The following is a 55,450-nucleotide window of genomic DNA, read 5'->3' as shown; positions in this document are numbered from 1 at the left end:
GTCGACATCGAGATTGATCTCGCCGCTTGCCGAGTTCGACTTGGTTTGCGCGTTCAGCGCGCCGTCGATGTTGACGTTGCGGTCCTTGGCATTGCTGGTCAGCAGCGTGTAGCCCGCTGCCGCCATGCGCGCCTGAAGCGCCGCCGGGTTGTAGACCGAGAGGATCACCGGGGACATCGTGTTGAAGTCCTGCTCGCCATGCATGCCGATCAGGCGGATGGAGAGGTTGTCGGTCGGCGTCGCGAGGAGCTGGGCGCGGATGCCCGAGCCCTGGCGGGCGTTCTGGTCGCCGCCGTTGTAGAGGTTCCTGTAAGTGCCGTCGCGGCTGGAATCGAAGGCCGAGACGCGGAACGCCAGCTTGTCGGCGATCAGCGGGCCGGTGACGCTGGCCTTCACTTCGCGCAGGCCGAAGTTGCCGAAGCTCACCTCGCCGCCGCCGTGCAGTTCGAACTCGGGCTTGAGCGTGTTGATGATGACCGCGCCCGCGGTAGTGTTCTTGCCGAACAGGGTGCCCTGGGGGCCGCGCAGCAGTTCGACGTCGGCGACGTCGTTGAAGTCGGTCGAGACCATGCCCTGGCGGCCGGTGTAGACGCCATCGACGAAGATGCCGACCGAACCGTCGATGCCGTCGGTGTTGAAGCCGTTGTTGCCGATGCCGCGGATGCCCAGGTTGAGCTGCTTGGGGTTCGTCAGGTAGACCGAGAAGGCGGGGAACTTGCTCTGGAAATTGGTGAAATTCACCAGGTTCTGGCGGGTCAGTTCCTCGGCCGAGATGACGGTGATGGGGATCGGGACGTTCTGGGCGTTCTCGGAGCGCTTGCGGGCGACCACGGTGATCTCGGGCGAGCCTGCCGCGTCGTCGGAAGCAGCGGCGTCGTCGGCCGAGGTCTCGGCGTGGGCGGCGAGGGGGAGCAGGCTGGCGGAGAGCAGCATGAACGCGACGCTCTTGCCAAGCGAGGCGCGGACCATGGAAACGGACATCGATTGACCCTCATTTTATAAGACGCACGCAGCCGCGCCTCCCCCGTCGACCGTCGCCGGAGGAGATGGATTGAAGGCAGTGGAGCTATGCCGTTGGATCTGTTCGCGATTGCGTTGTGGCGCCGATAGGGCTGTCCCATGTCGCTATTGTTACAGCATGTTTCTTTTTCCCGATTGCGTGCCCATGGCCGATATGCCCTGTTCGACCGCGGGCGACGCCGCGCTCTGACGTGACGTGGGCGGGGCCGTGCCCATCGTCCCGGGTCGAGCCCGGGACGATGATTCGGGGGGAGGTTCGATCCTAAACCTGAATGCCGGGCCTTCCCGCCTCCAGGGCGAAGTGGGCGATGTCGGCAATGCCCGAATCCTCGCGTTTCGCGTCGGCCAGGCCGCGATAGGTCACGTTGCCGCCGCGCGCGTCGATGTCGAGCCGGCCGTAGCCGCGCACTTCGTTCTCGGCGAAAACCAGGCCGTTGGCGGGGGCGAGCCGCTTGAAATCGGGATCGTCGCGCAGCGAGGTGATCGACCCGCCGACGAATTCGGCGGCGATGGGGGCGCCGTCCGGCCGGTCGGGATCGCGGATGTCGGCGGCGGCGAAGGCGTGGATGTCGCCGCCCAGGGCCAGCGGGTTGCTGGTCCCGGCCGCGATCCAGCGGCGGAAGATGCGATCGCGGGCCTCGGGATAGCCGGACCAGTTGTCGGCCGAGTAGTGCGGGGCGTCCGTCTTGTCCTGCGGATCGGGGACGATCGCCTGGTGCATGAGGGTCTGCTGGGCGAGGATGTTCCACTTCGCCGGGCTCGTCGCGAGGCGCTTGTCGAGCCACCGCTCCTGCGCCTCGCCCAGCATCGAGCGAGCGGGATCGTGCAGGTCCGCGCATTCGCCGATGACGTTGCGGTAGGGCTTGTGCGCCTCGACGAGGCCGGCCGGCTGGCAGGCGTGGGGGCCGCGATACTGCCGGTCGTCGACGATCTGGAGCTGGGCGAGGCTGCCCCAGTCCAGCGTGCGGTAGAGGCGCATGTCGGCACCCCGCGGAGGGCGCACGCGCAGCGGCTGGTGCTCGTAGTAGGCCCGGTAAGCGGCCGCGCGGCGGCGCAGGAAGGCGACCGGATCGCCGTTGCCCTGGTCGAGTGCGCCGGCGTAGTCGTTGGCGACTTCGTGGTCGTCCCAGGTCAGCGCCCAGGGCGCGGCGTGGTGCGCGGCCTGCAGCAGCGGGTCGAGCTTGTAGGTGGCATAGCGCACGCGGTAGCCGGCCAGGTCGACGGGTTCGGGATTGCGATGCTGGCGGACCGCGTTCTTGTGGCTGGGCGCGCCTTCGTAGATGTAGTCGCCCAGGAACAGGATCAGGTCCGGGTCCTCGGCTACGACGTGGCGCCAGGCGGCGTAGAAGCCGGCCTCGTATTTCTGGCAGGAGGCGAAGCACAGGCGCAGGCGGTCGGCAGCGGTGCCGGCAGCGGGAGCCGTCCGCGTCCGGCCGATGGGGCTGGATTCGCCGGCGGCGATGAAGCGGTAGAAGTAGGCATGGCCCGGCCGCAGTCCGGCGGCCTCGACATGGAGGGCATGGCCCCAGTGCGGTTCGGCGCGGACGGTGCCGCTGCGCACGACGCGGCCGAAGCGTTCGTCCTCCGCCACTTCCCAGCGGACGGGCACGGCGATCGCCGGCATGCCGCCGTCGCCGGCCATCGGCTCGGGCGCCAGCCGGGTCCACAGGATCACGCTGTCGGCCTCGGGATCGCCCGAGGCGACGCCCAGCGAGAACAGGCCCGGTGGCAGCGGCGTCGCCCCGCGTGCGCCGATCGACAGCAGCGCGGCGGCGGCGCCCACGCCGCCGACGACCAGCCGACGCGAGAACAGGGGAAGGCGGGGCGATTGCAAGGGGGCTACGGGCATGATGCGCGCAGGCTATCGCGGGTGCGTGTTACCGAACCATGACAGGGCGCGCCTATCGCGGATGGCGGGCGTTCAGGGCGATCCCGGCGAGGTTCTGCTCGCGCTTGATCCAGCGTACGCGGGCCGGGCGCGCTGACAGGGCCAGGGCGAGGAACCTGGCGGCATGTCCTTCGGCGGCGATACCGGTGCGCAAGGCCGCGTCGGCGGCCTGGACCACCACGGTCGAATCGCCGATCAGCTCGACGTCGTCCAGGCTCGAGGCCTGCACCAGTTCCATTGCCCGGATCAGCGCCAGCCATTCGGCGTCGGTATTGGTGCCGGTGCCGATGTCGTCGAACAGGTGGGCGATCCCCCGCACCACCACGGCGGCCTCCATGCGCCCGGGATTGGGGCGACAGCCGCCGTCGAAGAACACCTTGAGCCTGCGGCGCCTCATCGGGCGATGACCTTCATGTCATGCCTCGCCCGAAGGCTCGCCGATGTGGATCGCCAGCCAGATCGTCGGCTCGGCGGTATAGGTCACGCGGTGGGACAGGCCCGCCGGGATCAAGATGTGGTCGCCCGCCTCCAGCCTGCGCAGGCCCGCACCGTCGAGATCGAGTTCGGCCGAGCCCTCCAGCACCAGCACCCACTCGTCCCAGTCCTGCACGTAGGGTCGGTCCGGCGGGGTAGTGTGCCCGTGCGACACGATCCGCTCGATGCGGACGCCGGGGCGCAACAGCAGGTCCTCGAACAGTTCGGCGTCCCCGCGCGCGCGCTCCACCTGGAGGAGGTTGCCGGGCAGGGGGGTATTTGCGTCGGATCGTGAGGCCATGGCGCCTAGTATGGCGCCGTGTTCCCGCCAAGGGAAGCGCCCGTCGCTGCGAGCGCCGCGCGTCCCAGCCGCCGCGCCCAGAGCGCCTGGCCTTGCGCGCCGCCGATCAGGTCCTGCCGGACTTCGATCTCCACGTAGCGCAAGTTGCGCGCGATGGCGTGGAGCGGGACGGTGTAGTCGGTGTCGTCCATCGCATAAGGCACGTTGTCGCCGACATCGGGGCCCGCCTCGCCGCGCAGGGCTTCCCGAAAGGCGTGGGCGAAGTCGGTCCGGCCGGTCCAGTGCAGGATGCCGGCGTGCCAGGGGCGGGCGATGCCGTCCATCACCGGCGTGAAGCTGTGCAGCGAGACGAGCACGGTATCGCGCCCCGCCGCGTGCCGCGCTTCGAGTTCGGCGGCGATCGCGGCGTGGTAGGGGCGATGGATTGCCTCGATCCTCGATTTTCGGTCCGTATTTTCCAGGCCTTCGTTGCCCGCGATGCGAGTGCCGTCGGACACTTCGGGGATCGCATCGGGTCGGGCCGGATCGCGGTTGCAATCGATGACCAGGCGCGAATAGGCCTGGTGCACGAAAGGCGCGTCGAGCCGCCGTGCGAGCGCCTTGCCGAGGCCCAGCACGCCGATGTCGATGGCGATGTGACGCTCCATATCGACGGGGGCGAGGCCGAGGCCTCCCAGCCGACGGGGAATCGCGTGCCCGGCGTGGTCCCCGATCAGCAGGAACGGCGAGGACCCTGCTGCGTTGAACATCCCGAACGGCGCCGGATCGTCCGGACCTAGCAAGCCACCCGCCGTGCGCCCGGCCATCAGGATATGCCTCCATGCCGTTGCTGACGATCCGCCATACGACCGCCTATCGCTATCAGCAGCCGGTTTCGCTCGGTGAACATCGCATCATGATGCGGCCGCGCGAGGCGTTTGACCAGCGCTTGCTTTCGGCGCGGCTGGTCATCGAGCCGGAACCGGGCGAACTGCGCTGGCTGCACGACGTTTTCGGCAATTCGGTGGCCGTGGCCTCGTTCGACAAGCGCGCATCCCGCCTGCTCGTCACCAGCGAGGCGACGCTGGAGCATGCGCCACTCGCCCAGACCCAGGTGGACGTGGAGCCTTACGCCCGCCTGTTTCCGTTCATCTATTCGGCCGAGGACATGCCCGACCTGTTGCGCTCGATCGAGCGGCAGCACCTCGATCCCGGCCGCATCGTCGACAACTGGGCGCGCGCCTTCGTCAGCAACGACGGCAACACCGGCACCATCGCCCTGCTCACCGAGATGGCCACCAGCATCAAGCGCGACTTCACCTATGTGCCCCGTCACGAGAAGGGCACCCAGACCCCGATCGAGACGCTGAAGAAGCGCCAGGGCACTTGCCGCGACTTCGCCGTGCTGATGATCGAGGCGGTGCGCGCGCTGGGTTTCGCGGCGCGCTTCGTCTCGGGCTACGTCTACAATCCGTCTAAGTCCGAAGGCGTCGTCGGCGGCGGCAACACCCATGCCTGGGTGCGCATCTTCCTGCCGGGCTCGGGCTGGGTCGAGTTCGATCCAACCAACGGCATCATCGGCAACCGCGGCCTGATCCGCGTCGCCGTCGCCCGCGATCCGTACCAGGCACTGCCGCTTTCCGGGACCTGGTTCGGGTTGCCTGCCAGTTTCCTGGGCATGGACGTGACCGTCGACGTCCACCGCGCCGACCCCGCCCAGTTTCCCCCTTCCGGCCATGGCGCCATCAACAGCCGAAGTGCCGGCGATTCAGGAAAGTGACATAGATGCTGATCCGCTGCGGATACGATATCCAGTTCGAAACCGAGACGAAAACCGCCATGATGGCGATGCTCAGCCTGCATCCCTCGCGGCACCAGGACTTGCGCACCCCGCAGCGGCTGCTGGCGGACCCTGACATTCCGCTCTACCACTTCGAGGACGCCTTCGGGAACGTCGCCACGCGCCTCGCCATTCCGCCCGGCGGTGTCACGCTCTCGTGCGAGTTCGTGATCGAGGACGGCGGCGAGCCCGACGTCCGCCCGCCCGACAGCCTGCAGACGCCGGTCGAGGACCTGCCCGACGCGGTCATGCCCTTCCTGCTCGGCAGCCGCTACTGCGAGACCGATCGCCTGATGGACGTTGCCTGGAGCAATTTCGGCCACTATGCCTCGGCGCGCGACCGGGTGGATGCGATCGTCGACTTCGTCCACGGCCACATCGAGTTCGGCTACCACCATGCCCGGTCGGACAAGACCGCGTGGAACGGCTACCAGGAACGGCAGGGGGTGTGCCGCGACTTCGCCCATCTCGCCATCACCCTGTGCCGCTGCATGAACATCCCGGCGCGCTACTGCACCGGCTATCTCGGCGATATCGGGGTGCCCCCCGTCGACGCGCCGATGGACTTCAGCGCCTGGTTCGACGTCTACATCGACGGCGACTGGTACACCCACGACGCACGCCACAACCGTCCCCGCATCGGCCGCATCCTGATGGCCCGGGGCCGCGACGCCACCGACGTCGCCTTGACCACCGCCTTCGGGCCGGCGATCCTGCAGCGCTTCGAAGTCCATACCGAGGAGATCGACTCCATTGAATGATCCGCTCGCCAATGTGCTGCTGCGCCCCTGGGACGGCCCGCTCGGCGCGCCGCCTTTCGCGGCGGTGCAAGCCGGAGACTTCCTGCCCGCCTTCGCGACGGCGACTGCCTGGCACCGCGACGAGATCGCCGCCATCGCCGGGCAGGCGGAGCGGGCGACGTTCGACAACACGATCCTCGCGCTCGAGCGTTCGGGCGAGGCGCTGTCCCGCGTCCGGCGCCTGTTCTGGACGCTGTCATCGGCCCACGGGACGCCTGAGATCCGCGCGATCGAGGGCGAGGTTTCCGCGCTGCTGAGCGCTCATTCCATCGCGATCGGCCACGATGCCGCACTGGCAGAGCGGGTCGCCGCGGTCCACGCAGGCCGCCATGAAGATGGCCTGGACGCAGCCCAGGTCCGGCTGGTCGAAGGCAGCCATGCCGGGTTCCGGCGCGGCGGTGCCGGGCTCTCGCCCGAGCAGAAGGAGCGTTTCGCCGCGATCGACACGCGGCTCTCGGCGCTGTCGGTCCAGTTCGGCCACAACGTGCTGGCCGCGACGGCGGCATGGGTGCTCGATCTCGGGCCCGACGACCTCGCCGGACTGCCGCCCTCCCTGCGTGACGCCGCCGCTGCCCGTGCCGCAGCAGCAGGAGCGCCGGGCCGCTACCACGTCACGCTCGACCGTTCGGACTACGAAAGCTTCCTCAGCTTCTCGCAGCGCCGCGACTTGCGCGAGGAGCTGTGGCGCGCCTTCACCGGCCGCTGCGACGGTGGACCGCACGACAACTGGCCCGTCATCGCCGAGACTCTGGCCCTGCGCCACGAACGCGCAACGCTGCTGGGCTATCCCGACCATGCCCATTACGCTCTGGAAGACAGCATGGCGCACACGCCCGAGGCGGCGATGGACCTGCTCGCGCAGCTCTGGGAACCGGGCAAGCGCCGCGCCGCCGAGGAAGCCGCCGAACTCCAGGCGCTGATCGACGCCGAAGGCGCGGGCTTCGCGCTGGCCCCGTGGGACTGGCGCTTCTACGCCGAGCAGGTGCGTCGCTCGCGTTATGCGCTGGACGGCACGGCGGTGGCGCGGCACTTGCGGCTCGACGCCGTCCGGCAGGCGGCGTTCGACGTGGCGGCCCGGCTCTACGGCCTGTCCTTCACCCGCCGCGCCGACATTCCCGGCTATCACGAGGACGTGTGGGCATGGGAAGTGCGCGAGCTGGGCGGCAAGCCCGTTGGCCTGCTCTTCACCGACTACCTCGCGCGGCCGGAAAAGCACGGCGGGGCGTGGATGGGCAGTCTTCGGGTGCAGGAATTGCTCGACGGCGCAGTCCTTCCGGTCGTCTATCTCGTCGCCAATTTCGCCGCCGCGCCTCCACCCGACAGGGCCGCCACCCGCTTGTCGATCGACGAGGCGCGCACGCTGTTCCACGAATTCGGCCATGCCCTCCACGGCCTGCTCTCGCGCGTGACGTATCCCAGCCAGTCGGGCACGGCGGTCGCGCGCGACTTCGTGGAATTTCCCAGCAAGCTCATGGAAAACTGGATCGTCAGCCGCGAAGTGCTGTCCGGCTTCGGCGTTCCAGACGACCTCGTCGCGGCGATCCGCAATGCCGGCGCCTACGGCCAGGGCTTCGCGACGGTGGAACTCATCAGTTGCTCGCTGGCCGACCTCGCCATGCACCGCGGCCCGGACGCCGCGTCCGATCCCCGCGCTTTCCTCGAGGCCGAACTGGAGCGGCTGGGGATGCCGCCGGAAATCGGCCTGCGCCATCGCTTTCCCTATTTCACGCACGTCTTCGACGGCGGCTATGCCAGCGCCTACTACAGCTACGCCTGGTCCGAGGCACTGGATGCCGATGCCTTCGAGGCGTTCGTGGCGACTGGCGACATCTTCGATGCCACGCTCGCCGACCGTTTCCGGGCGGAAATCCTCAGCGTCGGCGATACCCGCGACCCGATGGAGTCGTTCGAGGCCTTCCTTGGCCGAGCGCCCGATGCCGGCGCCCTGATGCGCGCCAGGAACCTCGTTGGGGCCTAGGCGCGCCGCGCCGGGCTTGCGGGTCCGGCCATGCGGAACCATATGGGCGATAGCCGATTCCCGGCATTTCTCCCGAATGGACCGGTACGATGGCGGACGAAGGCACCGAGCGCAAAGAGAAGGGCAAATGGATATTCCATTGCGGCCTCAGGGGCCTGTGCCCGCGCTGCGGAAAGGGCCGGATGTTCCGCAAGTGGCTCAAGCTCAACGACACCTGCCCGAACTGCGGCCTCGACTATGGCTTCGCGGCGCCGGACGACGGCCCGGCCTTCTTCTCGCTGTGCATCGTCGCCTTTCCGCTGACGTTCTTCGCGGTCTGGCTGCAGGTGAAGTTCGAACCGCCGTTCTGGGTCCACCTGCTCACCTCGTTTCCCCTGCTGGGGATCGGCTGCGTGTTGCCGCTGCAGTTCATCAAGGGCTGGCTGGTGGCTTCGCAATACGTCAACAAGGCGCAGGAGGCGGGTACCGAAAAGCTCTGGGCCGACCTCAACGCACGCGCGGGCAAGGACGAGGACTGAGCTGCACTGCCGGCCAGGCCGCGCGCCGGGCAATCGCTACGGAACGGCCGTGGGGTCCACCGCCGGCGAAGGCGGGCGTATCCAACCGGGCGATTGATCTGTATGGGCCGGTTCGTCGGCGGCGGGGAATGTCCCGCATCCGCGATCGCCCGCCACCACCACGATGGCGGGCCGAGCCATGAAAGTCCCTGCCGAAAGCTTATGACAGCACCCGATCCCACCCTCGCCGACCTCGGCTGGAAACCGTTTTTCAGCACGCAGGTGTCGGCCGAGGAAGAACGGCAGTTGCTGCCCGTGCGCGTAATGGCCGTCTACCGCGGCATGGTCGCCATCGCGGGGGACGGACTGGAGCGTCTGGTTTCCTCGCGCATATCCGATCCGCGCAGCGAGGAGGACCGGCCCACCGTGGGCGACTGGCTGCTGGTCGAGCGAGAGCGCTGCGATCCGGTGCGCATCCTCGATCGCGCCAGCCTGTTCAAGCGCCCCGCGCCGGGCGACGACCGCCGGCTCCAGTTGATCGCCGCCAACGTCGACACGCTGTTCATCGTCACGTCCTGCAACCAGGACTTCAACGTACCGCGCCTGGAACGCTATCTCGTGCTGGCGCGCGAGGTGGACGTCACGCCTGTGATCGTGCTCACCAAGATCGACCTGACCGACACGCTGGACACCTTCCTGGAAACCGCGCGCGCCTTGCAGCCGGGCCTTCAGGTCGAGGCCGTCAACGCGCGCGATCCCGAAAGCGTCGCCAAGCTGGCGGCCCGGTGCGGCCCGGGCGAGACGGTGGCCCTGCTGGGATCGTCGGGCGTGGGCAAGTCCACCCTGGTCAATACTCTGCGCGGTTCGGACAGCATTGCCACCCAGGCCGTGCGCGAGAACGATGGCAAGGGGCGGCACACCACCACGGTGCGCGAGATGCATCGCCTCGACCGGGGCGGCTGGCTGATGGACACGCCGGGCATGCGCGAGTTCAAGATCGCCGACGCCGCCACCGGCCTTGCCGAAGTATTCGACGACATCGCCGCGCTGACGCTCGAATGCCGCTTCACCAACTGCACTCACGATGCCGAACCGGGCTGTGCGATCCAGGCGGCGATGGCGCAGGGTTCGCTCGAGCTGGCCCGGCTCGAACGATGGCGTAAGCTTTCCGCGGAAGACGTGGTCAATACCGATGCGATGGCCGAACGCCGTGCGCGTCCCCGCAAGACCGGAAAAAGGAAATGACCGATGGCTGATCTATACCTCAAGGCGCTGGAATCCGAGCGCAGGAGCCTGTGGGCAGCCTGCCGCCTCAAGGGTCTCGCCAAGGACACGCCCGAACGGCTGAGGATCGCGGAACTGGACAAGCTGCTGGCCGAGCACAAGGCGAAGAAGGCGGGCTGAGGCCGGCCGCGGCATCGGGGTCATCCGGCGCCGAAACACCCGGCGACCCCCGCGCAGCCCTATTGCCGCGAAGGCGCTTTCGCCAGCAGCGCGCTGACGATCGCATCTGTCTCGCCGGCCTCGATCGGGGCGCGGTAGGCTTCGCGCATCTTGTCGACGGTGGCGGTCCACTGCTTGCGGTTCAGCGGGGGCTGGTAGAGAACCATGGTCGCCGAATGGCACGCCAGGCACTTGCCGTTGAGCGTCTCGGCCTGCGGATCGTCGCCGAACGTCTGCTCGTCCGGCGGCAGGGTGATGCTGGCCGAGCGGATCGCGCCCAGCGGGGCGGGGACCGCTGCCGCTTCGCGCCTGGTCGCATCCGGCTGGCTCGAGCAGGCAGCCAGCAGGCCCAGGGCCAGCAGGGCGATATGGGAGCCGGTCCGCATCAGACGGTCTCGATCCGGCAGGCTTCCACGCAGTTGCGCATGTAGCCCCCCGGGTTCCAGTTCGCCTTCATCGGCTGGACGACGCCGTCGGCGTTGGTGCAGCGGCTCATTAGCGTGTGGGCACCGCGCGTGGCGATCGGCAGGACCGCGTCGAAGCGGCGGAAGCTGTAGCGCCCCTCGTCGGGACCCAGCGCGGCATCACGCCAGGTGGCGCCCCCGTCGGCGGAAACCTCGACTCGCCTGACGCCGCGGTCGCCGCCCATGGCGATGCCGCCTACCGGCAGCTCCGGGCGATGGGGCAGGCGGATGCCGGGCTCGATGCCGGTGATCCAGGAGCGCGGGTTCATCGCGGTGATCGCCGTCTTGGGGAAGGTGGAGGTGCCCGGCGGCACGTCGGCGCCAGGCGTGTCGGGGATCTGGTAGGCCTTGGCCATCCAGTAGTTCTTGTCGGGCACGGTCAGCAGGTCGATGTGGTTCAGCGCCTTGACCCAGTAGGTGGAGTACCAGCCGGGCACGACCAGCCGCAGCGGAAAGCCGTTGAGCAGGGGCAGTTGCTCGCCGTTCATGGCGAAGGCGACCATGACCTCGCCGTCCATCGCATGGGGCACCGCCAGCGACTTTTCGAACGGGTCCACTTCGGTCAGCGGCCGGTCGAGCCCGCCGAAGCCCACCGCGGTCGCCTCCGGGCCGACCCCGGCGGCATCCAGCAGGGTCTTGAGCGCAACGCCTTCCCAGCGCGCGTTGCCCATCGCCCCGTGCGCCCACTGCGCGCCGGGCACGCGCGGTTCGAACAGGCCGCGGCTGTTGCCCGAGCACTGGTTGACCGCCGCATAGGAGATGCGCGGCAGCTTGAGCAGGTCGGGCAGCGACAGCGAGACGGGCCGCTTGCCGCCGGTGATCGTCAGGCGGAACGCGGCGGCATCCACGTCGAGCGGGATGTCCGACCAGTGCCAGCGCACGAAGAAGCGCTCGTTGGGTGTGAAGACGCTCTCGTCGAACACGCGCATCGGCGTTTCCAGCAGCGGCGGCCGGTTGCGCAGGACGATCATCTCGCCCTTGCCGGGAAAGTCGCTGGCGAGCGGCCGCTGTTCCATGCCGCCCGCCATCGCCAGTTGCGCGAACCTGCCGCCTTGCGCCAGCGCCGCACCCCCGGCAGCGATCCCGAGGACTCCGCCGGCGAGCAGGCGCCGCCGTGCCAGGGTTTTTGCAAGCAGGGGGTCCAGACGGTCCATGGCGTGTCCCTTCGAGACGTCAGAGGGTGAGCGGCGCGTGGGCGATGCGCGGCAACACGTGCCGCGCGAACAGGTCAGCCTCTGCCGCATGAGGATAGCCCGAGAGGATGAAGGCGTCGATGCCCTCGGCCTGGTAGGCGCGCAGCTTGGCCAGGACCTGGTCGGGATCGCCGACGATCGCAGCGCCGCAGCCCGAGCGGGCACGGCCGATGCCGGTCCACAGGTTGTCCTCGACGAAGCCGTCGCCACCCGCTGCGGAGCGCAGTTCCGCCTGTCGGGTCACGCCCACGCTGGCGCTGTCGAGCGACTTCTTGCGGATCGCCTCGCCGGCCTCGTCGTCCAGCTTGGACAGCAGGCGGTCGGCGTAGACGCGGGCCTCGTCCTCGGTCTCGCGCACGATGACGTGGGCGCGGTAGCCGAACTTGAGAGTGCGGCCGTACTTCGCCGCGCGCGCGGTCATGTCGGCGATGATCTCGCGCACCTTGTCCATGGTGTCGGGCCACATCAGGTAGACGTCGCAGGCCTTGGCCGCCGCCTCGCGCGCGTCTTCGGACAGGCCGCCGAAGTAGAGCGGCGGGCACTTGCCCGAAACGGTGGATATGCGCGCCGGCGGCAGGTCGAGGTTGTAGAACTCCCCCTCGTACTTCAGGTGCTCACCGTTCAGCATGATCTTGAGGATCTGCATTACTTCGAGCGTGCGCTGGTAGCGCGCGCGGCTGTCGAGCTTCTCGCCGGGAAGGTCGGACGAGATGATGTTCACCGTCAGCCGCCCGCCCAGGATACGGTCGAGCGTGGCGATGCGGCGTGCCAGTTGCGGCGGCCAGTCCTCGCCCATGCGCAGGGCCCACAGGAGGCGGATCGTCTCGGTCACCGGGGCGATGGCGCCCGCGAACATGGTGGTGTCGATCCCCAGCGCATAGCCGGAGGGGAGCAGGATGTTGTCGAACCCGCCCTTTTCCGCCTGCAGCACGATGTTGCGGCAATGCTCCCAGCTCGACGCCAGCATCGGGTCGGGCTGGCCGAGGAACTCGTAATCGTCATCGCACAGCGCCGAGAACCAGCTGACCTCGCAGGTTTTCGCTTCACTCATGGCGTTTTCGGTCATGGCAGGGGCTCTCCTTTTGCGGCGACCAGTACCGCGTACCAGCGGGCGCGGGTCCAGCGGACCTTGAGTGCGTCGGCTGCTTCGGCGATCCGGTCGGCCTTTTGTGATCCGACGATGGGGATGATGCGGGCGGGGTGCGCCATGATCCAGCTATAGGCGGCCGCCGTGCGCGACACGCCGTACTCTTCTGCCACCGCGTCCAGTTCGGCGGCGACGGCCAGCGCGCGCTCGTCGGACGGGTTGGCGATGCGGCCACCGCCCAGCGGCGACCAGGCGAGCACCGCCATGTCCATCGCGATCGCCTGGTCCAGCTCGCCGTTTTCGATCGGCGCGAGCTTGAGGGGCGAGATTTCGGGTTGGGTCGAGACGATCGGCAGCGACAGGAACTGCTGCAACGTCGCGATCTGGCTGACGGTGAAGTTGGAGACGCCGAAGCTGCGGATCTTGCCCGCCTTGTGTGCCGCGTCGATGGCCTTTGCGATTTCCGAAGGGTGGGTGAGGATGTCGGGACGGTGGATCTGCCACAGCTCGACCGTATCGGTGCCGAGACGCGCGAGCGAGGCGTCGATGGCCGAAGTTAGGTAGGCGGCGCTGGAATCGTAGGGCACGCCCATCGAGATGCCGCCCTTGGTGGCGATCACCAGCTTTTCGCGCAGGCCCGGTTCCGCAGCCAGAGCGCGGCCCAGCAGCGCTTCCGAGGCGCCGAAGGCCTCCTGGTTGTCGGGGCCGTAGATGTCTGCGGTGTCGATCAGGTCGATCCCGGCGTCGAGCGCTGCGTGCAGCAGCTTGACTACCGCGCCGACGTCGTCGCCGCACAGGCGCCAGTTGCCCCAGGCGAGGGCGGAGACTTCGATGCCGCTCTTGCCCAGCGGACGACGGGCGGCGGGGAGGGGGAGGAGGTCCATGAAAAAGTGTCCTGTCAGGGAAGGAAGTCGGGATTGATCGTGGCTACCGACGCCCGCTCGACGAGCGCGTGCGGCAGGCGCCGGTGGGTGAGCTGAACGCCTTCGAGCAGCAGCCGGGTCGCCGCCAGCGCCAGCTCGCGCGTCGGCTGGTGAATGGTGGTGAGCTGCGGCCAGACCATGCGCGCCAGGGTGGTGTCGTCGAAGCCTGCGACCGACAGTTCGGCGGGCACGTCGAGGCCCATGTCGTGCGCCACCGAAAGCACACCGGCGGCCATGTCGTCGTTGCTTGCGAAGATCGCGGTCGGTCGGCGCCCGGCCTTGAGGAAACGGTGCGCGGCGGCGACGCCGCTGTCGAAGTCGAACTCGCCCGGGGCGACCAGCGCGGGTTCGAAGGCGATCCCGGCGCGGTCGAGCGCGCGCCGGTAGCCGAACAGGCGCTCCTCGGAAGCCATGTGGTTGGGGTGGCCCCGCACGAAGCCGATGATCCGGTGGCCCTTGTTGATGAGGTGGGTGGTCATGTCGTCGGCGGCCTGCGCGTCGTCCATGAAGACCGAGGAGGTCATCGCGTGGTTGGTGCCCGGCGAGATGCGTACGAAGGGAATGTCCATGCCCTCCAGCGCCTTGAGCACCGGCACGCAGTCGGTGACCGGGGAGGAGAGGACGATGCCGTCGACGTGCGTCTCGGTGACGAGGCCGCGCACCTGGTCGCCGACGGTCGAGTCGGTGACGTCCACCGGCTGGGCGAGCAGGCGCAGGCCCGCCTGGTGGCAGCCTTCCCAGCAGCCCATCTGGATCTGGTTCATGTAGTAGGGGCTGTGGTTGTCGTAGATCAGCGCGATCTGGCCCGACTTGGTGCCGGCGAGGATGCGCGCGGCGATGCTCGGCTTGAAGTCGAGCTCGCGCATCGCCTTCTCGACGCGCTCCTTGGTCTCGTCGCTGACGTAGCGATGGCCGTTGAGCACGCGGCTGACGGTCTTCACCGAAACGCCGGCAAGCGCGGAGACGTCCTTGATGTTGGAACGATCGTTCATGGCTTCGCCAACGACGCGAAGAGGGGGGCGAAAGCGGTTCCCGGTTGGTAGAAGACCGGCGGCTGGCCGTAGGGCGCCTCGATCACGTGGGTGCCGGGCGCGAAGTCCTCGCCGGACCAGAGGTGGCGCCACGGCCGGTCGCCGGGCAGGATTACCGAACGGGCAGTGGCATCGGCCTCCACGACCGGGGCGACGAGCATGTCGGCGCCGTAAAGGTACTGGTCCTGGACGCCGAACAGCGCTTGCTCGAAATAGTGCAGGAACAGTGGGCGCTGCACCGGCAGGCCCGTCGCCACCGCCTCGTCGCTCAGGTGTCGCACGTAGGGCGCGAGCGCGAGATGGAGACGCGACATCGCCGCGAAGTGGGCGAGGAGGTCGGCGTCGGAATCGATCTGGAGGTTGTCGTCGGGGCGGTTGCCTTCGTGGCTGCGCATCACCGGCGAGAAAGCGCCCAGCTCGCACCAGCGCTTGAGGAGGTCGACGGTGCGCACGTTGCCGTGGAGGCTGGTGTAGCCGCCGACGTCGCTGTGTGAATAGGCGTTGCCGACGAGCCCGGCCGAAAGCGCGGCGGTGAGGACGGTGTTGATCCCGTCGTGCCGGGTGAAATCGACCGACTGGTCGCCTGCCCACAGCAAGGGGCAATGCGCCTGCACGCCCGAGAAGCCGGCGCGCATGAAGAACACCGCCTCGCCGGTCAGCCCACGAGAGGCTATGGCGCGGGCGTTGGCCTCGGCCCAGAGCACTGGCCAGCGATTGTGCAGCAGCATCGGGTCGCTGCCGTCGTGGAGGCGCAAGTCGACCGGCAGGTATTCGCCGAAGTCCGCCATCCAGCCCGAAAGGCCGAAGTCGAGCATCTCCCGGCCGATCACGCGCTCGGCGAACCAGTCGAGGCTGGCGGGGTTGGTGAAGTCGACCACGCCGCAGTCGAACTCGCCGAAGTCGACGAGATAGGGTTCGTCGCTGTCCTGCCGCAGCGCCAGGTGGCCGCCTGCAAGCGCCTCCCGGTACTGCGCGCCGTCGTTCGCCAGGTACGGGTTCACGTAGCCGAGGAAGCGGATGCCTCGCGCGGCCAGCGCGGCAATGCGGGCAGGCAGGTTGGGGTAGCGCGCCTCGTTCCACGACCAGTCCCAGAACAGGCGGCGGCCAAAGCTGGTTTGCCGGATGCCGATCCAGTCCTCGCACCACAACCCGCTGACGGCCGCGCCGGCGTCGACGATCGCATCGAGGCGGGCGAAGCTGGCCTCGCCTTCCTTGAGGCCGACGATGGCGCCGCCGATCGCCCAGTCGGGCAGGGCAGGCTGGCGGCCGAAGCGCGAGGAGAGCGCACCCACCAGCGCCGGCATGGTCCGGGCGGCGAAGAACTCGAGCGAGAACGCGCCTTCCCACACTTCGATGCGGTGGCGCGCGGCGTGGGTGAAATCGAGCACCGAATAGGCGCTGGAGCCCAGGTGGCAGGCGTAGAGGCTCGAGGACAGGAACGTCGGCTGCGGATAATTGGTCCACCAGTAGTCGCCGCCGGCCATGCCCTGCTCGTCCATCAGGCGGGTCAACTGCGTCGACTTGTCGCGCCCGACACCGGGTTCGCTCGTCCAGATCGGGAAGCGGCGGCCGGACAGGTCGAGATAGCTCATCTGCTCGCCGCCGCCCCAGACATGCTCGCCGGGCTGCGCCGTCAGGTCCACCCAGACGCGGTCGAAAGCGGGGTCGAGGACGGCGACGTCGAGCGAATCGCCCGACACGCTCAGGCGCAGCAAAGGTGCAGCATCGGTGGCGGACGACAGCAGCAGGCTGTCCCCCTCGATGTGCGCGAAAGGCAGCGCGGTGCAGTCCGTCGGGGCATCGTCGATGGCGAAATTGCCGCGAACCATCCGCACGTCCGGGTTGCCGCGGGCGATCGTGAAAGCCGGGGTTTCGCCGGTGCTGCACACGATTTCGCGACCTGCCAACAGGCAGGCAAAGCCGTCTTCCCGAATGGTGAAGGTCAGCGCCAAGATCCAACTCCCTACAGTGTGCTTGTCATGCAGCAGTGCCGCCGCATTCGCCCTGTCCGATGTGACACCGCTTGACAGAAATGACAGGCTCAATCAAGAGGGCGACAACCAACAGGACCACCTGAGGTTGTGAAACCTTCGAGCTGATCCGAATTGAGGAGGGGAAACTATGATTCCGACGCAGCCCACCTGTGCCCTGAAGCGTGCCGCGCTCGTCCTGTCGACGTCCGCGCTGGCATTTGCAGGCGCCACGCCCGCCTATGCCCAGGTCGACGAGATTGTCGTTACCGCGCAGAAGGTTAAGCAGAACATCCAGGATGTTCCGATCGCCATCAGCGCCGTTACCGGCGATGCCATGGCCCGCGCCGGCGCCAAGAGCCTCGAGGACATCACCTCGATCGTGCCTTCGGTGACGTTCCGCAAGGGCACCACCAACGCCAACAGCGCGATCGTCATGCGCGGCGTCGGCACCATCAGTTTCTCCGTCGCGGCCGAGCCCAGTGTGTCTACCGTTGTCGACGGGATCGTGCTGAGCCGCTCGGGCCAGTCGTTCCTCGACCTCGTCGATTTCGAACGCCTCGAAGTGCTGCGCGGCCCCCAGGGTACGCTGTTCGGCAAGAACGCGTCGGCGGGCCTCGTCAACATCGTCTCGAAGGGCGGCACCAGGGACTTCGAGGCCGAAGCCAACGTGTCCGGCACCACGGACGACGAATACCGCGCGAAGATGAGCATCTCGGGCCCGCTGTCGCAGGACCTCACCGGCCGCTTCACCGGGTTCTACGGCAAGTACGACGGCAACCTGACGAACACCTACTACGACAAGACCGTCAACGGCTACGAGCACTACGGCGCGCGTGGCCTGATCGACTATGATGGCGAGGGCGGTCGCCTGCGCCTGATCGCGGACTACTTCAAGGCCAACGACGACTGCTGCGCGGAAGTGACCGGCGTTTCGCGCGGCGCGGTGCTCGACGGCGAACTGGGCATCGTCCCGCAGGGCGAGGACACCCGCGAGGTCAACCAGAACCTCATCACCCGCTCGCTCGACCGCCAGTACAGCTTCACGCTGAACGCCGACATCGACACCTTCGCCGACCACACCTTCAGCATCGTCACCGGCTACCGCAACTGGAAGAACACCGAGATCCGCGACGGCGACTTCCTGCCGCGCGCGATCGTAGCTACCCCGCAGTTGCATGACCGCGGCACGGTCGAGACCGACCAGGTTTCCGCCGAAGTGCGCCTCGCCTCGCCGCAGAACCAGGCGCTGACCTACCAGGTCGGCGGCTTCTTCTGGTATTCGAAGAACACGCAGGACTTCACCCGCAGCGACGTGACCTGCACCACTTCGACCTCGCCGATCGATGCGGCGACGGGCGCGCGGCCGTGCAACCTTGCGGACACCGTCAACACGCTGTTCCCGACCGCCACTTCGCGCAGCGACGTCTCGTTCCGCAACTGGGCGCTGTTCGGCCAGAGCACTTACGAGATAACCCCGGGCCTGCGCTTCACCCTGGGCGGTCGCTTCACGCACGACAGCGTGAGCTACGTCCACACCCGCGCGCCCGCGGTCAACGCGACGACGGGCCTGCCGGCGACCGGCGCGGGGCTTTCGGGCGTGGGCGCGGGCGGCACCGTGGCCACCGGCGGCAACGGCACCAACACCTCGCGCGGCAGCACCAGTGCCAACAACTTCTCGGGCAAGGCGGTGCTGCAGTACGACGTCGCCGATGACGTGATGGTCTATGGCAGCTTCACGCGCGGCTACAAGGGACCGGCGTTCAACGTGTTCTTCAACCACGTCGCGCCGACCAACTCGCAAGCCATCGATCCCGAGAAGTCGAACAGCTACGAAGCCGGCTTCAAGAGCCAGTTCTTCGATCGCATGCTGCAGGTAAACGCCTCGGCGTTCCTGGTCGACTACAAGGGCTTCCAGGCGAACAACTTCGTGCTGCTCAACGGCGCCGTCGTCACCAACCTGACCAATGCCGGCACCGTGCGTTCGAAGGGCGCCGAACTCGACGTGACTTTCGCGCCGACCTCGGGCCTGACCTTCCGCGCCAACGCCGCCTATGCCGACGCCAAGGTGCGCAAGTTCAACCCGAACCCGCTCACCAACGCCCCCGACGCGCGCGACGGCACCCGCCTGCCGCTGGCGCCCAAGTTCAGCTACACCATCGGGGCCGACTACGACGTCGATGTCGGCCCGGTGAAGCTGTACCTGTCGAGCGACTGGCACCACGTTTCCAAGCAGTTCTCCGACCTTGGCGAGAGCGGTCCGATCGATCCCTACGGCCTGTGGAACGCCAGCATCGGCGTGTCGGACCCGGACGACCGCTACCGCCTGACGCTGATGGTCAAGAACATCCTCGACGACAGCTACGTGCTGCTCAACACCAGCGCCGGCCAGCGCCTGATGATCCCGCGCGACGCCGATCGCTATGCGGGCCTGAACTTGCGGGCACGCTTCAACTGAGGGTGAGCGCAAGCACCCTGGGCTGAAGGCTCGCGAAGAACCCCCGGTGGCTCCTCCCACCGGGGGTTTTTTGGTGCCTCGATCCTCCCCTTCGAGGAAGTGGATGGAAAGGAGATCGCCCGCGCAACGGGGCGGGGGAGGGGAGGGGTAAGCTCACCCTTCGTCGTCAGCGACTGCGTCGTCGTCGTCAGCGACTGCGTCGGTGCGACCTCCCCATTGCTGCGCAACAGGGAGGCGCATAGATCAGTCGGCCGCTGCCAGCCTGGGCTGCATCAGGTGGATGAACGCCAGCGCGACCAGATAGGCCGATCCGCACACCACGAACAGCGGCGCATAGCCGAGCCCGCTGTCGAGCGACCAACCGGCGAACTCGATGATCCCGGTCCCGGTCAGGTTGCCGGCGATGGCGCCCAGCGCGATCACGGTGGCGATGCGGCGCGACGGGACGATCTCGGTCGCCATGCCGAAGATGTTGGTGGAGAAGCCCTGGTGCGCGAACAGGCCCAGTCCGATGAAGATCGCCGCGGTCCACGGTGACGAGGCGGTCAGCGCCAGCGGCATGACCAGCACGATCAGTGCGAAGGCCAGCATCGCGCTCTTGCGCGCGGCGTTCATCGACAGGCCGCGCAGCAGGAGGGCGGGATAGAGCGCGCCGCTGCTCACCGCGCCCAGCGCCGCGAGAGCGAAGATGATCGCGATCGGCCAGCCGAGCGTGCCCTGGCTGAGGCCGAACTGGCGCGAGAAGAAGTCCGGCGTCCAGAACAGCACGAACCACCAGACGAGGTCGGTGAAGGCCTTGGCGCCCACCACCGTCCAGGTGCTCCGGTCTGACAGGATCGCGCCCCATTCGACTTTGCCGCGCGTGGTGGCGGCCTGTCCGGCGATGGGCTTGAGGCGCGCCGTGTTGAAGTACCACGCCGCCAGCCACACGAGGCCCAGGCCTCCGGTGACGAGGAACGCCGCCTGCCAGCCGAAGGCGATGGCGAAAGGCGGGATCAGCAGGGGCGTGACGATGGCGCCGATGTTGGGCGCGGTGTTGATGATGCCTATGCCGATCGAGCGGCGCGCCGCCGGCAGGTAGATCGCGGCGGTCTTCATGGCGGCGGGGGTGTTGACCGATTCCGCCGTCGCCAGCACCGCGCGCGCGATCACGAACTGCTGCACGCTGGCGGCGAGCGCATGGGCCATGCCGGCCAGGCTCCAGATGGCGACCGCGAAGCCATAGGCGAAGCGCACGCCGAAGCGGTCGACGAACCAGCCCACGCCCAGCAGCGAGATGGCGGCGGAGAGCTGGAAGATCGAACCCAGATGCGCGAACTGCTGGTCGCTCCAGCTAAATTCGGCCTCCAGCATCGGCTTGAGCAGCGCCAGCACCTGCCGGTCGACGTAGTTGAGCGCGGTCGCCAGGAAGATCAGGCCGATCAGCACGTTCTGGGCGCGGGCCGCGCCGGGATCGGGAGGCGAGAGCGGCTGGGAATGCGGAGGCCATGCCTCCGGCGGTTGGTGCACTGTCATTCGGCTCTCCCATAGTCCGCCGCTTCGCCGGCGGCAATTGATGGCGAACTTGCGCAAAGCTCTTGCCCCGTCGCCTGCATCGCCATAAAGGTCGATATGACACCGCAGGACAGACAGCAAGCATCTTCGTCATAGAAGGATGCGGTCGGGAGTAGAGCACAGGTGAGCGCAGACCACGCCGGCGACCTTTATGGCGAGTTGTTCCTGAGCCGGCAGGAAGCCGCGGCGGCCGTCCGGCCCACGCGCCTCGACCGCTGGAAGCTGCTCTGGCCGGGGCTCGCCATCTGCGGCATCGCCAGCATCGCGGCGGCGTGGCTGTCCGAGCACTACGGCGCCCCGATCATCCTGATGGGCCTGCTGATCGGGCTCGCCCTCAACTTCGTGACCAGCGAGGCGCGCACCCATCCGGGCCTCGACTTCGCCTCCAAGGCCTGCCTGCGCTGGGGCATCGTGGTGCTGGGAACGCAAGTCACCATCGCGCAGATCGGCGGGCTGGGGCCGGTGCCGTTCCTGGCGCTGCTGATGGTCATGGCGGCGGCGATGGGCGCGGCGCTGCTGGTGGCGCGGCTCAACGGGGAAAGCGTGGCGATCGGGCTGCTGGCAGGCGGCGCCACGGCGATCTGCGGTGCTTCGGCGGCGCTGGCGCTGTTCGGCGTCCTGGGCCCCCGCCGCGTCAGCCAGGCGCAGTTCGCGCTGACGCTGGTGGTGATCTCCCTCGCCAGCGCGCTGGCCATGTCGTTCTATCCGCCGCTGGCCGGATTGCTGCACCTCGACGACCGGCAGGCCGGGTTCCTGATCGGCGCCTCGATCCACGACGTCGCCCAGGCGATCGGCGGCGGCTATGCCTATTCGGACGTCGCCGGCAGCTATGCCACCATCGTCAAGCTTTCGCGCGTGGCGCTGCTGGCGCCGGTGGTCGCGGTCGTCTCGATGGTGATGGCGGACGAGGACGGCGGCGACCGGCACTGGATCAGGCGCCTTGCGATGCCCTGGTTCATCACCCTGTTCCTGGCGGTGGTGGTGCTCAATTCGCTGGTGACGATGCCGGCGATCGTGGCTCATGCCAGCCTGACTTTGTCGAAGGCGCTGCTGCTGCTGGCCGTGACCGCCACCGCCATGCGCTCGCGCCTCGATCTCGTGATGCAGATGGGCTGGCGCGCGGCGATGCCGGTGGTCGCCGCAACGGCCGCGTCGTTGCTGGTCGCGCTGGGGTTCAGCCTGCTGATCCTGTGAGGGACGGCTTGTATTGTCGCACGTCCGTGATTGCGAGCGCGGCGAATGCCGCGCGAAGCGACCCCGGGGGCGAGTAAACCGCATCTGGGTTGCTGCGATGCGCTCGCAATGACGGTTCAATGCAAAGTCATGGCACGCTAGCGCAGCAGGCCGGCGGCGCGCAGCGCGTCCTCGATCACCTTGCGCACGCCCGCTCGTCTCGCGGATTTCGGAGACGCGGCTTGCGGCATCTCGATGCGCTGGAACCGGGGAGGGGCGGGCCGTGGAGCGGGAGGCGCCTCGGCGGCGACCGGCTCGAGTTCGCGCGCCCGGGCTTTCAGTTCGCCCTGCGGAGCCGCTGCAGGCCCGTAGTCCTTCCGGTCCAGTCCCCAGAAGCGGCAGATGTGGTGCGTGGAGGAAATGCCCGCCTCCAGCATGAAGGCCGCCGCCTTGCCGCAGCCGTCCTCGCCGGCCGTGGCCAGCGGAGTGCCGTGGCCGAGACCGGCGATGGTGAACTCCTCGATCACCTCGCGCCCGGCGTCGTCGCACCATGCGCGGCGCAACTGGCCGTCGACGCGATCCTGGCGGTCCGGCTCGATGTCGACGCCATGGAGTGCGCGCCATTGGCCGACGATCGCCGCAGCATTGCCGGCCGCCACGGTGGCATCGGCGGTTCCCTGCCAGACCGAGACGGTCGGCCAGGGTCCTGCGTGGGCGGATGCCCGGCGCACGCGCGCGGTCGCTTCCTCCGCGCTCGGCAGGCCGTGACCGCGCATGCGGTCGAACGCCTGCGGGACGCTGGCGGCGCAGCCGTAGGGCAGTCCGGCGATGATGGCGCCGCCGGCGAACACTTCGGGATACGTCGCCAGCATCACGGAGGTCATGGCGCCGCCGGCCGACAGCCCCGTCACGAAAACGCGGGCGGGATCGATGGGGTGGGTGGCCAGGACGGTCGCGATCATCTGGCGGATCGACAGGGCTTCGCCGGAGTCGCGCTGGCTGTCCCGGGGGGAGAACCAGTTGAAGCACGCATTGGGATTGTTCTGGCGCGTCTGCTCGGGAAAAAGGAGCACGAAGCCATGGCGATCCGCCATCTGCGACCACCCCGCCCCGATGTCGTAGCCTGCCGCCGTCTGGGTGCAGCCATGCAGCACGACCACCAGCGCGGCGCCGGGGGCCAGGTCTTCGGGAACGTAGACATGGGCGCGAAGGGCGCCGGGGTTGGACCCGAATTGCGCAAGCGGGGCTAAGCGGCCACCCTCGGCAGGCGAGACGTTCATGAAGCTGGCGGCGTCGCGCAGCGCCGAAAGCCGGTAAATCGTATCGGAAATGTTGCGCATTGCAGTATCCTTGCTGGAGGAATCCGCCGGACCGGAAAGGCGCGGCTGTTTTGCTGCACTGCACAATAAATGGGTATCGGCAGGCCTATTGCAACCCATCGGGTGTGATGGCGGAAACGCCGCAGGCGGGCGGGCGGGCAAGCTGACAAAAGGGTCGCTCCACGCAGGAGCGACCCTCGATCGGCAGCGGCTCAGGCGGGGGGAGGGATCTGCGCCGCTACGTGTCCACCTCTGAAGGGCGTTCCGACATCACAACCCTCGTGTGTCGTTTGGGTTGCGCAGTCGGTGGCGGCGGGCGAAAAATGGGGTTTCGCGCGGGTCGCGGTCGCCATGGAACGCGCATCGTCGCAAAAGTGAAAGGATGCGCCTCTAGGTGCGGCAGGGCGGGGCGCGGGCCGTACCCCTTTGCTGGCGTGACAGATGCGATTGCGATCCCTCAGGACCAGGATGACGCTGGTCGCGCTTGGTCGCGAGGGGCGGCTCGTCGCCTATTCCTCGGGCAATTTCGGCAAGGGCCTGGTCTTCGCGGGGGCGGACCTGACGATCCTGTTCCTGCTGACCGACCTGCTCGGCCTTGCCGCCGCCGAAGCCGGCACGCTGATGCTGGTGGCATTGGCGGGCGATCTCGTGTTCGACCTGCTGGCGGCGCGGCTGGTCATCCGGATGCGGCAGGCGGGACGGGGCTATCGCTGGCTGGTCATGGCCGGGGCGGTGCCTTGCGGGATCGCCTTCGCGGTGCTCTACGCCGTGCCGGCCTGGAGTGCGCGCGAGGGCTGGCTGCTCGCCTGCGCGCTGCTGGTGTTCCGCGGCGCCTATGCCGTGATCGACGTGCCGCACAATGCGCTCATGGCGCAGATGACCAGCGACAGCCGCGCGCGGGGGCGGGTCTCGGGATACCGGCTGGCGTTTAGCACCGCGAGTTCGCTGGCGGTCGCCATGGTCCTTGCGCCGCTGGTGCAGCAGGCCGGGCGCGACGGGGCTTTCGGGACGCTGGCGGCTACGGGGATCGTCGCCGGGGCGCTGTTCACGCTTACCATGGTCGTCTGCACCCTGACTTCTCGCGGCGGCGCGGACCCGCGGCGGGACGGGGCGGCGGCGCAGGACGGAATATCGATACCGCTGCGCAACCGGCTGGTCGCGGGAATGGCGCTGCTGGCGCTGCTCACCGGCTTCTCCGCGCCGACGTTCGGGCGCATGATGCTCTATATCGGGACTTACGTGGTCGGCCGGCCCGATCTCGTGCGTACGCTGCTGCTGGCGGTGGCGCTGGGGCAGTTCATCGGCGTGCTGGCATGGACCGCGCTCACCGGGCGGGTCGACAAGAGCCGGCTGCTGGCCCTAGGCCACGCCGTCACTGCGCTGGGCCTCGTGCTTTTCGGGCTATGCCTCGGGCGCCCGGAAGCGCTGCCGGTCTGCGCGGCGGTGACGGGCTTCGGCCTCGCCGGCGTGTTCATGCTGCCCTGGGGCCTGCTCGCGGACACCGTGGATTTCGTCGCCTGGCGGCACGGGCGGCGGCTGGAAACCGGGCTGTTCGCCGGTTACCTCGTGGCGGTCAAGGCGAGCGGGGCGGCGTCGACGGCGCTGATCGGCTGGTTGCTGGGCTGGCTGGGCTATGTGCCCGGCATCGGACAGACTTCGGCGGTGGAGGCCGGGATGCTGGCGCTGGGGCTGGGCGTGCCGCTGGCGGGCTCGCTGGCGGCGGTGGTGCTGCTGCGCCGTTTCGACATCGGCCACGACCGCCACGGCCGCGTGGTCGCGGCGCTTTCGCGCAGGGCGGTTCGATCGGGCGCGGCTCAGTCCGGCGCGGAGCCGGTCTCGGGGTTGAACCGGGGATTGGCGAAGTCCAGCGGCGAGGGCACGACCTTGGCCGGCGGCGCCGCGCTTTCGGCCCAGGCGCGGCAGAGCATGTCGCGCAGCATCGCCGCGCCCGCCGAGGTCCTTTCGTAGACCATCTCGCGCACGTCCCTATCGGCGAAGTCGGCGAAACCGTCGCGCTTTTCCAGCTTGTAGACCTGCTCCACCTTGTCCCCCGAACGGTCGAGGTAGGCGAGCACCGCGTCGAACATGTCGCCCTTGGCATGCCCCGGTGCCGGGATGCGCGGGGCGATGTCCTGCACGGTCAGGCCGATGCCGTCGACGAAGGTGCTTTCGAAGCGGCCGTGGACGGTGCGGTCGGTGGTGTAGCCATGCGGGTTGGCGCCGCGCCAGCCATCGCTGTTGACTGAATCGTGCATCGGGTTGGCACCGTCGCCGATGTAGTGGCCGAGGCGGAACACGTCGAAGGCGCAGCTCTGCTCGGGGACCGAGGCGTCGGTGCCTTCCGCGTGGGCGGCGCGGACCTGGCGCATGCACACGACGATGCGATCGTACGCCTCGATCGCTGCGTAGGGGAGGGTGCCGGTCCAGCGCACGTTGGTCCGCGCCGCGGTCGCGGGGTCGGAGTCCCTGATCGCCTCGTAGTGCTTGTAGAGGGCGATCACGAATTCGTAGCGCGAGCGCGGGATCGGCTTCACGAACGTGAACTGCTCGCGAAACCAGCCGTGGTTGGGGTCCTCCTCGATCTTCGAGAAGTTTTCCGAATCTCCGCGCCATGCATCGGGCTGGGTGGCGGAAGCGGCGACGTAGTCCTCGTACTTGCGCAGGAACACCGGGCCGTCGGCAGGCAGCGCCTCGATCGCGGCGCGGTCGATCACGGCATGGGCGGTGTGGCCCCAGGCGAAGGCGTCGCTCGGGATGAGAGCGATGGCGGCAATGGCGGCGAGCAGGAGGGGGCGCATGGGGGGCTCCTTTGGTTCGATGTCCCGGCCTCGCGTGAACGGAAGCTTTGCCTAGGGATCGAGCGGGTCGCGCGGGTCGATGCGGGTGGAGAGCGGCGAAGGGCGGAACTCCAGTTCGGTAGGCGAAACGCGGTGGCCGACCTTGCCGGGCTCGTAGCCCAGTTCGGCCAGGTTGCGCTGGGCGAACTGGGGGCTTTCGATGGCCGCGCTCTGGCCCGGGTTGCAGACGATGAGCGCGTCCCGGTCGAGCGGAGCGCCCATCGCCATCAGCAGGCGCGTGGCGTTGCGCAAGTTGGTGGTGGTGTGGCGGGCGTAGGGCTCGACGACGATGGCCTCGGCCGGCACCCCGTAGCGCTCGATCAGCGCGGCGCGCATCTGCTCGGCCTCGGCGAAGCGGGTGGCGCGCGGGTGAGCGCGGCCGCCGGTGACGATGATGAACGGCACGTCGCCGGCGGCGAAGCGCTGAGCGGCCAGGCGCAAGTGGACCTTGCCGAAGGGGCTGAGCGCCATGTCGTCCACTTCCGGCCCGACGCCGGTGACGATCATCGCGCTGTAGCGCCAGCGCTTCCAGTCGAGTGCCCTGGCGCGCTTGGCCGCAGGCGCGTTGAGGCCGCCGAGGAGGGGCTCGAAGCCGATGGCGTCGGTGCGGTCGCTGGCGTCGAGCAGCGCGAGCGCGAACTCCACGCTGGGATCGAGCGGCTGCGCCGAACCTTCGCGCGGGATCTGCGCGAGCCAGGCGGCGGCCTGGAGGCGCGAGCGGGCTTCCTGCGGGTCGAGCGTGCCGGCGCCGTCGATCTGGGCATAAGCCGGCACCTGGCCGAGGCCGTACGTGCGCACGATGGCGTTGATGCCGGCGATCTCGCGCGTCGCCTGGGCGACGGGGCCGTCGTCGGCGCCAGTGCCTGTAGCGGTTCCGGGCACGGCGGCTGCAAGCGTCGCCGCTTCGGGCTGGGTCCAGATCGTCGCCTGCGCCAGGCAACCCAGGTCCTGGGCACAGGCTTCGCGCCGGTCCTGCCGGGCGCGCAGCACCCCGGCGACGTCGGGGCGGCCCTTCAGCGCATCGAGCGCCGAAGGACTACGGCCCAGCGCGCCGAGCAAGGGGAACAGCCGGCCCGAGAGGCGTTCGGTCACGCTGTCGTGCACCGCTCGCGCTGCCGCTTCGGCCCCCGCCCCGGCGCCGGCCCCAGTCCCGGCCCCAGCCCCGGCACCGGCCGAAGCCGGGACGCCGCCGAGGGACATTGTCGCGCCGGCGACGATCACCGCCAAGCGTGCCGCTGCGGACTTCATCACCAGGACTTGCCGACCACGAGGCGGAAGTTGCGGCCGAAGATCGGGCGGCCGTAGATCGCCTCGGCACTGCCCTGGCCGCTCAGCGAATCGGTGCGGGTATTGCCTTCGGTCAGGCCATGGGCGTTGAACAGGTTGTCGCCCACGACCTGCAACTGCCACGTCCCGTGCCTGAGGGTGACGCCCGCGCCCACCGTGCCGTAGGCGGGCAGGGCGGTGTTGTTGTAGAGATCGACGAAGCGCTTGCCCATGTAGGTGTAGCGTCCGTAGATTGACACGTCGGTGTCGCCGGTGGTGAAGTCGAAGCTGGGGCGGATATTGCCGTAGACTTTGGGCTGGCGGACGATCTGGTTGCCTTCGGCCTGTTCCGGGTCAGCGCCGGTGGCGCTCTTGAAGCTCTTGTACTTGGGATCGCTGACGGTCAGCGCGCCGTTCAGCGTGAACCAGGGCGTGACCGACCAGGCGCCGTCGAACTCGATGCCCTTGACTTGCGCCTCGCCGATGAAGGGCACGTTCACGTCGTTGCGGCCCGTGGTCGGATCGTAGGCGAGGAACGAGGCGTTGAGCGGGTCGAAGTTGGTGTAGAACCCGGTGACGTAGAGGTACGAGCGGCCGGAGGCGAGCTTGAGGCCCACTTCGTACTGGTCGGCCACGGTGGTCAGGATCGTCGGGTTGATGCTCATGACGGTCTGCACGTTCGGCGGCGTCTCGAGGTGCGAGGCGCGGCCGTAGACGCCGATGTGGGTGTTGAAGTCGTAGTTGGCGCCGACCGTCCAGTTGGTGACGTCGGGAGAGAGCTTCTGGTCGAGGATCGCGCCCGTAAAGCCACGCGTGCTGTTGTCGGCCAGCGTGGTGGCGTCGCCCAGGTTGACCGCACCTTCGGTAACCGCGGCCCAGCCTTCGTACTTGTAGCGTTCGTGGCGGATGCCGGCGTCGATGCGCAGCCCCGGCACGATCTCCCAGGTATCGTTGGCGTAGACCGCGAACATCTTGGCGTCCGAATCGCCCTTGTTGAGCGTGGCGGCGTAGTTGAGCACGCCGTTGTCGGTGACGCTGCCGATCGCGGTGCCGGCGGCGTTGTAGGCGACGAGGTCGAGCGCGCGCGGCTCGCCCGAAACCTCGATCAGGTAGTTCTGGTAGAGCGTGCTGCTGCTCTCGCCGTAGAGGCTGCCATAGAGGCCCAGCTTGATGTCGTGGCTGCCCAGGCCGGTCTCGAACTTCCTGGCGACCGAGAGGTTCGCCTGGCCCGAATAGAACTTGGAATGGATGTCGCGGTACTGGCCCTGCATGACGAGCCCCGATGCGGCATCGGGATCGTAGACGGTGCCGGTGCCGGCCAGCACGTAGCCCATGTGGTCGACGGCGCCGAATGCGGTCCTCGCGGCGGTGAGATAGCTGCTGGCGAAGGTGTCCGCGTCGGTCGGGTTGGTGGTCGAATAGAACGCGGTGAAGTCCAGCTTGCCTTGCGTGTACCCGGCCTTGGCCGCGACCAGCCAGCCGTCGAAATCGCCCTCGTACTGCGCTCCGAAGTTGAGCATGCGCATGTGACGCCCGTCGGACAGGTCGCTGGTGCGGTTCTGGATGACGCCGGCGCCGTCGCGGTACTTGAGGTTCACGTTGCGGAACGCAGGGCTGTTCATCGTGCCGTCGAAATAGTCGATGTACTGGTCCAGCGACTTGCTGGGATCGCGCGGGTCGGCGGTCGGGATCGGCAAGTAGAAGACATTGTGGTCGTTGACGTAGTTGACGTTCAGCTTGACGAAGCCGTTGTCGAGTTCATGCCTGAGGTTGGCGCGGATCTGGCCGCCCTTGTCGTTGGGGAAGCCGTTGTCGCGGTATCCGTCGTGCTGGCGGATGAAACCGCCGACCGCGTAGTAGGTCTTCTCGCCCAGCGGACCGGCCTGGTAGGCGTCGAGGCGATAGAGGCCGGTGTCACCGAGCGTCACTTGCGCCTTGCCGCGTGCCTCGTCGCTGCCGGTGACGGTGATGGCGTTGATGATCGCGCCCGAGTAGCTGGCGTAGATTGGCGCCGGACCGCCGCGCACCACTTCGACGTGGTCGGTCATCAGGTCCTGCTTGAGGATCGCATCGCCGCGGAAGAAAACGCCGTCGTTCTCGTGGAACAGCGGCAGGCCGTCCTGCTGGAAGCTGACGAAGCCGCCGTCGTTGGGCAACCCGCGGATGCGGTAGATGTTCTGCACTTCGCCGCCGGTGATCTCGGTCTGGAAGCCGGGGAGCTGGCCGATCAGGTCGGCGAAATTGACCGGCGCGATCTTCTCGAAGTCTTCCTGCGACACGGTGTTGATCGCGTAGCTGGCCTCGAAGCGGCGCTGGGCGCGGGTCGAGCCGGTAACGATGATGTCGTCGCCCTGGGGCGCGCTTTCGGCCTCGGCGGCCGGAGCCGCGGTCGCGGTCTGGGCCTGGGCTGCGGAAACGGAGCAGAGCGCGGCAAGCGCGGTGCCGGTGGCGAGAACGGTCTTGAGCATGGTGGCCCCTCATGAATTTCGGTGCCGCCCGGTAGCGGCGACGAGGCCGCCATTGGTCGTTCAGTGTGACGTTTTTAATTATTGTTGTGAAAATAAATAATAGGTTCTAGCGGGCAGCCGTCGATCGATGGATAGCCGGCCAGCCTTGGCGTCCGTGTCGAACGACACGAACGGAGCGGAGGGAATTCGATCTGCGGGAAGGCCATTGCGTGAGGATTCATCCATGCAGATACCCCAGTTCGACAAGGACCAGCGGCGCATCATCCACGAGCTGCGCAAGGCCGGCCCGCTGTCGCGCTCGTCGCTGGCGGCTCGGCTGGAGATCAGCGGGACGGCGCTGACCCGCCTCTCGCGCGAAATGCTGACGCTGGGCGTGGTGGAGGAAGTGCCGGACGTCGAAGCGCATGGGCGCGGTCGTCCGGCGGTGCCGCTGCGGCTGGCCTCAAGAGGTGGCTATGCGGTCGGCGCGACGGCGCACAAGGGCATGCTCGACATCGCGCTGGTCGACTTCGCGGGCGTCACCATCGCCAGCCACAGCGAGGCGGTCGCGCCGGTCGATCCACTGGAGTTCGCGCGCATGGTGCGCCGGATCACGCACGACCTGGTCGACCGCCACCACTTGCTCGGCCGGCGCATGCTGGGGCTGGGTGTCGCCGTGCCGGGCCCCGCGCTCTCGCCCGCGCACGACCGTTGGAGCGTGGTCGACGACATGCCCGGCTGGCGCGGCGCGCCCTTGCACGCGATCCTCAGCGCGGAACTCGGCTGGCCGCTGTGGATCGAGAACGACGCCAACGTCGCCGCCCTCGCCGAGTTCTACCTCGGCGGCCTGATGCGCGATTTCTCGACCGTCGTGGTGCTGCTGCTGGGCTTCGGCATCGGCGCCGGAGTGATCGTCGACGGGCGGCTGGTGCGCGGCGAGTTCGGTGTCGCGGGCGAAGTCGGCTGCCTGTTCCCCGGCGACCGCCCGCGGCCCAGTCCGCTCGACCTGCTCTCGACCTTGCGCGCGAACGGCTGCGCGGTGTCCTCGGTGGCCGAGATCGACGCCGGGGCGCCAGGTCAGGGGCCCGTGATCGAGGCCTGGATGGACCGTGCGGCAAGTCAGCTCGAGGTGGTCTGCAACACGGCCTTCGCATGGCTCGACCCCGGGGCGATCGTGCTGGCGGGTACGTTGCCCGCCGGGCTGTTCGAGGGGCTGGCGCAGCGATTGCGGGGGGCCGACCTGGTCTCCACCGTCAACGACCGCGGGCCGCCGGTCCGGGTCTCGACCTTGCGCGGCTCGCCGATCGTGCTGGGCGCGGCGCTGCTGCCGATCCACGCGCTCTCGGCGCAGAGCTGACGCGAGAACCGTGTGGGTAGTCGTCCCGGGCCCGACCCGGGACGACGGTAGGCTTCGCGCGCCAATCACGCTATGGGCGCGCCATGTCGACTCCGAGCGAAGCCTTGTGCGTGGCCGCCCTCTATCGCTTCACCCGCTTCGCGGACCCCGGCGCCTTGCGCGAACCGCTCGAACGCCTGTGCCGCGAACACGGTGTCCGCGGCACCCTGCTGCTCGCGCACGAGGGGATCAACGGCACCATCGCGGGCGCGCCCGATGGCATCGCCGCAGTGCTCGATCACATTCGCGCCCTGCCGGACTGCGCGGACCTCGACGTCAAGCTGTCGGGTGCATCGGACATGCCGTTCCACCGCATGAAAGTGCGCCTCAAGCGCGAGATCGTGACGATGGGCGAGCCCGACATCGATCCGCTCGCGGTCGTCGGCACATATATCGAGCCGCAGGACTGGAACGCGCTGATCTCCGATCCCGACACGATCGTGATCGACACCCGCAACGACTACGAGGTCGCCGTCGGCACTTTCGAAGGCGCCATCGATCCCGGGACCGCCACCTTCCGCGACTTTCCCGCGTGGTTCCGCAGCGAACGCGAACGCCTGCTTGGCGGGGGCAAGCCGCCCAGGGTCGCCATGTTCTGCACCGGCGGCATCCGCTGCGAGAAGTCGACCGCGTTCCTCAAGCAGGAGGGCGTCGAGGACGTCTACCACCTCAAGGGCGGCATCCTGCGCTACCTGGAGACGGTGCCCGAGGAGCAGAGCCTGTGGCGCGGCGAATGCTTCGTGTTCGACCAGCGCGTCACCATCGGCCACGGGCTCGTCGAGGGCACCCATGCGCTGTGCCACGCCTGCCGCCGCCCGGTGAACGGGGAAGACCGTGCATCCCCGCTCTACGAAGAGGGGGTGAGCTGTCCCGCCTGCCATTCCGAGCGGACCGACGAGCAGCGCGCCTCCTATCGCGAGCGCCACCGCCAGGAGACCCTCGCCGCGGCGCGCGGGGTCGCGCATGTCGGAGCGGTGCGCGGCGTTGACTGACCCGGTCCTCTACAGCTTCCGCCGCTGCCCTTATGCGATGCGGGCGCGACTGGCGCTGGTGGCCGGCGGCACGCGTTGCGAACTTCGCGAGGTCAAGCTCTCGGCCAAGCCCGCGGCCATGCTAGAGGCCTCCCCCAAGGGCACGGTGCCGGTGCTCGTGCAGCCCGATGGCGAAGTGATCGACCAGAGCATCGACATCATGCGCCGAACCCTGGCGCGACGCGACCCCGAAGGCTGGCTGGCGCGCGACGACGCCGGCCTGGTCGCGGCGAACGACGGTCCGTTCAAGCACGACCTCGACCGCTACAAGTATCCCGAGCGCCACGGCGTCGACGCGCTTGCCCACCGCGAGAGCGGGCTGGCTTTCCTGCGCGAACTCGACGCGCGGCTGGCCGGGCAAGGGCAGTTGTGCGGTCCGGCGCGCGGGCTGGCGGACGCCGCGATCGTCCCGTTCGTGCGCCAGTTCGCGCAAGTGGACCAGGTGTGGTTCGACGGGTTGCCACTTGTGCACCTGCAGGCCTGGCTCGCCGGTCACCTCGGCTCGGAGCTGTTCGCGGCGATCATGCTGCGCGTGCCGCCCTGGTCGCCGGGGGAGCCGCCGGTCGCATTCGGCGTCTGACGCCCGGTTGGCTCGATGCCCGCCTGTCCTCGCGCGTTGCTGGACCGTGCCACGAACCGCGATATGCAGGGCGGCATGATCATCTCCAGCGATCGTGCCGGCCGCCAGGCGCAGGGCAATGCCGCCATCCTCGACGCCGCGCGCGCGGTCGTCGCGGCCAAGGGCATTGCCGGCATGAGCCTGCGCAACGTCGCCGACGAGGCGGGAACCTCGGTCGGGTCGATCAGCTATCGTATTCGGTGACCGCGCCGCGCTGATCGCCACCGTACTGGAACGCGAGATCGAACTTCTCGCCGTCACGCGGGTGCAATGGCGCGCGCGGCTCGGTTCGCTCGACCCGGTCGCCGCCGGCATCCTCCCCGACCTGGTGTGCACCTGGCTGGACGAGGGCGCGGGCGTCCGGCGCGTCTCTGGTTCGGGCGGCACCGTCCAGGCGACCGTCATCGGCAATGCCGGGGGCCTGCGCACCCGGGCGTCGAAGGCAGCCTCGTCGTGCAGCCGGTGCGCGGTCTCCAGCTATCGGGCGCGGTGACCTACACCGACGCCAAATTCACCGATTACGTCTACAACGCGACGACCAACTACACCGGCACCCGCCTGACCAAGGCGCCCGAATGGTCGGGCACCGCCTCGGTCGACTACGACCACGAGTTCGGCTCGGGACTGGGCCTCAAGGCCCATGCCGACTACGCCTACCGCAGCGAATACTGGACCGTCGTCGGATAGCCCGCGCCGAACATCTACGGCAACGCGTACCACCTCTCGCCATCGGCGCGTGGTTGGCACTGCAATGCCGTCGTCGCGAAATGCGCCGGCCGGTAGGGTCGGGGAGGTTACCCGCGCCGACCGGCCCGCAAGGCCAGCGACGCGCGGACTCCCACGGCGAGGCTGGCGAGGAGCGCGGCGGCGACCCAGCGTCGCCGCGCCGTTCGCTCCGGGCGCAATTCGGGCAAGGCTTCGGGAATACCCGCCCAGCGATCGAGTTCGTGGCGCAGGGCGAAGACGGTGGCGGTCTTGCCGCCGGGCAGGCGGTGGACCGGCAGCGCGCGGTCGCGGGCCCAGCGGATGACGGTGCTGCGGTCGCGCCCGAGATAGGCGCCGATCGCCTTCCACCCGTCGAGGCGGCCTGGTGCCGGACGTATGGTCGCCGGATGTACGATGCTGCCCACGAAAATCTGCCCCCGCCGCGAATCCTGCACAGAAGTTTAGGCGAGTGCGGGCCGGGCGGCGTCCATCATCTGTTTACCCCCCTGCAGATTAGTCGATCGCGGACCGCGCCTGCCGTCACTCGTCGGTCATGCGGCCGAAGCGGTGGGCGAGGTTGGACAGGCCGGCGAAGCTGCGGGTGCGGGTCTTGTCGTATACGCGGTGCAGATGGGTGCGCGTGGTCGCGCGGGCCATGCCGAGGCGGTCGCCGATGCCGGCAAGTTCGCCATGCTCGATCGCATCGCGCAGGACCTTGAGTTCCGTCGGGGTCAGGCGATAGAGTTCGGCGATCGCGTCGAACGCGATCGATCGCGGCTGGTCGAGCAGGGTGATGTGCGCGGCGTGGGTCGGTGCCGGTCCCGCGCCGAGATCGCCGAAGCGGTTGGGTTCCAGCGCGCGGATTTCGCACAGCAGGCGCAGCGCGGTGCCGTCGGCCTCGATGATTTCCGCGGCCACCGGCTCGCCCCGTTCGATCGCGCGCCGCACAAGCGCGCCGATCGCGCCCTGGCCCAGACCGTCGCCGGGGCGCAGGCGCAGACGCGCGGCCAGCGGCGGGTCGATCTCGGCGATGGTGTGATCGGCGGTCAGCAGCATCGACTGGCGGCTGGCTCCCGACGAGGCGTGGATGGCCGCGGCATGGTCGGCGGCGCGCACGAGATGGCTCTGGATGTAGACCGCCCGGCGCAAGTGCGGCACCAGCGCGGCGAGCCGCGCAGGCTCGTCATCCGTGAACGGTTCGGCCGGCGCGATGCGCAGCAGGGCCAGGTGCGCCATGATGCCCGGCCGCTTGATGAGGTTGACCGCGAGGTTGTCGACGATCCCCTGCGGCTCGAGATATTCGCGATAGAAGCGGCTTTCGCGGATCTCGGGCCGCTGCAGGTACGGATGGGCGGCCTCGCACTGGCCCTCGGGAAAGGACTGGAGCAGGGGGCGCATGACGTCGATTTCGCCGTATGTCTCGACGTAGCGTTGCAGCCACTGCGGATCGTTGCCGAACTCCGCCTGGAACCCGGCTCCGCGTTCGGTGTCACTCCAGCCGATGAAGCCGGCCTGCGCGCCGAAGGCCCCGACCAGCTTCTCGATCAGCGCGGGAAAGCGCGCGCGGTCGAAAGCCGCATCGTAGATGTCCTCCAGTCCGACCATGCCGTGATGCCCCCGCTCGCCTGCCGCCCGGGCATCACGCAGCATTCGGCAGGCGTTGTCGAGCACCCAAGACTCCGTGCAACTATTTACGACTGCCTGCCACTCCCCTCGCGGACCGGGCTTGTCCGGTCGACCGGGGGCACGGCCTTTCCGCAGCCCCTCCAAATAAGGCGCATCGCTTGCGGCAACGGTGCTAAGGGCGCCTCCTTTCCATCGCAGAAGGGACCGCATGACACCCGCATCCTTGGACAGCGCAGGCGGCAACGACAGGATATTGGGCGTCGCCTGTGGCGCGGGAGCGGGCGCGCTGTGGGGGCTGGTGTTCCTGGCGCCCGAGCTGGCGCATACGTTCAGTCCGCTGCAACTGACCATCGGGCGCTACTTGTCCTACGGGGTGATCGCGGGTGCCCTGCTGGCGCCCCGCTGGCGTGCGCTGCGGCCGGCCATCGGTCGGCGCGAGTGGCTGTCGCTGGCCTGGCTCGCCCTGGCCGGGAACACCATCTACTTCCTCCTGCTGGCAAGTGCGGTGCAGATGGGCGGCATCGCCATGACCTCGCTGGTGATCGGCTTCCTGCCCGTTGCGGTGACCGTCATCGGCAGTCGCGACCATGGCGCGGTGCCGCTGCGCCGGCTTGCGCCGTCGCTGCTGCTGTGCGTCGGCGGCGCGGTGTGCATCGGCTGGCAGGCGGTGGCGGCGCCCGCGTCCGGTTCGATCGGCGCGCAACTGGCGGGCCTTGCCTGTGCGTTCGGGGCACTGGTTTCGTGGACGGCCTATGCGGTGGGCAACAGCCGCTGCCTGGGGCGACTGGGGGGCGTGTCGGTCCATGACTGGAACCTTCTGACCGGCATCGTCACCGGCGCCCAGAGCCTGCTGCTACTGCCGATCGCACTCCTCGTGCCGGCGCGCGCGAACGATACGGCCGCCTGGACGACGTTCGCCGCCGTCTCGATCGGCGTGGCGGTGCTCGCCTCGATCGGCGGGAACGCACTGTGGAACAGGATGAGCCGGCTGCTGCCGCTCACGCTGGTGGGGCAGATGATCCTGTTCGAGACGCTGTTCGCGCTGGTCTATGGGTTCGCCTGGGAGCAGCGCCTGCCGACCGCGCTGGAGGTCGGCGCCTTCGCGCTGCTGGCGCTCAGCGTCGCCACCTGCCTTTCGGCGCATCGCCGCCCGGCTTGAGACTGGGCAGCCTGAAACCCGGCGCTCAGATCACCTTCAGGTCGCGCAGTTCCGCGATCCGCGCTTCGTCGTAGCCCAGTTCGGCCAGGATCTCGGCGGTGTGCTCGCCCAGCATCGGCGGGGCCATGCGGATCGTCGCGGGGCTCTGCGACATCTGCGCCAGCGGGCTGGCGATGAGGTCCACCATGCCGCTTTCGGCAAAGGCATGGGGCGTCGCGGCGCGCAGGCCACGGTGCCGGACCTGCGGGTCTTCCCAGACTTGCGCCAGTTCGTTGTAGCGCGCCGCCGGGATGCCGGCACCGTCGAGCCTGGCCTGGACCTCCACGGTCGGGAACCGGCGGCTCCAGGCGTTGATGATCTCCATCAGTTCGGCGCGATTGGTCTTGCCCCGCTTGAGGTTGCTGTCGAAGCGCGGGTCCCCGGCCAGTTCCGGCCGTTCCATCAGTACCGTCAGGCGGCGCCAGTGCTCGTCGGTGCCGGCGGTGAGGTAGATGATGCCGTCGGCGCAGTGGATGAGGTCGGCCGGGCCGCCGCCGTTGCCGCCGTTGCCCAGGCGCGGCGGGGCACTGCCGCTGATGAGGTAGTCCTGCATGATGTGGCTGACCATCGCCACCGAACTGTCGAGCAGGGCGATGTCGATGTACTGCCCTTCGCCGGTGCGCCCTCGGTACATCAACGCCGCCAGGATCGCGAGCGCGGTGTTGTGGCCGGTCACGAAGTCGACGAGGCTGGGCCCGGTCTTGAGCGGCCCGGCGCCGGGCTGGCCCTCGGGGATGCCCGTCACCGCCATCATGCCGCCGGTCGCCTGGAACAGCCCGTCGTAGCCGGGCAGGGCGGCCATCGGCCCGGTCTGCCCGAAGCCGGTGACCGAACAGTAGACGAGGCCCGGATTGATCGCCTTGAGGCTCTCGTAGTCGAGCCCGAAGCGGGCGAGATCGCCGACCTTGTAGTTCTCGACGAGGACGTCGGCGGTCCTGGCCAGCTCGCGCAGGATCTCCTGCCCCTCGGGCCGCGAATGGTTGAGAGTGATCGAGCGCTTGTTGCGGTTGGAGACGGTGAAGAAGCTGGAGTGGCGCGTTTCGACGCCGTCCTTGCCGGGAACCCACGAGAAGCCGTAGCCGCGCCCGTCGTCGCCCACGCCGGGCCGCTCGACCTTGATGACGTCGGCACCGAGGTCGCCGAGGATCTGTGCGCCTACCGGAGCGGCGAAGACGCGGCTCATGTCGATCACGCGGATGCCGTCGAGGGCTGCTTTCGGGGCGGAAGGTTGCGTTGTCATGGGCTGTGATTAGCCAGCGGACGGGCGGTGGCAAAGACGGGCGAGGGCAATACCGCCGGGGCGGTTCGACGCGCGTGGAGGCGGAGGTTAGAAGCCGTTCATCCCGTCCGTTCGCTCGACAAGAACGGACGGGGGCGTGTGGGCGAAAGGGACATGAAGTGAAGGTAGCGATCATCACGGGTGCGGGCAGCGGTATCGGGCTCGAGACCGCGAAGATCCTCCACGCGGAAGGCTTCGCGATCGTCGGCGTCGGCCGTTCGAAGGACAAGCTGGCCACGCTGGAGGCCGAGATCGGCAATCCCGCCCATGTCCTCGCGATCAGTGCCGACCTGACCGACCCGGGCGCGCCCGGCGCCATCGTCGCGCAGGCGCTGGCCCGCTTCGGCTGCATCGACGCGCTGGTCAACAATGCCGGCGTCGGGAGCCCCAAGCCGCTCGACGAAACCGACGATGCGATGCTCGACGATTTCCTCGACATCATGCTCGTCGCCCCGTTCCGCCTGTGCCGCGACGTCGTCCCGCACCTGGGCGAGGGGGCGAGCGTGGTCAACGTGACCAGCACGTTCGCGCATGTCGGCGGACGGCGGGGCGGGGCCTATTCGGCGGCGAAGGGCGGGCTCAAGTCGCTCACCGAGCACATGGCCTGCGAATACGGCCCGCGCGGCATCCGCTCGAACTGCGTGGCGCCGGGGGTGACGATGACCGACATGGTCCGTCATCGCTTCGAGGACGAGGGCTTCAAGCGCGCCAACGTCGAGACCACGCCCTATCCGCGCCTCGCCCAGCCGCAGGACATCGCCTCGGTGATCGCTTTCCTGTGCCTGCCGGGCAGCGAGATGATCAACGGCCAGTCGATCGTCGTCGACGGTGGCTGGACGGCCACCAAGTACCTGTCGCCGCGCGTCACCCGCACGACCTGGATCGAACCGGACGCCGCGCCGCTGTAAGGCGACGAGGCGGGGTTTCACGCGGGCGGTGGCTGCACGGAGGCGCGGGCCACCAGTTCGGACGCGAAGCCGGCCATAGGCACCGGCGCCGCGCCCGCAGCGATGCGGCGGACCGCCTCGGCGCCCATCGCGCCCCAGGGCACCCGCATCGAGGTGAGCGCGGGCAGGGCGCGCACGGCAAGGGGCGTGTCGTCGAAGCCCGCTACCGAGAGCTGCGAGGGAACCTGCACCCCGGCCTGGGCCGCGGCGTGGAGCACGCCCACGGCCATCTCGTCGTTGCCGGCGACGATCGCGGTGGGCCGCGGGCTGATCTCGAGCAGCAGGCGTCCCGCCTCGATCCCGGACTCGAACGAATCGTCGCCCGGCACGATCAGCGCCGGTCCGCGGTCGAGCCCGCTGTCGGCCATCGCGTCGAGATAACCCAGTTCGCGCTGCCGGGCGCTGGGCGAGGTTTCGGGCCCGGCGACGAGGCCGATGCGGACGTGGCCCTGTCCGACCAGCCAGACGACGAGATCGGCGGCGGCACGACGCTCGTCGCAGGCGAGGCCCGGCTGGCCGCTCACCGGACCGAGCCGCACGCAGGGTACTTGCGCGACGCCGCACACCACCGCGAGATCCTCGCGCTCGCAGAGCGGGGGGAGGAGGACGACGCCGGCTGGCCGGTAGCGCCGAAGAAACTCGCGCAGGCGCGGGGCGCAGCCTTCGTCCGGTAGCGACTGGAGGACGAGCGCGAGTTCGCTGTCGGCAACGGCTGCCGTCATGCCGTCCCGCACCAGGCCGAGAATGGCCCCGGCGCTGCCGTCATGGACCAGCGCGACGAGCGGGTTGCGCCGCTGCGCCGGGACACGGGCCGTGCGCAGGGGAGGGTCGTTCGGGAGGGGCGTGTGCGGGGCGGCGGCGTTCAGGGTTTCGGCGGGGGCGATGCCGGCGCGCTCCAGGAGGGAAGCGGTCCGGGGACGCGTTTCGAATGTGCTCATGGCCCGATCTTCGACCTGCGGGCCTCGCTTACCAACCCCTGTCTGGTCCGAAACGGCGCGGATTGCGGTTACCCTATAATACAACCCGGCGATTGCAGAGTGGTGACAAGCGGCCTATTGAGCCGGCGACAAGGCCCCCGGCGATCCTGCCTGATGCCGCTTCGCCACGGAAAGAGATGCAGCCCGCGCCGACCCAACGCCACTATGGAATGGACTGGCTTCGCGTCGGCGCTTTCGTGATGCTGATCTTCTACCACGTCGGCTTCTCGTTCACGCCCTGGGGCTTCCAGACACCCACCCGCGGCGTCGTGTCGTGGGCCGAGATCCCGCTGCTGGGTCTGAGCGCCTGGCGCCTGGCGCTGCTCTTCGCGATTTCGGGCTATGCCAGCGCGGCGCTGTACGCGCGGGAACGGGATACCGGCACCTTCCTCAAGAGCCGGCTGATGCGGCTGGGGGTTCCGCTGCTGTTCGGGCTGACCGTGATCGTGCCGCCGCAGCCCTACATGGGCCTGCTCAACAGCGGCTATGCCCACGGCTACGGCTACTTCCTGTTCCACGACGCCTTCAGCTTCCGCCGGGTGATCCACGAGAACCTGCCGGCGGTCATGCACTTGTGGTTCGTGATATACCTGCTGGCCTACACCATGGCCTTGAGTGTCGCGCTGATGCTGCTGCCCGACCGCTGGCGCACCGCCCTGCGGCAGGGCGCCCAGAAGCTGCTGGCCGGACCCTTCCTGCTGCCGCTCGGTTGCCTGGCGACGTATGCGGTGCGGGCACCCGGCGACGGCTGGACCGACACGCACGACCTGTTCACGGACTTGGTCGCGCACCTGCACTACGGCGGGATGTTCCTGTTCGGCTTCCTCCTGCGCGGCTCGGAACCGCTGCGGCAGGCGATCGCGCGGCAGTGGCGGCCTGCGCTGGTGGTGGGGCTGGCGGGCTATGCCTTCGTGGCGCTGGAAGCCTGGTACTTCCCCGGGAACGTGCGCACGCCCCGGGCCTGGATCGAGCCGCTCGACTTCGCCAAGTCGGTGCAGTGCTGGGGCACGGTGATCGCGCTGTTCGGCATCGCCGACCGCTTCTGGAACCGCGACGCCCGGTGGCGCGGCACGCTCGCCGAGGCGGTGTTCCCGGTGTTCATCGCGCACCAGACGGTCATGGTGCTGGTCAGCTACTGGCTGCGCGACAAGGGACTGACCGCGCTGCCCGAATTCCTGGTGCTGTGCGGGACGGTGGCGGGCGGTTCGTGGCTGTTCTATCTCGCCGGGCGCGAGATCGGACCGCTGCGCCCGCTGATCGGCCTCAAGCGCGCCAAGCCCTCGCGCCGGCCCAAGGCCTCTGCGCTGCCTTCGACGGTGGGGTGATCGGGGCCCTTCGTCCCTCTTATGGGGAGGAAACCGTCGCATCCCCGACCCCGCGGGAGGAGAGCCCGCGAGGCCGGAGCCGGTCTGAAGTCAGTCCTTTGCCAGCAGCAGCGCCGCGGCCAGCGGGCCGCCGCCCGATGTCGCCACCGCGACCCTGGGATCACCGGGAATCTGGCGTGCGCCCGCGTTTCCGCGTAGCTGCGTCACCGCTTCGTGCGCGAAGCCGAACCCATGGAGGCGCCCGGCGCCGAGCTGGCCACCGGCCGTGTTGAGCGGAAGTTCACCGTCGCGCGCGATCCGGCTGCCGCCCTCTACGAAGCGGCCGCCTTCGCCCCTTTCGCAGAAGCCCAGGCCCTCCAGCCAGGTGATCGGCAGGAACGCGAAGCCGTCGTAGAACTGCACGGTGTCGACGTCTGCCGGCCTGTAGTCGGTATGCGCCCATAGGTCGCGGCCGGTATCGTAGGCGGCGGGCCATTCGACCTGGTCCCACGAATAGCGGTCGACCGAACCGGACGAGGCGGCGATGCGGATCGGCTCGCACCTGATCTCGTCGAGCGCGTCGCCGGCCGAGACGATGATGACGGTGGAGGCGTCGGAGAAGCGGTCGCAGTCGTAGAGGCACAGCGGCGTCGAGATCAGGCGTGCTTCCATGTACTTGTCGAGCGTCAACTCCTCCCTGGTGATCGCCTTCGCCCGCGGGTTGAGCATGGCGTTCTTCGAGCCGTTGATGGCGATCTGGGCGAGCTGCTCGCGCGTCATGCCGTACTTGTGGACGTGGCGCGCGGCGTACTGCGCGGTCCAGCAGGCGGCCGAAGTCGCCCAGAACGGGCTGGTCCATTGCGAGGCGCCCGAGACGGTCTCCGATCGGGCCGGCATGTACTGCGCCGGGTCCGCCATGCCGCCCGCCTCGTACACGGTACGGAAGCACAGGACGTGGCGGCAGATGCCCTGCTTCACCGCCCAGGCGGCCATGGCGATGGCGGAAAGCTGCGCGGGCTGTTCCATCGCGCCCATCTGCCACTTGGACTTGATGCCGAACGCCTCGATCACCTCGTCGGTGCCGACCGGCGAGAAGGCGAGGTAGCCGTTGACCTTGCCCGGGAACGAGAACACTCCGTCGATCTGGTCGAAAGTGAGCCCGGCTTCCGCAACTGCCTCGCGCGCGGCGTCGAGGGTCAGCAGCAGCGGGTGGCGCGGCAGGCGCACGCCGACTTCGGACTGGCCGATGCCGGTGATGTAGGCTTCGGTTCTGGCCATCAGGCGACCTTCTCGAACAGGGGATAGAAAATGCCGTCCTGCTCCTCGAAAACCACTTTCACCGCATCGCCGAAAGCCACGGCCTCGACCGGGCAACCCACGATATTGGTGGTGAGGTAGACCCCCGGGACCCCGTCGAGCGCGACCCGGGCGATGACGTAGGGCACTTCGAGCCCCTTGGCCCAGGGCTGGTGGTTGATCGTGAACGTGTCGATCACGCCGGTGCCTGCGACCGCGTCCGCCGAGATGTTCTCCGACTGGCAATGACGGCACAGGACGCGCGGCGGGTGCGTGTACTGGCCGCAGTCGCCGCAATGGACGATCCTGAGCGCACCTTGCGCGCCGCCCGTCCAGAAGGCCGTGTTTTCCTGGTCCAGCTTGGGCCTTGGCCGCGGTGGGTTCATGTGACGCTCTCCCGGTTCTTGTGGTGTTCAGTCCGGTGTGGCGGGGCGATCGTCAATAGCCGTGCCCATGTCATCGCGGCCGCGTTCGGTCGGGGATGGGTGGGGAGGGAACCCGGACCCCAAAGGTCGTCGCCCTGAACCCGTGTCAGGGTCCATCGCGCCGCAGGCGCCGCCTCTCCAGCAGCAAGCCGCCCTCTCGTCGCACGACACGAAGCGCCGGGCAAACTTGCGGAACGGGCCCTGAAACGCGTTCAGGATGACGATCTGTGTCGGTCATGCCTCACTTGACCGCGGGCATGATCTCCTCGGCGACCCATTGGGTATAGTCGTAATAAGCCTGGATGCTCGGCAGGTCAGGGATGGGCACCGAACTCCAGGTCACGCCCAGGGTCCGGAACCAGCCGAGGCGGTCGATGATCTCCTGTTTCGTCTGGCCGGGCCGGGCGGTCGGATCGTCGACGACCGCATGGCCTTCGCCGACGCGGGCGGTGGACATGCCGTAGAACACGTCTGCCAACTGGCCGTTGTAGTCCGGCTGCGAGCGGATGAGGTCGATCCGCGCCGGGATGTCCTCGGGCCGGGTCAGGAATGGCCACCAGCCTTGCGCGTGGCGTGCCACCCGTCGCAGCACGGCGTCCGCGTCGCCGCCGAACCAGACGGGCAGGTGCGGTTTCTGGACCGGCTTGGGTTCGAAGGCGACGTCGCGGAAGGAGACGTACCGGCCTTCGAACTCGGGGCTGTCCTGGGTCCACAGGGCGATGATCGCCTGGATGTATTCGTCCGCCATCGCGCCACGCTCGCGGAACGGGACGCCGAGCAGGGCGAATTCCTCTTCCAGCCAGCCGACCGCGAACGTGATCGTGACCCGGCCGCTGGAGAGCCAGTCCATCGTCGAGAGCGCCTTTGCGGTGACGATCGGGTTCTGCGCGGGCAGGATCGCGATGCACGAATTGACCCGGACCGTCTCGGTCGCCCCGGCGATATAGGCCATGGCGGTATAGGCGTTGAAGTAGAAGGGGCCGGACAGGTCGACGTGGCTGTTGGGAACGACGTGGTGCTCGGGCACGGCGATCATCTCGTAGCCGAGCTTCTCCGCCCACTTGGCGAGCCGGGTCTGGTCCGCGCCGGTGACTTGCGTTTCCCACGGCTGCATCGTCGCCCTGAGCCGCAGCATGTGCGGCATCGCGAAGCCCAGTTTCACGATGTGCTCCCCCTCGAGACTGTCCTGTTCCAGCGGCACCGGCCCACGCCCGTCCCGAAGGGGGCGTGGGTCGGCGCCGGCAGGTCCGGGACTCAGGCGGAACCCATGTACCTGCCGCCGTTGGTGCTGATGGTCTGCCCGGTCATGTAGCTCGCTTCCTCGGAGGCGAGGAAGGCGGCGGCCGCGGCGATGTCGGCGACCTGGCCGAGGCGGCCGACCGGGAGCGAGGCGCCATAGGCCTCCGCGTCGATGGGCGCGCCGCGCAGCATCGGGGTGTCGATCGAGCCGGGCGGGATCATGTTGGCGGTGATGCCGGTCTTGCCCAGTTCCAGCGCCAGTGCCTTGGTCAGGCCGAGCAATCCACCCTTCGAGGCGACGTAGTGGGTCTGCGAGAACGAGCCCGACTGGGTCGAGGAGGACGTGATGTTGATGATGCGGCCCCACTGGGCGGCCAGCATGTCGGGCACGATCTCCTTGGTGACCAGCCACGGGCCCTTCAGGTTGATGCGGATGACCTTGTCGAACTCGTCGTCCTCGACGTCCATGAACGGCGTGAACGGGGCGATGCCGGCGTTGTTCACCAGGATCGTGATCGGGCCGAACGCGGCACGGGTCTGGTCCGCGGCCGCCTTGATCGCGGCCTTGTCCGAGCAGTCGGCGACGATCGCAAGGGCCTTGCCGCCCGCGGCCTCGATCAGCCTGACGGTTTCGGCGGCGCCTTCGGGGTTGAGGTCCCAGACCCCGATCGCGGCCTTGTCCTCGGCAAGGCGCAGCGCGATGCCGCGCCCGATTCCCGAGCCCGCGCCGGTGATTACGGCAACCTTGCCGTCAAGCGAACGTGTCATGTGAATGGCTCTCCCAGATCCGTATTGCTGAACATCTGAACAGCATTCCCGCCGGGAAAGTCAAACCGCCGCCGCGATACCGTCGTCCCGAAGCAAGTCCGGGACGACGAAGGCCCTTACATGCGTTCCGCGAAGCTGCCGTAGCGGCCGCGGTGGAACAGCATCGGTTCGTCTTCGCGCACGGCTTCCATGCGCAGCACTTCGCCCAGCACGAACCAGTGGTCACCCGCTTCGGTGACCGAATAAGTCCGGCACTCGATCGCCGCGATCGAATCGGCGATGACCGGCAATCCGTGATCGGACACCGCATATTCGACGCCGACGAACTTCGCCTCGCCCTTGGCTGCGACCGAGCGGCAGACCTCGCCCTGGTCGCTGGCCATGACGTTGACGCAGAAGTGCCCGGCCTTCTCGATCAGAGGCCACGAGGTCGAGGACTTGTCGGGGAAGAAGCCGACCAGCGGCGGATCGAGCGAGACCGAGGTGAAGCTGCCTACCACCATGCCGGCCGGCTTGCCTTCGTCGAGCGCGGTAATCACGCAGACGCCGGTGGGATAGCTGCCGAGAACCTTGCGGAAGGCTGCCGGATCGATCGTCGTCTCACTCACGCTTTCACACCTTTTCTCCTGCCGGGGCATCCCCGGGAACTCTGCCTTGCGGACGTGTCCGCGACGTCGGCCTTGCGGGGACCTGTCCGAAGGAATGCGCCGACGCGATATTGCCGGTCCCTAGTGCCCGTTAGCCCTGTGCCGGGCAAGAGGGGAGCGCTAATCTCGTGGAACACCCGATCCTCGGTGGCCCCGGTACCCATTGCATCCGGGGTCATCAAGGTTGCTGTTTTTGCAAGTCCGGACATTTAACCGCGCGCTTAAAAAACTTGCCTCGACCTGTTCAAAGGTGCAGTGAGCATCCTTGTAGAGGATGGCCTAACGCGCTGCGAGGGTCGATCCGGATGCCAGCTTACAGCGGGGCCGGTGCGGCCGGACACCCGCGCGGTACACACAAGGGAAGATGCATAATGGCTACTGCTGAACTCATCGCCGAAACGCCCGTCGCCGCCGAAGTCGCCGACCTCGTCGCCCGTTCGCGGGCCGCTCAGGCGCAGATCGAGAACGCCACGCAGGAGCAGGTCGACCGCTGGATCCGCGGCATGGTCTACGCCGTCTGCAAGCCCGGCATGGACGAGGAAATCGCCCGCGAGACCGTCGAGGAAACCCAGCTCGGCAACTACGAAGGCAAGTTCAAGAAGATCTCGGTCAAGACCCGCGCCACCCTCTACGACATCATCGACGACAAGTCGGTGGGCGTGATCGAGGTGGACGAGGAGCGCAACCTCGTGAAGATCGCCAAGCCCGTCGGCGTGATCGGCGCGCTCTCGCCCTCGACCAATCCCGAGGCGACCCCGGTCATCAAGGCGATCAGTGCGGTCAAGGGTCGCAACTCGATCATCATCTGCCCGCACCCGCGCGCCAAGTTCATCAATGCCAAGATCTGCAACCTGATGCGCGACGCGTTGGTGAAGATGGGCGCGCCCGCCGACCTCGTGATCCCGATCGAGCAGCCCTCGGTCGAGAAGACCAACGAAGTCATGAAGCAGTGCGACCGCATCCTCGCCACCGGCGGTACGCCGATGGTCAAGGCGGCCTATTCGTCCGGCACCCCGGCGCTTGGCGTGGGCGTGGGCAACGCGGTCATCACGGTGGACGACACCGCCGACCTCGACGACGCCGCGACCAAGATCCTGCTGTCCAAGACGCTGGACTATGCCGCTTCGTGCTCGTCGGACAACTCGGTGATCCTGCTCGACGCGATCTACGACGCGATGCTCGAAAAGCTGAAGGCCAAGGGCGGCTTCATCATCGAGGGCGAGAACAAGACCAAGCTGCAGAACGCGATCTGGGAAGACGGCGAGCACATCAACGCCAAGGTCGTCGCCCAGTCGGCCCAGTTCATTGCCGACTATGCCGGCTTCGCGATCCCCGAAGGCACCGCGTTCTTCATCGTCCCGGAAACCGGCTACGGCCCGGATCACAAGTTCTCGGGCGAGAAGATGACCGTCACCATGGCGCTCTACCGGGCCAAGGACATCGACGATGCGATCCGCCTGACCAATGCCATCCAGGGCTACCAGGGCCAGGGCCACTCCTGCGGCATCTACTCGACCAGCGACGACAACATTACCAAGCTGGCGCTGGGCACCAAGACCAGCCGCGTGATGGTCAACCAGCCGCAGTCGGCCTCGAACTCGGGCAACCTGTGGAACGGCATGCGCCAGACCTTCTCGCTGGGCTGCGGTTCGTGGGGTGGCAACGGCACCAACAACAACGTCACCTGGCGCGATCTCATCAACGAGACCTGGGTGTCCAAGCCGCTCGCGCAGAACAAGGTGATCCCTTCGGACGAGGCCCTGTTCGGCAAGGACATCATCGAGCTGGTCGGCTGATTTCCCTCGCGGCAACCGGATCGGGTGCGGAGCGTTTCTGCACTTTTATCCGGTGCCGTGAATGGAGACTACCGATGACCCGCACGCTTTCCTCTGGTTCGCTGGCTCTCGTGGCCGTCACTGCCGCGCTGTCGCTCGCAGCCTGTTCCAGGCAGCCTGAAGCGCCCGCGACGCAAGCGGCCGCAACCGAGACGGAGGAGGTGTTCCAGGAGGATGCGGGAACCGCCAGCGAGGCTCCCGAGCCTGAAGCGAGCGCGGTTTCGCTGGACGAGATTCCCGAGGCCGTGCGCGGTCGCTGGGGCCTCGTCCCGGCGGACTGCACCAGCACCAAGGGCGATGCCAAGGGCCTGCTCGAAGTGTCGGCCGACCAGCTCAAGTTCTACGAGTTTGTCGCCAGGCTCGGCACGATCAAGGAAGCGGGCGAGAGCCGCATTCGAGCGACTTTCGCCTATACCGGCGAGGGCCAGAGCTGGACCCAGGACGTCGTCCTCGACGCGCAGGACGACGGCAAGACGATGATCCGGCGCGACTACGGCAAGGACGCTATGCCCGGGCCGCTCAAGTACACCCGCTGCACGTGACCGATCACGGCAGGATGACCACACAGGGGCGAAGATGACCGAACAGTTTGGGCTGACCGAAGACCAGCTTGCGATCCAGGAAACGGCGCAGAAATTCACCGCCGACCGGATCACGCCCTTCGCCGCCGAGTGGGACGAGAAGCACCATTATCCTGTCGACGTGTGGAAGGCGGCGGGCGAACTGGGCTTCGGCGCGATCTACGTGTCGGAGGAAGGCGGCGGCATCGGCCTGGGCCGACTGGACGCGGCACTTATCATGGAGGCCATGTCTTACGGCTGCCCGTCCACCAGCGCCTATATCTCGATCCACAACATGGGCGCGTGGATGATCGACACGTTCGGCGACCAGCAGCTCAAGGACCGTTACCTGCCCGAGCTGGTGACGATGGAGAAGATCGCCTCCTACTGCCTCACCGAACCGGGCTCGGGTTCGGACGCCGCGGCGCTCAAGACCACCGCGCGCCTCGATGGCGACCACTACGTCCTCAACGGCACCAAGCAGTTCATCTCGGGCGGCGGTGTCAACGACGTCTACGTGGTGATGGCCCGCACCGGCGAGCACAAGTCGCGCGGGATTTCCTGCTTCGTGGTCGACAAGGACACGCCGGGCCTCAGCTTCGGCGCGCCGGAGAAGAAGCTGGGCTGGAACAGCTCGCCCACCGCACAAGTCGTGTTCGAGGACTGCCGCATTCCGGCCGCGAACCGCGTCGGTGCCGAGGGCGACGGCTTCAAGTTCGCGATGGCCGGCCTCGACGGCGGGCGCATCAACATCGGCGCCTGCTCGCTGGGGGGCGCGCAGCGCTGCCTCGACGAGGCGATCCAGTACGCCAAGGACCGCAAGCAGTTCGACCAGCCCATCGCCGAGTTCCAGAACACCCAGTTCCGCCTCGCCGAAATGGCGACCGAACTGGAAGCCGCGCGCGCGCTGCTCTATCTCGCGGCCGCCAAGGTGACCGCCGGCGCCCCCGACAAGACGCGTTTCGCGGCGATGGCCAAGCTGCTCGCCAGCGACACCGGCTCCTCGGTGGTCGATCGCGCCTTGCAGATCTTCGGCGGCTACGGCTACCTCAAGGATTATCCGATCGAGCGGTTCTGGCGCGACCTTCGCGTCCATCGCATCCTCGAGGGCACCAACGAGGTCATGCGCATGATCGTCGGCCGCGACCTGCTGAAGTAAGACGCCGAAGTTAAGATGAGGGTAGGGGGACCCATGACCGAAGAACTTCTGACCCGGCGCGAGGGCGTTGCCGGCATCCTGTCGCTCAACCGACCCAAGGCCATCCACGCGCTGACCCAGGGCATGTGCGAGGCAATGAGCGCCGCGCTGGCCGGATGGGCGGACGATGTCGAGGTGAAGGCGATCATCGTCGAGCATGCCGAGGGCCGGGGCTTCTGCTCGGGCGGCGACATCAACCTGCTGCGCCACTCGGCGCTTACCGATGGGGGTGAGGAAGGGCGCCGGTTCTTCTTCGACGAATACCGGCTCAACGACCAGATGTTCAACTACGGCAAGCCGCTGGTGGCCTTCATGGATGGCATCACCATGGGCGGCGGCGTCGGCATCTCGCAGCCCGCCAAGTACCGCGTGGCGACGCAGAACACCCGCTTCGCGATGCCCGAGACCGGGATCGGCCTGTTCCCCGACGTCGGCGGCGGCTGGTATCTGTCCAATCTCGAAGGGCGCGTCGGCCAGTTCCTCGCGCTCACCGGCGCGCGGCTCGACGGGGCGGAATGCCTCTGGGCGGGCCTTGCCACCCACTACCTGCCCGCCGAGGCACTGCCAGAGGCCAAGGCGCGCATCGCCGCAGGGGAAGAGATCGGCGGCGTCCTCGCCGCGCTCGCCACCACCCCGCCCGAGGCGAAGATCGCCGCCCATGCCGCCGCGATCCGCCAGCATTTCGCGTTCGATACGCTCGAGGACGTGCTCGCATCGCTGGAGAGCGATTCCGGCGAATGGGCTGCCAGGGAACTGGCGACGTTGCGCACCAAGAGCCCGCAGTCGTGCAAGGTCGCGCTGCGCCAGTTGGCGGAGTCCGCCGCGCTCGACACCTTCACCGAGAACATGGCGATGGAATACCGCATCGGCGCCCGCGTGCTGGTGCTGCCCGATTTCGCCGAGGGCGTGCGCGCGGTGATCGTCGACAAGGACCAGTCGCCCAAGTGGAGCCCCGCGAGCCCCGAAGGCGTGACCCAAGAAATGCTGGACGCGATCTTCGCGCCGCTGCCCCCTGAAGAGGAATGGAAGCCCTTATGAGCTACGAAACGATCCTGGTGGAGCAGAAGGGTGCCGTCACCCTCATCACGCTCAATCGCCCGCAGGCGCTCAATGCGCTCAACTCCAAGGTTCTCGCCGAACTGATCGAGGTCTTCGCCGCCTTCGAGGCCGACAAGTCGCAGGGTTGCGCGGTCATCACCGGCTCGGGCGAGAAGGCCTTCGCGGCCGGCGCCGACATCAAGGAAATGTCTGAGAAGCCGAGCGCCGAGTTCTATGCGGAAGACTTCTTCTCGGCTTGGACCAGCCAGATCGTCAAGACCACCCGCAAGCCCTGGATCGCGGCCGTCAACGGCTTCGCGCTGGGCGGCGGCTGCGAACTGGCGATGATGGCGGACTTCATCATCGCCTCGGAAAACGCCCGGTTCGGCCAGCCCGAGATCAAGCTCGGCGTCGCCCCCGGCATGGGCGGCTCGCAGCGCCTGACCCGTGCGGTGGGCAAGGCCAAGGCGATGGACATGTGCCTCACCGGCCGCATGATGGACGCCGCCGAGGCCGAGCGTTCGGGCCTCGTCAGCCAGGTCGTCCCGCTCGATGCATTGCTGGAAACCGCGCTCAAGTCGGCCGCGACGATCGCGGCAATGCCGCCGCTCGCCGCGACCATGAACAAGGAAATGGTCAACCTGGCCTTCGAGACCACGCTCGACACCGGCTTGGTGCTGGAGCGCCGCATGTTCCAGGTCCTCACCGCCACCGAGGACAAGGTCGAAGGCATGGCCGCCTTCGTAGAGAAGCGTCCCGGCATCTGGAAGGGCAAGTAAGATAGCGGCCTAGGCGGAAGTCGGTCCGGACCCGATCCGGGATCGCTCGCCAAGCCCTGCAAACCCATCGGCAAGGCGTAGCGCGCGCAGGAACGTCGCGCGGCCTTGCCAGCGGTCCCCGCTCTTGCGGGGACGACGAACTGGAGAGTCTTGTCATGAAGATCGCATTCATCGGCCTCGGCAACATGGGCGGCGGCATGGCCGCGAACCTCGTCAAGGCGGGCCACGAGGTCCAGGCCTTCGACCTTTCGGCCGACGCTCTCGCCAAGGCCGCCGAGAACGGCTGCACGACTTTCACCGCCGTTCCCGATGCCGTCGCGGGCGTCGACGCGGTCGTCACCATGCTGCCCAACGGCGGCATCGTGAAGGCGGTCTATACCGCCGACGTGATCGGCAAGGCGCCCGCCGGCGCGCTGTTCCTCGACTGCTCGACGATCGACCTCGCCACCACCCGCGAAGTCGCCGCCCTTGCGGTCGCGGCGGGCTACGAGATGGTCGACGCTCCCGTCTCGGGCGGCATCGCGGCGGCCAACGGCGGCACCCTGACGTTCATGGTCGGCGGCGACGAGGCCGCGTTCGAGAAGGCCAGGGCCGTGCTCGATCCGATGGCCAAGGCGGTCATCCATGCGGGCGAGATCGGCGCCGGCCAGGTCGCCAAGATGTGCAACAACATGCTGCTGGCGATCCACATGATCGGCACCTGCGAGGCGCTGGCCCTTGCCGAGAAGGCCGGCCTCGATCCGCAGAAGTTCTACGAGATCAGCTCGAAGTCCACGGGCTACTGCTGGTCGCTCAACGACTATACCCCGGCCCCCGGCATCGGCGCGGCGAGCCCGGCGGACAACGGCTATGCCGGCGGCTTCGCCTCGGCGCTGATGCTGAAGGATTTGCGCCTGGCGATGGGCGGTGCTGGCACCGCGGGCGCCACGGTGCCGCTGGGCGAACACGCGACGAAGATCTACGAGGCGTTCGTGGAAGCCGGCAACGGCGGCAAGGACTTCGGCGCGATCTTCACCACCCTGTAAGGTGTCGTCGTCGTCCCGGATCAGGTCCGGGACGACGATGCGTCTCGTCGTTCCCGCTCGAAGGCCGGAACCTTCATCCCCTTGGTTCGGCTGGTGAGGTGGAATTGCCGGCACAACCCGCAGCGGTATGGCCGCAGCGGGAAGGGGGCTTTCGCCGCAACCGCCAGCGCCGCTTCCTCGCTCGCATAGCGCGCCTTGCGCTGGCAGATGCCGGGGCGGGTGCGCATCTCAGCCCAGCAGCCCGGGCCCCAGCAGCGTGAGGAGCTTCACGTCGATGGCGTACCCTTCGTCGCGCCAGCGCTGGATGGCCTGCCCGATCCCGGCGAGGGGGACGTGGTGGACGACGATGTCCTCGTGCTCCACGCCGCCGCCGTCGCCGACCTTCAAGAGGTCGCGCGCGCGGAACAGGGTGAAGCTTTCGCTGACCATGCCGGGTGAAGAGAAGAACTCGCCGACCGTTTCCATGGTGCCGGCGCGGTAGCCGGTTTCCTCCTCCAGCTCGCGCGCGGCAGCGATGCCGGAGTCCTCGTCGGCGTTGTCGTCGTGGTCGCCCACTAGGCCGGCGGGCAGTTCGATGCAGCGCTTGCCCAGCGGCACCCGAAACTGGTCGACGAGGATGACGTGGTCCTGCGCATCGACCGCAAGGATCACCGCTGCCCGGATGCCACGCGCGCGGCTGACGTATTCCCAGCGGCCCTGGCGCTTGGTGGTGATGAAGCGGCCTTCCCACATCGTCTCGACGGGCTCTGCGGCATCGTAATGGTCGGGAAGGGTCGCGGTCATACTTCGATCAGCCTGTCGGGGAGTTCGTTGACGTCGCCCTCGAGCCGGGGGACGTGGGTGGTGAGGACGGCGCCGACCTTGCCGATCCCCGCGATCATCGCGTCGGCCGTGCGGCCGGCGCGCAGTTCGGCCAGCATGGCGTTCATGGCCTCGGCCCAGACGCCGGGCTCGACCCGGGTGGCGATGGCCTTGTCGGCGACGATCTCGGCGCGGTGCTCGCGCATCGAGAGGTAGATGAGGATGCCGGTGCGCCCGGTGGTGCGCTGCTCGGCGCCGATGCGGAAGGCGCGCAAGGCGCGTTCATGGACGCGCATGGTGCGGATCGGCGCGGGGATCAGCAGGAACTTCAGCGGCTGCCACAGTTGCAGCAACATCATCCCGGCGAACTTGAGCGTCGCCACCCCCAGCGCCAGCGAGAGGATCATCCGCGGGGTCCATTCGTGGCCCCAGTCGGCGATGAGGCGGTCGTAGAGGCCCATGTAGAAGTCGGGCGCGATGGCCAGGGCGCCCAGCGCGAGAAACGCGACCAGCGCCGACCACGCCATCGCGACGTCGGTATAGCCATCGGAACGGTCGGCGAGGATCGTCACGATCTCGCCCGAGCTGAGCAGTTCGGCCTCGGCCACGGCAGCGCTGATGCGGTCGCGGTCGGCCTCGGAAAGATACTTGGGACTTGCCATGACCTACCAGCTCCCGCTCGCGCCGCCGCCGCCGAAGCTGCCGCCACCGCCGGAAAATCCACCGCCGCCGCCGAAGCCGCCGCCACCGCCCCAGCCGCCGCGATCGTCGTCGTCGCCGAAGCCGCCGGGCATCCAGATGATCGGGCCGCCGAAGCCGCTGCGCCGTCCGCCGCCGCCCATCGTCGAGCGCAGGATCGGCAGGACGAAGAAGAAGATCACGACGAGAATGAAGATGACGGTGCCGGGCGAGACGTCGTCGCCCCCGTCCGCGCGCTGCCTGTCGGCCTGCGCGGCGATCTTCTGCGCTTCTTCGGGAGGCAGGGTGAGCTGCTTGACGATCGCGTCGGTGCCGGCCGCGATGCCGCCGGCCATGTCGCCTTCCTTGAAGCGCGGGAGGATCTGGCCGTTGATGATGAGGAAGCTCATCCCGTCGGTCAGGATCGGCTCGAGGCCGTAGCCGACCTCGATGCGTACCTTGCGCTCGTTGGGCGCGACCAGCAGGATGGTGCCGTTGTTGTCGGCCTTCTGGCCGATGCCCCAGGCCCGGCCGAGCTGGTAGCCGTAGTCGGAAATCTCGTAGCCGTTGAGGCTGGGCACCGTCGCCACCACGAGCTGGCGGCGCGACTGCTTCTCCAGGGCCTCCAGCTTCTGCGTGAGCTGCGCTTCCTCGGCGGCCGGGATGATGTTCGCGGCATCGACGACGCGGCCGGTCAGCTTGGGGAACTGGAGGGCGGTGCTGTCCTGCGCCCCGGATTGGGCCCATGCCTGTGGCCCTGCAAGCAGGGCGCACAGGGCCAGGATCGCGGCCGTCAGGACGGCCCGGATTTGGGTCACCGGATCAGATCTTGCCTTCGAGGTCCGGGGCCTTCTCGGCACCCGGCGTGACCGACTTGTAGGGCACCAGCGGGTCCGCGCCGCGCAGGCGGGCACCGATCATCGAGGGGAAGGTGCGCACCTCGGTGTTGTAGTCCTGCACCGCCGCGTTGTAGTCGCGGATGGTGATGCGGATGCGGTTTTCCTGGCCCTCGAGCTGGGTCTGCAGCATCTGGTAGTTGGCGTTGGACTTGATGTCCGGATAGGCTTCGACGTTGGCGAGCAGGCGACCGATGTTCGCGCCCAGGTTCGCCTGTGCGGCCTGGAACTGCTCCATCTTCGCCGGATCGCCCAGGTCGTCGCCCGAAATCTGGATCGAAGTCGCCTTGGCACGCGCCTCGGTGACGCCCACGAGGATGCCCTTCTCCTGCTCGGCCGCGCCCTTGGCGACGGCGGCGAGGTTGGGGACCAGGTTGGCGCGTTCCTGGAACGCGGCCTCGACGTCGGCCCACTTGGCCTTGGCGGCTTCCTGCTTGGTCGGCACCGAATTGAAGCCGCAGGCGGCGAGCGAAAGCGCTGCCGCCAGAGCCAGTACCGTGCGGCCCTTGCGGGCGGCGTTGATGAGCGACATCGGCTTCGTTCCTCCACTGGACGCCGGTAAGACCGGCAGCTTCCACGCACGATAGATAGCGACGGACCATGACGGATCAAGCGTGCCCATGAGCGCTGGTGGAAACCGACAGCGTTAACAAACGTTTGAGGGGGCGCATCGACTGTGCCAAAACGCACGCATCCGCCCAGCCCAATCCGCCGACAAGGGACCCAAGCGAATGGCAATTTTCGAGGAATTCAAGAAGTTCATCTCGCGCGGCAGCGTGCTCGACCTTGCGGTCGGCGTCATGATCGGCGCGGCGTTCGGCAAGATCGTCACCTCGCTGACCGAAAACGTCATCATGCCGGTCATAGGCTGGGCTTTCGGCGACATCGACTTTTCGAAGTACTTCATCCGCCTCGGCGACATTCCCGCGGCCTACACCGGCAGCCCGACCGACTACGTCGCGCTCAAGGGCGCGGGCGTGGCGATGATCGGCTATGGCGAGTTCATCACCCAGATCGTCAATTTCCTCATCATCGCCGCAGTGTTGTTCCTGCTGGTGCGCTCGATCAACAAGATGGTCGAATCGGTGAAGAAGGAACAGGCGGAAGCCGATGCCGCCGCCGTCGCGCCGACCGACCCGCAGCTCGAGGCGCTCAAGGAAATCCTCGCCGAACTGCGCAAGCCAAAGGTCTGAAACGCAGGTTTGGCATCTGACGGGCGCCGCCGGCGAATGCGGTGTCGC

Annotated in this window: 52 protein-coding genes and 1 pseudogene (1 of these 53 cut by a window edge); 24 read left to right on the top strand and 29 right to left on the bottom strand. The window is 68.2% G+C overall.

The window, feature by feature from the left end:
- From ACFFDA_RS16595 to ACFFDA_RS16575, 5 genes are all read right to left on the bottom strand, one after another.
- Window positions 1–981: the beginning of a TonB-dependent receptor gene (locus ACFFDA_RS16595; protein WP_404481875.1), read on the bottom strand. 1,416 nt of this gene lie to the left of the window's left edge; only the first 981 of its 2,397 coding nucleotides appear in the window; the start codon lies at window positions 979–981; its stop codon lies beyond the left edge, outside the window.
- A gap of 301 nt (window positions 982–1,282) precedes the next feature.
- Entirely contained in the window at window positions 1,283–2,869 is a 1,587-nt protein-coding gene (locus ACFFDA_RS16590; protein WP_404481873.1) for an alkaline phosphatase D family protein, read from the bottom strand.
- Between the two features lie 52 nt (window positions 2,870–2,921).
- Window positions 2,922–3,305, bottom strand: a complete 384-nt coding sequence (locus tag ACFFDA_RS16585; RefSeq protein ID WP_404481871.1) for a ribonuclease HI — start codon at window positions 3,303–3,305, stop codon at window positions 2,922–2,924.
- 18 nt (window positions 3,306–3,323) lie between these two features.
- The gene (locus tag ACFFDA_RS16580; RefSeq protein ID WP_404481869.1) at window positions 3,324–3,683 is read right to left on the bottom strand and encodes a cupin domain-containing protein; all 360 of its coding nucleotides are present in this window, start codon (window positions 3,681–3,683) and stop codon (window positions 3,324–3,326) included.
- A gap of 5 nt (window positions 3,684–3,688) precedes the next feature.
- Window positions 3,689–4,489 (bottom strand): N-formylglutamate amidohydrolase, encoded by an 801-nt coding sequence (locus ACFFDA_RS16575; RefSeq protein ID WP_404481867.1) that lies wholly within the window; start codon window positions 4,487–4,489, stop codon window positions 3,689–3,691.
- A gap of 14 nt (window positions 4,490–4,503) precedes the next feature.
- Between ACFFDA_RS16575 and ACFFDA_RS16570 the strand changes: the two genes are divergently transcribed.
- The 6 genes from ACFFDA_RS16570 (at window position 4,504) to ACFFDA_RS16545 (ending at window position 10,181) form a co-directional block, all read left to right on the top strand.
- A complete protein-coding gene (locus tag ACFFDA_RS16570; protein WP_404481866.1) occupies window positions 4,504–5,442 on the top strand; it encodes a transglutaminase N-terminal domain-containing protein in 939 nt (312 codons plus the stop codon).
- Window positions 5,443–5,447: 5 nt separating this feature from the next.
- The gene (locus ACFFDA_RS16565; RefSeq protein ID WP_404481864.1) at window positions 5,448–6,263 is read left to right on the top strand and encodes a transglutaminase family protein; all 816 of its coding nucleotides are present in this window, start codon (window positions 5,448–5,450) and stop codon (window positions 6,261–6,263) included.
- On the top strand, window positions 6,256–8,280 hold the full coding sequence (locus ACFFDA_RS16560; RefSeq protein WP_404481862.1) for a M3 family metallopeptidase: 2,025 nt from the start codon (window positions 6,256–6,258) through the stop codon (window positions 8,278–8,280). Before ACFFDA_RS16565 ends, ACFFDA_RS16560 begins: the two co-directional genes overlap by 8 nt.
- A gap of 89 nt (window positions 8,281–8,369) precedes the next feature.
- On the top strand, window positions 8,370–8,798 hold the full coding sequence (locus ACFFDA_RS16555) for a DUF983 domain-containing protein (protein WP_404481861.1): 429 nt from the start codon (window positions 8,370–8,372) through the stop codon (window positions 8,796–8,798).
- A gap of 201 nt (window positions 8,799–8,999) precedes the next feature.
- Window positions 9,000–10,022 (top strand): ribosome small subunit-dependent GTPase A, encoded by a 1,023-nt coding sequence (gene rsgA, locus ACFFDA_RS16550; protein WP_404481860.1) that lies wholly within the window; start codon window positions 9,000–9,002, stop codon window positions 10,020–10,022.
- A 3-nt stretch (window positions 10,023–10,025) separates the two neighbouring features.
- Window positions 10,026–10,181: a hypothetical protein gene (locus tag ACFFDA_RS16545; RefSeq protein ID WP_334183676.1), complete on the top strand. Its 156-nt coding sequence runs from the start codon at window positions 10,026–10,028 to the stop codon at window positions 10,179–10,181.
- A gap of 59 nt (window positions 10,182–10,240) precedes the next feature.
- On the opposite strand, the gene ACFFDA_RS16540 is transcribed toward ACFFDA_RS16545, so the two are convergent.
- From ACFFDA_RS16540 to ACFFDA_RS16515, 6 genes are read right to left on the bottom strand one after another with little or no spacing between them, the layout of a single operon-like run.
- Window positions 10,241–10,606: a cytochrome c gene (locus ACFFDA_RS16540; protein ID WP_404481858.1), complete on the bottom strand. Its 366-nt coding sequence runs from the start codon at window positions 10,604–10,606 to the stop codon at window positions 10,241–10,243.
- A complete protein-coding gene (locus ACFFDA_RS16535) occupies window positions 10,606–11,838 on the bottom strand; it encodes a molybdopterin-dependent oxidoreductase (RefSeq protein ID WP_404481856.1) in 1,233 nt (410 codons plus the stop codon). The genes ACFFDA_RS16540 and ACFFDA_RS16535 overlap by 1 nt, the downstream gene beginning before the upstream one ends.
- Before the next feature lie 19 nt (window positions 11,839–11,857).
- Window positions 11,858–12,928, bottom strand: coding sequence for an LLM class flavin-dependent oxidoreductase (locus ACFFDA_RS16530; protein ID WP_404482772.1), 1,071 nt, complete (start codon window positions 12,926–12,928; stop codon window positions 11,858–11,860).
- 11 nt (window positions 12,929–12,939) lie between these two features.
- Window positions 12,940–13,848, bottom strand: a complete 909-nt coding sequence (locus ACFFDA_RS16525; protein ID WP_404481855.1) for an aldo/keto reductase family oxidoreductase — start codon at window positions 13,846–13,848, stop codon at window positions 12,940–12,942.
- Between the two features lie 14 nt (window positions 13,849–13,862).
- A complete protein-coding gene (locus ACFFDA_RS16520) occupies window positions 13,863–14,879 on the bottom strand; it encodes a LacI family DNA-binding transcriptional regulator (RefSeq protein WP_404481853.1) in 1,017 nt (338 codons plus the stop codon).
- Window positions 14,876–16,870 (bottom strand): alpha-glucosidase, encoded by a 1,995-nt coding sequence (locus tag ACFFDA_RS16515; protein WP_404481852.1) that lies wholly within the window; start codon window positions 16,868–16,870, stop codon window positions 14,876–14,878. The genes ACFFDA_RS16520 and ACFFDA_RS16515 overlap by 4 nt, the downstream gene beginning before the upstream one ends.
- A 169-nt stretch (window positions 16,871–17,039) precedes the next feature.
- On the opposite strand from ACFFDA_RS16515, the gene ACFFDA_RS16510 reads away from it, so the two are divergent.
- A complete protein-coding gene (locus ACFFDA_RS16510; RefSeq protein ID WP_404481850.1) occupies window positions 17,040–19,346 on the top strand; it encodes a TonB-dependent receptor in 2,307 nt (768 codons plus the stop codon).
- Window positions 19,347–19,589: 243 nt separating this feature from the next.
- On the opposite strand, the gene ACFFDA_RS16505 is transcribed toward ACFFDA_RS16510, so the two are convergent.
- Entirely contained in the window at window positions 19,590–20,861 is a 1,272-nt protein-coding gene (locus ACFFDA_RS16505) for an MFS transporter (RefSeq protein ID WP_404481848.1), read from the bottom strand.
- 162 nt (window positions 20,862–21,023) lie between these two features.
- On the opposite strand from ACFFDA_RS16505, the gene ACFFDA_RS16500 reads away from it, so the two are divergent.
- Window positions 21,024–22,094 carry a YeiH family protein gene (locus ACFFDA_RS16500; RefSeq protein ID WP_404481846.1) on the top strand — a complete coding sequence of 357 codons (1,071 nt, stop codon included), beginning with the start codon at window positions 21,024–21,026 and terminating at the stop codon, window positions 22,092–22,094.
- A gap of 137 nt (window positions 22,095–22,231) precedes the next feature.
- Here ACFFDA_RS16500 and ACFFDA_RS16495 read toward each other — a convergent pair whose 3' ends face one another.
- On the bottom strand, window positions 22,232–23,413 hold the full coding sequence (locus tag ACFFDA_RS16495; protein WP_404481844.1) for an alpha/beta hydrolase family esterase: 1,182 nt from the start codon (window positions 23,411–23,413) through the stop codon (window positions 22,232–22,234).
- A 420-nt stretch (window positions 23,414–23,833) separates the two neighbouring features.
- On the opposite strand from ACFFDA_RS16495, the pseudogene ACFFDA_RS16490 reads away from it, so the two are divergent.
- A pseudogene (locus ACFFDA_RS16490) lies at window positions 23,834–25,132 on the top strand (MFS transporter); the annotation flags it as partial.
- Between the two features lie 74 nt (window positions 25,133–25,206).
- Here ACFFDA_RS16490 and ACFFDA_RS16485 read toward each other — a convergent pair.
- From ACFFDA_RS16485 to ACFFDA_RS16475, 3 genes are read right to left on the bottom strand one after another with little or no spacing between them, the layout of a single operon-like run.
- Complete coding sequence (locus ACFFDA_RS16485; RefSeq protein WP_404481842.1) at window positions 25,207–26,190, bottom strand: nuclease; 984 nt, start codon at window positions 26,188–26,190, stop codon at window positions 25,207–25,209.
- Window positions 26,191–26,241: 51 nt separating this feature from the next.
- Window positions 26,242–27,480, bottom strand: a complete 1,239-nt coding sequence (locus ACFFDA_RS16480; protein WP_404481840.1) for a YdcF family protein — start codon at window positions 27,478–27,480, stop codon at window positions 26,242–26,244.
- Window positions 27,477–29,963: a TonB-dependent receptor gene (locus tag ACFFDA_RS16475; protein WP_404481838.1), complete on the bottom strand. Its 2,487-nt coding sequence runs from the start codon at window positions 29,961–29,963 to the stop codon at window positions 27,477–27,479. Before ACFFDA_RS16475 ends, ACFFDA_RS16480 begins: the two co-directional genes overlap by 4 nt.
- Before the next feature lie 223 nt (window positions 29,964–30,186).
- Here ACFFDA_RS16475 and ACFFDA_RS16470 point away from each other — a divergent pair, with 223 nt between their 5' ends.
- The 5 genes from ACFFDA_RS16470 (at window position 30,187) to ACFFDA_RS16450 (ending at window position 33,675) form a co-directional block, all read left to right on the top strand.
- Window positions 30,187–31,299 carry an ROK family protein gene (locus ACFFDA_RS16470; protein WP_404481836.1) on the top strand — a complete coding sequence of 371 codons (1,113 nt, stop codon included), beginning with the start codon at window positions 30,187–30,189 and terminating at the stop codon, window positions 31,297–31,299.
- A gap of 83 nt (window positions 31,300–31,382) precedes the next feature.
- Complete coding sequence (locus ACFFDA_RS16465; RefSeq protein ID WP_404481834.1) at window positions 31,383–32,330, top strand: rhodanese-related sulfurtransferase; 948 nt, start codon at window positions 31,383–31,385, stop codon at window positions 32,328–32,330.
- Window positions 32,302–32,949, top strand: coding sequence for a glutathione S-transferase (locus tag ACFFDA_RS16460; RefSeq protein WP_404481832.1), 648 nt, complete (start codon window positions 32,302–32,304; stop codon window positions 32,947–32,949). The genes ACFFDA_RS16465 and ACFFDA_RS16460 overlap by 29 nt, the downstream gene beginning before the upstream one ends.
- A 75-nt stretch (window positions 32,950–33,024) precedes the next feature.
- Window positions 33,025–33,192: a TetR family transcriptional regulator gene (locus ACFFDA_RS16455; protein ID WP_404481830.1), complete on the top strand. Its 168-nt coding sequence runs from the start codon at window positions 33,025–33,027 to the stop codon at window positions 33,190–33,192.
- 249 nt (window positions 33,193–33,441) lie between these two features.
- Window positions 33,442–33,675 (top strand): hypothetical protein, encoded by a 234-nt coding sequence (locus tag ACFFDA_RS16450; RefSeq protein WP_404481828.1) that lies wholly within the window; start codon window positions 33,442–33,444, stop codon window positions 33,673–33,675.
- Between the two features lie 107 nt (window positions 33,676–33,782).
- Here ACFFDA_RS16450 and ACFFDA_RS16445 read toward each other — a convergent pair whose 3' ends face one another.
- Both ACFFDA_RS16445 and ACFFDA_RS16440 read right to left on the bottom strand, forming a co-directional pair.
- Window positions 33,783–34,118, bottom strand: a complete 336-nt coding sequence (locus ACFFDA_RS16445; protein WP_404481826.1) for a hypothetical protein — start codon at window positions 34,116–34,118, stop codon at window positions 33,783–33,785.
- 115 nt (window positions 34,119–34,233) lie between these two features.
- Window positions 34,234–35,364: a helix-turn-helix transcriptional regulator gene (locus tag ACFFDA_RS16440; RefSeq protein WP_404481824.1), complete on the bottom strand. Its 1,131-nt coding sequence runs from the start codon at window positions 35,362–35,364 to the stop codon at window positions 34,234–34,236.
- Window positions 35,365–35,527: 163 nt separating this feature from the next.
- On the opposite strand from ACFFDA_RS16440, the gene ACFFDA_RS16435 reads away from it, so the two are divergent.
- Window positions 35,528–36,478: a DMT family transporter gene (locus ACFFDA_RS16435; RefSeq protein ID WP_404481823.1), complete on the top strand. Its 951-nt coding sequence runs from the start codon at window positions 35,528–35,530 to the stop codon at window positions 36,476–36,478.
- Between the two features lie 25 nt (window positions 36,479–36,503).
- On the opposite strand, the gene ACFFDA_RS16430 is transcribed toward ACFFDA_RS16435, so the two are convergent.
- On the bottom strand, window positions 36,504–37,757 hold the full coding sequence (locus ACFFDA_RS16430; protein ID WP_404481821.1) for a CaiB/BaiF CoA transferase family protein: 1,254 nt from the start codon (window positions 37,755–37,757) through the stop codon (window positions 36,504–36,506).
- Window positions 37,758–37,915: 158 nt separating this feature from the next.
- Here ACFFDA_RS16430 and ACFFDA_RS16425 point away from each other — a divergent pair, with 158 nt between their 5' ends.
- Window positions 37,916–38,704: an SDR family NAD(P)-dependent oxidoreductase gene (locus ACFFDA_RS16425; RefSeq protein WP_404481819.1), complete on the top strand. Its 789-nt coding sequence runs from the start codon at window positions 37,916–37,918 to the stop codon at window positions 38,702–38,704.
- A 17-nt stretch (window positions 38,705–38,721) separates the two neighbouring features.
- Here the strand turns inward: ACFFDA_RS16425 and ACFFDA_RS16420 are convergent, their stop codons facing one another.
- A complete protein-coding gene (locus ACFFDA_RS16420; protein ID WP_404481818.1) occupies window positions 38,722–39,681 on the bottom strand; it encodes a substrate-binding domain-containing protein in 960 nt (319 codons plus the stop codon).
- A 209-nt stretch (window positions 39,682–39,890) separates the two neighbouring features.
- Between ACFFDA_RS16420 and ACFFDA_RS16415 the strand changes: the two genes are divergently transcribed.
- A complete protein-coding gene (locus ACFFDA_RS16415; RefSeq protein WP_404481817.1) occupies window positions 39,891–41,045 on the top strand; it encodes an acyltransferase in 1,155 nt (384 codons plus the stop codon).
- A 90-nt stretch (window positions 41,046–41,135) separates the two neighbouring features.
- Here ACFFDA_RS16415 and ACFFDA_RS16410 read toward each other — a convergent pair whose 3' ends face one another.
- The 5 genes from ACFFDA_RS16410 to ACFFDA_RS16390 form a co-directional block, all read right to left on the bottom strand.
- Window positions 41,136–42,302 carry a thiolase family protein gene (locus ACFFDA_RS16410; protein WP_404481815.1) on the bottom strand — a complete coding sequence of 389 codons (1,167 nt, stop codon included), beginning with the start codon at window positions 42,300–42,302 and terminating at the stop codon, window positions 41,136–41,138.
- On the bottom strand, window positions 42,302–42,706 hold the full coding sequence (locus ACFFDA_RS16405) for a Zn-ribbon domain-containing OB-fold protein (RefSeq protein ID WP_404481813.1): 405 nt from the start codon (window positions 42,704–42,706) through the stop codon (window positions 42,302–42,304). Before ACFFDA_RS16405 ends, ACFFDA_RS16410 begins: the two co-directional genes overlap by 1 nt.
- Window positions 42,707–42,986: 280 nt before the next feature.
- On the bottom strand, window positions 42,987–43,946 hold the full coding sequence (locus tag ACFFDA_RS16400) for a TIGR03619 family F420-dependent LLM class oxidoreductase (RefSeq protein ID WP_404481811.1): 960 nt from the start codon (window positions 43,944–43,946) through the stop codon (window positions 42,987–42,989).
- Window positions 43,947–43,999: 53 nt separating this feature from the next.
- Window positions 44,000–44,752 (bottom strand): SDR family NAD(P)-dependent oxidoreductase, encoded by a 753-nt coding sequence (locus ACFFDA_RS16395; protein ID WP_404481809.1) that lies wholly within the window; start codon window positions 44,750–44,752, stop codon window positions 44,000–44,002.
- 116 nt (window positions 44,753–44,868) lie between these two features.
- Complete coding sequence (locus ACFFDA_RS16390; protein ID WP_404481808.1) at window positions 44,869–45,360, bottom strand: flavin reductase family protein; 492 nt, start codon at window positions 45,358–45,360, stop codon at window positions 44,869–44,871.
- Between the two features lie 410 nt (window positions 45,361–45,770).
- Between ACFFDA_RS16390 and ACFFDA_RS16385 the strand changes: the two genes are divergently transcribed.
- The 6 genes from ACFFDA_RS16385 to mmsB all read left to right on the top strand — a co-directional run bounded on the left by ACFFDA_RS16385 (window position 45,771) and on the right by mmsB (window position 51,834).
- Window positions 45,771–47,195, top strand: coding sequence for an aldehyde dehydrogenase family protein (locus ACFFDA_RS16385; RefSeq protein ID WP_404481806.1), 1,425 nt, complete (start codon window positions 45,771–45,773; stop codon window positions 47,193–47,195).
- Window positions 47,196–47,269: 74 nt separating this feature from the next.
- Complete coding sequence (locus ACFFDA_RS16380) at window positions 47,270–47,776, top strand: hypothetical protein (protein ID WP_404481804.1); 507 nt, start codon at window positions 47,270–47,272, stop codon at window positions 47,774–47,776.
- A 34-nt stretch (window positions 47,777–47,810) separates the two neighbouring features.
- The gene (locus ACFFDA_RS16375; protein ID WP_404481802.1) at window positions 47,811–48,953 is read left to right on the top strand and encodes an acyl-CoA dehydrogenase family protein; all 1,143 of its coding nucleotides are present in this window, start codon (window positions 47,811–47,813) and stop codon (window positions 48,951–48,953) included.
- Between the two features lie 33 nt (window positions 48,954–48,986).
- On the top strand, window positions 48,987–50,030 hold the full coding sequence (locus ACFFDA_RS16370) for an enoyl-CoA hydratase/isomerase family protein (protein WP_404481800.1): 1,044 nt from the start codon (window positions 48,987–48,989) through the stop codon (window positions 50,028–50,030).
- Window positions 50,027–50,809, top strand: coding sequence for an enoyl-CoA hydratase-related protein (locus ACFFDA_RS16365; protein ID WP_404481799.1), 783 nt, complete (start codon window positions 50,027–50,029; stop codon window positions 50,807–50,809). Before ACFFDA_RS16370 ends, ACFFDA_RS16365 begins: the two co-directional genes overlap by 4 nt.
- Window positions 50,810–50,964: 155 nt before the next feature.
- Window positions 50,965–51,834 (top strand): 3-hydroxyisobutyrate dehydrogenase, encoded by an 870-nt coding sequence (mmsB, locus tag ACFFDA_RS16360; RefSeq protein ID WP_404481797.1) that lies wholly within the window; start codon window positions 50,965–50,967, stop codon window positions 51,832–51,834.
- Between the two features lie 228 nt (window positions 51,835–52,062).
- On the opposite strand, the gene ACFFDA_RS16355 is transcribed toward mmsB, so the two are convergent.
- Genes ACFFDA_RS16355 through ACFFDA_RS16340 form a run of 4 tightly spaced genes read right to left on the bottom strand, consistent with a single transcriptional unit; the run spans window position 52,063 to window position 54,741 of the window.
- Window positions 52,063–52,617, bottom strand: a complete 555-nt coding sequence (locus ACFFDA_RS16355; protein ID WP_404481795.1) for an NUDIX hydrolase — start codon at window positions 52,615–52,617, stop codon at window positions 52,063–52,065.
- Window positions 52,614–53,297: a TPM domain-containing protein gene (locus tag ACFFDA_RS16350; protein ID WP_404481793.1), complete on the bottom strand. Its 684-nt coding sequence runs from the start codon at window positions 53,295–53,297 to the stop codon at window positions 52,614–52,616. The genes ACFFDA_RS16355 and ACFFDA_RS16350 overlap by 4 nt, the downstream gene beginning before the upstream one ends.
- Window positions 53,298–53,300: 3 nt before the next feature.
- Window positions 53,301–54,131 carry a TPM domain-containing protein gene (locus ACFFDA_RS16345; RefSeq protein WP_404481791.1) on the bottom strand — a complete coding sequence of 277 codons (831 nt, stop codon included), beginning with the start codon at window positions 54,129–54,131 and terminating at the stop codon, window positions 53,301–53,303.
- Window positions 54,132–54,135: 4 nt separating this feature from the next.
- Window positions 54,136–54,741, bottom strand: coding sequence for a LemA family protein (locus ACFFDA_RS16340; protein WP_404481790.1), 606 nt, complete (start codon window positions 54,739–54,741; stop codon window positions 54,136–54,138).
- Between the two features lie 199 nt (window positions 54,742–54,940).
- Between ACFFDA_RS16340 and mscL the strand changes: the two genes are divergently transcribed.
- On the top strand, window positions 54,941–55,402 hold the full coding sequence (gene mscL / locus ACFFDA_RS16335; RefSeq protein ID WP_404481789.1) for a large conductance mechanosensitive channel protein MscL: 462 nt from the start codon (window positions 54,941–54,943) through the stop codon (window positions 55,400–55,402).
- Window positions 55,403–55,450 lie beyond the last annotated feature (48 nt).

Origin of the sequence: Novosphingobium sp. BL-52-GroH, assembly GCF_044813085.1 — a bacterium.
In the GTDB taxonomy this organism is placed as follows: Bacteria; Pseudomonadota; Alphaproteobacteria; order Sphingomonadales; family Sphingomonadaceae; genus Novosphingobium.
Note: the sequence above shows the minus strand (reverse complement) of the source record. Positions and strands in the feature narration are given on the sequence as shown.

What these genes read in the sequence shown, in the direction of transcription:
- ACFFDA_RS16590 (WP_404481873.1), bottom strand. Translation starts at nt 2,869, where the DNA reads ATGCCCGTAGCCCCCTTGCAATCGCCCCGCCTTCCCCTGTTCTCGCGT.
- ACFFDA_RS16585 (WP_404481871.1), bottom strand. Translation starts at nt 3,305, where the DNA reads ATGAGGCGCCGCAGGCTCAAGGTGTTCTTCGACGGCGGCTGTCGCCCC.
- ACFFDA_RS16580 (WP_404481869.1), bottom strand. Translation starts at nt 3,683, where the DNA reads ATGGCCTCACGATCCGACGCAAATACCCCCCTGCCCGGCAACCTCCTC.
- ACFFDA_RS16575 (WP_404481867.1), bottom strand. Translation starts at nt 4,489, where the DNA reads ATGGCCGGGCGCACGGCGGGTGGCTTGCTAGGTCCGGACGATCCGGCG.
- ACFFDA_RS16570 (WP_404481866.1), top strand. Translation starts at nt 4,504, where the DNA reads ATGCCGTTGCTGACGATCCGCCATACGACCGCCTATCGCTATCAGCAG.
- ACFFDA_RS16565 (WP_404481864.1), top strand. Translation starts at nt 5,448, where the DNA reads ATGCTGATCCGCTGCGGATACGATATCCAGTTCGAAACCGAGACGAAA.
- ACFFDA_RS16555 (WP_404481861.1), top strand. Translation starts at nt 8,370, where the DNA reads ATGGCGGACGAAGGCACCGAGCGCAAAGAGAAGGGCAAATGGATATTC.
- rsgA (WP_404481860.1), top strand. Translation starts at nt 9,000, where the DNA reads ATGACAGCACCCGATCCCACCCTCGCCGACCTCGGCTGGAAACCGTTT.
- ACFFDA_RS16545 (WP_334183676.1), top strand. Translation starts at nt 10,026, where the DNA reads ATGGCTGATCTATACCTCAAGGCGCTGGAATCCGAGCGCAGGAGCCTG.
- ACFFDA_RS16540 (WP_404481858.1), bottom strand. Translation starts at nt 10,606, where the DNA reads ATGCGGACCGGCTCCCATATCGCCCTGCTGGCCCTGGGCCTGCTGGCT.
- ACFFDA_RS16535 (WP_404481856.1), bottom strand. Translation starts at nt 11,838, where the DNA reads ATGGACCGTCTGGACCCCCTGCTTGCAAAAACCCTGGCACGGCGGCGC.
- ACFFDA_RS16530 (WP_404482772.1), bottom strand. Translation starts at nt 12,928, where the DNA reads ATGAGTGAAGCGAAAACCTGCGAGGTCAGCTGGTTCTCGGCGCTGTGC.
- ACFFDA_RS16525 (WP_404481855.1), bottom strand. Translation starts at nt 13,848, where the DNA reads ATGGACCTCCTCCCCCTCCCCGCCGCCCGTCGTCCGCTGGGCAAGAGC.
- ACFFDA_RS16520 (WP_404481853.1), bottom strand. Translation starts at nt 14,879, where the DNA reads ATGAACGATCGTTCCAACATCAAGGACGTCTCCGCGCTTGCCGGCGTT.
- ACFFDA_RS16510 (WP_404481850.1), top strand. Translation starts at nt 17,040, where the DNA reads ATGATTCCGACGCAGCCCACCTGTGCCCTGAAGCGTGCCGCGCTCGTC.
- ACFFDA_RS16505 (WP_404481848.1), bottom strand. Translation starts at nt 20,861, where the DNA reads ATGACAGTGCACCAACCGCCGGAGGCATGGCCTCCGCATTCCCAGCCG.
- ACFFDA_RS16495 (WP_404481844.1), bottom strand. Translation starts at nt 23,413, where the DNA reads ATGCGCAACATTTCCGATACGATTTACCGGCTTTCGGCGCTGCGCGAC.
- ACFFDA_RS16485 (WP_404481842.1), bottom strand. Translation starts at nt 26,190, where the DNA reads ATGCGCCCCCTCCTGCTCGCCGCCATTGCCGCCATCGCTCTCATCCCG.
- ACFFDA_RS16475 (WP_404481838.1), bottom strand. Translation starts at nt 29,963, where the DNA reads ATGCTCAAGACCGTTCTCGCCACCGGCACCGCGCTTGCCGCGCTCTGC.
- ACFFDA_RS16470 (WP_404481836.1), top strand. Translation starts at nt 30,187, where the DNA reads ATGCAGATACCCCAGTTCGACAAGGACCAGCGGCGCATCATCCACGAG.
- ACFFDA_RS16465 (WP_404481834.1), top strand. Translation starts at nt 31,383, where the DNA reads ATGTCGACTCCGAGCGAAGCCTTGTGCGTGGCCGCCCTCTATCGCTTC.
- ACFFDA_RS16460 (WP_404481832.1), top strand. Translation starts at nt 32,302, where the DNA reads ATGTCGGAGCGGTGCGCGGCGTTGACTGACCCGGTCCTCTACAGCTTC.
- ACFFDA_RS16455 (WP_404481830.1), top strand. Translation starts at nt 33,025, where the DNA reads ATGATCATCTCCAGCGATCGTGCCGGCCGCCAGGCGCAGGGCAATGCC.
- ACFFDA_RS16435 (WP_404481823.1), top strand. Translation starts at nt 35,528, where the DNA reads ATGACACCCGCATCCTTGGACAGCGCAGGCGGCAACGACAGGATATTG.
- ACFFDA_RS16430 (WP_404481821.1), bottom strand. Translation starts at nt 37,757, where the DNA reads ATGACAACGCAACCTTCCGCCCCGAAAGCAGCCCTCGACGGCATCCGC.
- ACFFDA_RS16420 (WP_404481818.1), bottom strand. Translation starts at nt 39,681, where the DNA reads ATGAGCACATTCGAAACGCGTCCCCGGACCGCTTCCCTCCTGGAGCGC.
- ACFFDA_RS16415 (WP_404481817.1), top strand. Translation starts at nt 39,891, where the DNA reads ATGGACTGGCTTCGCGTCGGCGCTTTCGTGATGCTGATCTTCTACCAC.
- ACFFDA_RS16410 (WP_404481815.1), bottom strand. Translation starts at nt 42,302, where the DNA reads ATGGCCAGAACCGAAGCCTACATCACCGGCATCGGCCAGTCCGAAGTC.
- ACFFDA_RS16405 (WP_404481813.1), bottom strand. Translation starts at nt 42,706, where the DNA reads ATGAACCCACCGCGGCCAAGGCCCAAGCTGGACCAGGAAAACACGGCC.
- ACFFDA_RS16395 (WP_404481809.1), bottom strand. Translation starts at nt 44,752, where the DNA reads ATGACACGTTCGCTTGACGGCAAGGTTGCCGTAATCACCGGCGCGGGC.
- ACFFDA_RS16385 (WP_404481806.1), top strand. Translation starts at nt 45,771, where the DNA reads ATGGCTACTGCTGAACTCATCGCCGAAACGCCCGTCGCCGCCGAAGTC.
- ACFFDA_RS16380 (WP_404481804.1), top strand. Translation starts at nt 47,270, where the DNA reads ATGACCCGCACGCTTTCCTCTGGTTCGCTGGCTCTCGTGGCCGTCACT.
- ACFFDA_RS16375 (WP_404481802.1), top strand. Translation starts at nt 47,811, where the DNA reads ATGACCGAACAGTTTGGGCTGACCGAAGACCAGCTTGCGATCCAGGAA.
- ACFFDA_RS16370 (WP_404481800.1), top strand. Translation starts at nt 48,987, where the DNA reads ATGACCGAAGAACTTCTGACCCGGCGCGAGGGCGTTGCCGGCATCCTG.
- ACFFDA_RS16365 (WP_404481799.1), top strand. Translation starts at nt 50,027, where the DNA reads ATGAGCTACGAAACGATCCTGGTGGAGCAGAAGGGTGCCGTCACCCTC.
- mmsB (WP_404481797.1), top strand. Translation starts at nt 50,965, where the DNA reads ATGAAGATCGCATTCATCGGCCTCGGCAACATGGGCGGCGGCATGGCC.
- ACFFDA_RS16355 (WP_404481795.1), bottom strand. Translation starts at nt 52,617, where the DNA reads ATGACCGCGACCCTTCCCGACCATTACGATGCCGCAGAGCCCGTCGAG.
- ACFFDA_RS16350 (WP_404481793.1), bottom strand. Translation starts at nt 53,297, where the DNA reads ATGGCAAGTCCCAAGTATCTTTCCGAGGCCGACCGCGACCGCATCAGC.
- ACFFDA_RS16340 (WP_404481790.1), bottom strand. Translation starts at nt 54,741, where the DNA reads ATGTCGCTCATCAACGCCGCCCGCAAGGGCCGCACGGTACTGGCTCTG.
- mscL (WP_404481789.1), top strand. Translation starts at nt 54,941, where the DNA reads ATGGCAATTTTCGAGGAATTCAAGAAGTTCATCTCGCGCGGCAGCGTG.